Origin of the sequence: Corynebacterium sp. HMSC08A12 (genome assembly GCF_001807485.1) — a bacterium.
Classification (GTDB): domain Bacteria; phylum Actinomycetota; class Actinomycetes; order Mycobacteriales; family Mycobacteriaceae; genus Corynebacterium; species Corynebacterium evansiae.
The window spans coordinates 69830-127139 of sequence record NZ_KV789186.1 but is presented as its reverse complement, the minus strand read 5'-3'; the positions used below and the strand labels follow the sequence as shown (position 1 = coordinate 127139).

General features: G+C 63.7%; 49 protein-coding genes (1 of these 49 only partly in view). 27 read left to right on the top strand and 22 right to left on the bottom strand.

Annotated features, from left to right (window positions below):
- Positions 1–32, top strand: the final stretch of a protein-coding gene (locus HMPREF3166_RS07175) for a TetR/AcrR family transcriptional regulator (RefSeq protein WP_070488444.1). 712 nt of this gene lie to the left of the window's left edge; 32 of the gene's 744 nt are visible here — the last part of the coding sequence; the start codon falls outside the window, past its left edge; the stop codon is at positions 30–32.
- Here HMPREF3166_RS07175 and yidC read toward each other — a convergent pair.
- Complete coding sequence (yidC, locus tag HMPREF3166_RS07170; RefSeq protein ID WP_070488442.1) at positions 29–967, bottom strand: membrane protein insertase YidC; 939 nt, start codon at positions 965–967, stop codon at positions 29–31. The genes HMPREF3166_RS07175 and yidC overlap by 4 nt on opposite strands.
- A 79-nt stretch (positions 968–1046) precedes the next feature.
- Here yidC and HMPREF3166_RS07165 point away from each other — a divergent pair, with 79 nt between their 5' ends.
- Together HMPREF3166_RS07165 and HMPREF3166_RS10340 are read left to right on the top strand one after the other, a co-directional pair.
- The gene (locus HMPREF3166_RS07165; protein ID WP_070488441.1) at positions 1047–1847 is read left to right on the top strand and encodes a class E sortase; all 801 of its coding nucleotides are present in this window, start codon (positions 1047–1049) and stop codon (positions 1845–1847) included.
- Complete coding sequence (locus tag HMPREF3166_RS10340; protein WP_035005919.1) at positions 1848–2030, top strand: hypothetical protein; 183 nt, start codon at positions 1848–1850, stop codon at positions 2028–2030.
- Here the strand turns inward: HMPREF3166_RS10340 and HMPREF3166_RS07155 are convergent.
- From HMPREF3166_RS07155 to HMPREF3166_RS07140, 4 genes are all read right to left on the bottom strand, one after another.
- Positions 2011–2556, bottom strand: a complete 546-nt coding sequence (locus HMPREF3166_RS07155; protein WP_141741146.1) for a DUF2020 domain-containing protein — start codon at positions 2554–2556, stop codon at positions 2011–2013. The two genes, HMPREF3166_RS10340 and HMPREF3166_RS07155, sit on opposite strands and share 20 nt — an antisense overlap.
- A 76-nt stretch (positions 2557–2632) precedes the next feature.
- Positions 2633–2977, bottom strand: coding sequence for a histone-like nucleoid-structuring protein Lsr2 (locus HMPREF3166_RS07150; protein ID WP_070488437.1), 345 nt, complete (start codon positions 2975–2977; stop codon positions 2633–2635).
- A gap of 239 nt (positions 2978–3216) precedes the next feature.
- Positions 3217–4989 carry an alkaline phosphatase D family protein gene (locus tag HMPREF3166_RS07145; RefSeq protein ID WP_070488435.1) on the bottom strand — a complete coding sequence of 591 codons (1773 nt, stop codon included), beginning with the start codon at positions 4987–4989 and terminating at the stop codon, positions 3217–3219.
- A 54-nt stretch (positions 4990–5043) separates the two neighbouring features.
- Positions 5044–5670: a DUF6474 family protein gene (locus HMPREF3166_RS07140; RefSeq protein WP_035005910.1), complete on the bottom strand. Its 627-nt coding sequence runs from the start codon at positions 5668–5670 to the stop codon at positions 5044–5046.
- 189 nt (positions 5671–5859) lie between these two features.
- Between HMPREF3166_RS07140 and HMPREF3166_RS07135 the strand changes: the two genes are divergently transcribed.
- Together HMPREF3166_RS07135 and msrA are read left to right on the top strand one after the other, a co-directional pair.
- The gene (locus HMPREF3166_RS07135; protein WP_246816959.1) at positions 5860–7521 is read left to right on the top strand and encodes a TM0106 family RecB-like putative nuclease; all 1662 of its coding nucleotides are present in this window, start codon (positions 5860–5862) and stop codon (positions 7519–7521) included.
- Between the two features lie 51 nt (positions 7522–7572).
- The gene (gene msrA, locus HMPREF3166_RS07130; protein WP_193393332.1) at positions 7573–8277 is read left to right on the top strand and encodes a peptide-methionine (S)-S-oxide reductase MsrA; all 705 of its coding nucleotides are present in this window, start codon (positions 7573–7575) and stop codon (positions 8275–8277) included.
- A gap of 19 nt (positions 8278–8296) precedes the next feature.
- Here msrA and HMPREF3166_RS07125 read toward each other — a convergent pair whose 3' ends face one another.
- Positions 8297–9058: an LppP/LprE family lipoprotein gene (locus tag HMPREF3166_RS07125; protein ID WP_035005905.1), complete on the bottom strand. Its 762-nt coding sequence runs from the start codon at positions 9056–9058 to the stop codon at positions 8297–8299.
- A gap of 281 nt (positions 9059–9339) precedes the next feature.
- Complete coding sequence (locus HMPREF3166_RS07120) at positions 9340–9942, bottom strand: superoxide dismutase (protein WP_034984383.1); 603 nt, start codon at positions 9940–9942, stop codon at positions 9340–9342.
- 235 nt (positions 9943–10177) lie between these two features.
- Here HMPREF3166_RS07120 and HMPREF3166_RS07115 point away from each other — a divergent pair, with 235 nt between their 5' ends.
- The 3 genes from HMPREF3166_RS07115 (at position 10178) to HMPREF3166_RS07105 (ending at position 13068) form a co-directional block, all read left to right on the top strand.
- Positions 10178–11185: an L-lactate dehydrogenase gene (locus HMPREF3166_RS07115; RefSeq protein WP_141741145.1), complete on the top strand. Its 1008-nt coding sequence runs from the start codon at positions 10178–10180 to the stop codon at positions 11183–11185.
- 79 nt (positions 11186–11264) lie between these two features.
- Complete coding sequence (locus HMPREF3166_RS07110) at positions 11265–12161, top strand: glycerophosphodiester phosphodiesterase family protein (protein ID WP_049049288.1); 897 nt, start codon at positions 11265–11267, stop codon at positions 12159–12161.
- 34 nt (positions 12162–12195) lie between these two features.
- The gene (locus tag HMPREF3166_RS07105; RefSeq protein WP_274707189.1) at positions 12196–13068 is read left to right on the top strand and encodes a DUF5926 family protein; all 873 of its coding nucleotides are present in this window, start codon (positions 12196–12198) and stop codon (positions 13066–13068) included.
- Positions 13069–13089: 21 nt separating this feature from the next.
- On the opposite strand, the gene HMPREF3166_RS10335 is transcribed toward HMPREF3166_RS07105, so the two are convergent.
- The 3 genes from HMPREF3166_RS10335 to HMPREF3166_RS07090 all read right to left on the bottom strand — a co-directional run bounded on the left by HMPREF3166_RS10335 (position 13090) and on the right by HMPREF3166_RS07090 (position 16681).
- Complete coding sequence (locus HMPREF3166_RS10335) at positions 13090–14493, bottom strand: LCP family protein (protein ID WP_246816958.1); 1404 nt, start codon at positions 14491–14493, stop codon at positions 13090–13092.
- An 81-nt stretch (positions 14494–14574) separates the two neighbouring features.
- Complete coding sequence (locus tag HMPREF3166_RS07095; RefSeq protein WP_070488434.1) at positions 14575–15309, bottom strand: CPBP family intramembrane glutamic endopeptidase; 735 nt, start codon at positions 15307–15309, stop codon at positions 14575–14577.
- Positions 15299–16681 carry an amidase family protein gene (locus HMPREF3166_RS07090; protein ID WP_070488432.1) on the bottom strand — a complete coding sequence of 461 codons (1383 nt, stop codon included), beginning with the start codon at positions 16679–16681 and terminating at the stop codon, positions 15299–15301. The genes HMPREF3166_RS07095 and HMPREF3166_RS07090 overlap by 11 nt, the downstream gene beginning before the upstream one ends.
- A 96-nt stretch (positions 16682–16777) precedes the next feature.
- On the opposite strand from HMPREF3166_RS07090, the gene pheA reads away from it, so the two are divergent.
- Together pheA and HMPREF3166_RS07080 are read left to right on the top strand one after the other, a co-directional pair.
- Positions 16778–17782, top strand: a complete 1005-nt coding sequence (pheA, locus tag HMPREF3166_RS07085; RefSeq protein ID WP_070488430.1) for a prephenate dehydratase — start codon at positions 16778–16780, stop codon at positions 17780–17782.
- Between the two features lie 3 nt (positions 17783–17785).
- A complete protein-coding gene (locus tag HMPREF3166_RS07080) occupies positions 17786–18637 on the top strand; it encodes a histidine phosphatase family protein (RefSeq protein ID WP_070488428.1) in 852 nt (283 codons plus the stop codon).
- On the opposite strand, the gene HMPREF3166_RS07075 is transcribed toward HMPREF3166_RS07080, so the two are convergent.
- Entirely contained in the window at positions 18634–18984 is a 351-nt protein-coding gene (locus HMPREF3166_RS07075) for a metallopeptidase family protein (protein ID WP_070488426.1), read from the bottom strand. The two genes, HMPREF3166_RS07080 and HMPREF3166_RS07075, sit on opposite strands and share 4 nt — an antisense overlap.
- A 13-nt stretch (positions 18985–18997) precedes the next feature.
- Positions 18998–20113, bottom strand: a complete 1116-nt coding sequence (locus HMPREF3166_RS07070) for a septum formation family protein (protein WP_049049297.1) — start codon at positions 20111–20113, stop codon at positions 18998–19000.
- A gap of 149 nt (positions 20114–20262) precedes the next feature.
- Here HMPREF3166_RS07070 and serS point away from each other — a divergent pair, with 149 nt between their 5' ends.
- The 5 genes from serS to glf all read left to right on the top strand — a co-directional run bounded on the left by serS (position 20263) and on the right by glf (position 25181).
- Entirely contained in the window at positions 20263–21537 is a 1275-nt protein-coding gene (gene serS / locus HMPREF3166_RS07065; RefSeq protein WP_070488424.1) for a serine--tRNA ligase, read from the top strand.
- Positions 21538–21640: 103 nt separating this feature from the next.
- Positions 21641–22591: a lysophospholipid acyltransferase family protein gene (locus HMPREF3166_RS07060; RefSeq protein WP_070488422.1), complete on the top strand. Its 951-nt coding sequence runs from the start codon at positions 21641–21643 to the stop codon at positions 22589–22591.
- Between the two features lie 9 nt (positions 22592–22600).
- Entirely contained in the window at positions 22601–23419 is an 819-nt protein-coding gene (locus HMPREF3166_RS07055; RefSeq protein ID WP_070488420.1) for an HAD family hydrolase, read from the top strand.
- A gap of 6 nt (positions 23420–23425) precedes the next feature.
- Positions 23426–23887: a TIGR02611 family protein gene (locus HMPREF3166_RS07050; protein ID WP_070488419.1), complete on the top strand. Its 462-nt coding sequence runs from the start codon at positions 23426–23428 to the stop codon at positions 23885–23887.
- Between the two features lie 76 nt (positions 23888–23963).
- On the top strand, positions 23964–25181 hold the full coding sequence (gene glf / locus HMPREF3166_RS07045) for a UDP-galactopyranose mutase (protein WP_070488417.1): 1218 nt from the start codon (positions 23964–23966) through the stop codon (positions 25179–25181).
- A 36-nt stretch (positions 25182–25217) separates the two neighbouring features.
- Here glf and HMPREF3166_RS07040 read toward each other — a convergent pair whose 3' ends face one another.
- The gene (locus HMPREF3166_RS07040; RefSeq protein ID WP_035005862.1) at positions 25218–26399 is read right to left on the bottom strand and encodes an AAA family ATPase; all 1182 of its coding nucleotides are present in this window, start codon (positions 26397–26399) and stop codon (positions 25218–25220) included.
- 109 nt (positions 26400–26508) lie between these two features.
- Here HMPREF3166_RS07040 and HMPREF3166_RS07035 point away from each other — a divergent pair, with 109 nt between their 5' ends.
- From HMPREF3166_RS07035 to HMPREF3166_RS06985, 11 genes are all read left to right on the top strand, one after another.
- Complete coding sequence (locus tag HMPREF3166_RS07035; RefSeq protein WP_083293841.1) at positions 26509–27447, top strand: EamA family transporter; 939 nt, start codon at positions 26509–26511, stop codon at positions 27445–27447.
- Positions 27448–27560: 113 nt separating this feature from the next.
- A complete protein-coding gene (locus HMPREF3166_RS07030; RefSeq protein ID WP_070488413.1) occupies positions 27561–29624 on the top strand; it encodes a glycosyltransferase in 2064 nt (687 codons plus the stop codon).
- A 60-nt stretch (positions 29625–29684) separates the two neighbouring features.
- Positions 29685–30287 carry a phosphatase PAP2 family protein gene (locus HMPREF3166_RS07025; RefSeq protein ID WP_051901726.1) on the top strand — a complete coding sequence of 201 codons (603 nt, stop codon included), beginning with the start codon at positions 29685–29687 and terminating at the stop codon, positions 30285–30287.
- On the top strand, positions 30284–31312 hold the full coding sequence (locus HMPREF3166_RS07020) for a decaprenyl-phosphate phosphoribosyltransferase (RefSeq protein WP_035005858.1): 1029 nt from the start codon (positions 30284–30286) through the stop codon (positions 31310–31312). Before HMPREF3166_RS07025 ends, HMPREF3166_RS07020 begins: the two co-directional genes overlap by 4 nt.
- A gap of 320 nt (positions 31313–31632) precedes the next feature.
- Complete coding sequence (locus HMPREF3166_RS07015) at positions 31633–32646, top strand: alpha/beta hydrolase (protein WP_049049310.1); 1014 nt, start codon at positions 31633–31635, stop codon at positions 32644–32646.
- 505 nt (positions 32647–33151) lie between these two features.
- Entirely contained in the window at positions 33152–35113 is a 1962-nt protein-coding gene (locus HMPREF3166_RS07010) for an alpha/beta hydrolase-fold protein (protein ID WP_371327266.1), read from the top strand.
- 2 nt (positions 35114–35115) lie between these two features.
- Complete coding sequence (locus HMPREF3166_RS07005) at positions 35116–35703, top strand: DUF732 domain-containing protein (protein ID WP_070488409.1); 588 nt, start codon at positions 35116–35118, stop codon at positions 35701–35703.
- Between the two features lie 106 nt (positions 35704–35809).
- Positions 35810–36742, top strand: a complete 933-nt coding sequence (locus HMPREF3166_RS07000; RefSeq protein ID WP_070488407.1) for a cutinase family protein — start codon at positions 35810–35812, stop codon at positions 36740–36742.
- 228 nt (positions 36743–36970) lie between these two features.
- Complete coding sequence (locus HMPREF3166_RS06995; protein ID WP_070488405.1) at positions 36971–38860, top strand: FadD32-like long-chain-fatty-acid--AMP ligase; 1890 nt, start codon at positions 36971–36973, stop codon at positions 38858–38860.
- A 97-nt stretch (positions 38861–38957) separates the two neighbouring features.
- Positions 38958–44012, top strand: coding sequence for a polyketide synthase Pks13 (pks13, locus tag HMPREF3166_RS06990; protein ID WP_070488403.1), 5055 nt, complete (start codon positions 38958–38960; stop codon positions 44010–44012).
- 74 nt (positions 44013–44086) lie between these two features.
- Entirely contained in the window at positions 44087–45679 is a 1593-nt protein-coding gene (locus tag HMPREF3166_RS06985; protein ID WP_034984417.1) for an acyl-CoA carboxylase subunit beta, read from the top strand.
- A gap of 8 nt (positions 45680–45687) precedes the next feature.
- Here the strand turns inward: HMPREF3166_RS06985 and HMPREF3166_RS06980 are convergent, their stop codons facing one another.
- The 4 genes from HMPREF3166_RS06980 to HMPREF3166_RS06965 form a co-directional block, all read right to left on the bottom strand.
- Complete coding sequence (locus HMPREF3166_RS06980) at positions 45688–46425, bottom strand: hypothetical protein (RefSeq protein WP_070488402.1); 738 nt, start codon at positions 46423–46425, stop codon at positions 45688–45690.
- Positions 46409–46999 (bottom strand): DUF6114 domain-containing protein, encoded by a 591-nt coding sequence (locus HMPREF3166_RS06975; RefSeq protein WP_070488400.1) that lies wholly within the window; start codon positions 46997–46999, stop codon positions 46409–46411. Before HMPREF3166_RS06975 ends, HMPREF3166_RS06980 begins: the two co-directional genes overlap by 17 nt.
- Positions 46986–47555: a DUF6230 family protein gene (locus HMPREF3166_RS06970; RefSeq protein WP_070488458.1), complete on the bottom strand. Its 570-nt coding sequence runs from the start codon at positions 47553–47555 to the stop codon at positions 46986–46988. The genes HMPREF3166_RS06975 and HMPREF3166_RS06970 overlap by 14 nt, the downstream gene beginning before the upstream one ends.
- Before the next feature lie 160 nt (positions 47556–47715).
- A complete protein-coding gene (locus HMPREF3166_RS06965) occupies positions 47716–48948 on the bottom strand; it encodes an MFS transporter (RefSeq protein ID WP_070488398.1) in 1233 nt (410 codons plus the stop codon).
- A gap of 183 nt (positions 48949–49131) precedes the next feature.
- On the opposite strand from HMPREF3166_RS06965, the gene HMPREF3166_RS06960 reads away from it, so the two are divergent.
- The gene (locus tag HMPREF3166_RS06960; RefSeq protein ID WP_034968510.1) at positions 49132–50040 is read left to right on the top strand and encodes a LysR family transcriptional regulator; all 909 of its coding nucleotides are present in this window, start codon (positions 49132–49134) and stop codon (positions 50038–50040) included.
- 22 nt (positions 50041–50062) lie between these two features.
- Here the strand turns inward: HMPREF3166_RS06960 and HMPREF3166_RS06955 are convergent, their stop codons facing one another.
- The 5 genes from HMPREF3166_RS06955 to trmB form a co-directional block, all read right to left on the bottom strand.
- Positions 50063–52165 carry a PhoX family protein gene (locus HMPREF3166_RS06955; RefSeq protein ID WP_035010203.1) on the bottom strand — a complete coding sequence of 701 codons (2103 nt, stop codon included), beginning with the start codon at positions 52163–52165 and terminating at the stop codon, positions 50063–50065.
- A gap of 142 nt (positions 52166–52307) precedes the next feature.
- Positions 52308–52793 carry a DUF3054 domain-containing protein gene (locus tag HMPREF3166_RS06950; RefSeq protein WP_070488396.1) on the bottom strand — a complete coding sequence of 162 codons (486 nt, stop codon included), beginning with the start codon at positions 52791–52793 and terminating at the stop codon, positions 52308–52310.
- A 39-nt stretch (positions 52794–52832) separates the two neighbouring features.
- The gene (locus HMPREF3166_RS06945) at positions 52833–53903 is read right to left on the bottom strand and encodes a lysylphosphatidylglycerol synthase transmembrane domain-containing protein (RefSeq protein WP_070488394.1); all 1071 of its coding nucleotides are present in this window, start codon (positions 53901–53903) and stop codon (positions 52833–52835) included.
- On the bottom strand, positions 53903–56266 hold the full coding sequence (locus HMPREF3166_RS06940; protein WP_070488392.1) for an MMPL family transporter: 2364 nt from the start codon (positions 56264–56266) through the stop codon (positions 53903–53905). The genes HMPREF3166_RS06945 and HMPREF3166_RS06940 overlap by 1 nt, the downstream gene beginning before the upstream one ends.
- An 87-nt stretch (positions 56267–56353) precedes the next feature.
- The gene (gene trmB / locus HMPREF3166_RS06935; RefSeq protein ID WP_034968536.1) at positions 56354–57118 is read right to left on the bottom strand and encodes a tRNA (guanosine(46)-N7)-methyltransferase TrmB; all 765 of its coding nucleotides are present in this window, start codon (positions 57116–57118) and stop codon (positions 56354–56356) included.
- Positions 57119–57310: the final 192 nt, after the last annotated feature.

Below are 57310 nucleotides of genomic sequence, written 5' to 3'. Positions count from 1 at the left end.
TGCTAACGGCACCGATGAGCTACAACATCTAGCTATTTCGCTTGGCCTTACGAGCCTGCTTCTTTTCCTTCTTTTCCTTCTTCCGCTCCACCAGCTGATCCTTCATCAGCTTGTGGTGCTCCAAGAACTCCTCCGAGTAAGGGATTTTGCGGTCCAGGATCCGCTGAATGGTGATCGTCTGGGTGGTGGTCCACAGGTTGTTACCCACCCAGTAGATCATCAACGCAACCGGGCCGACCGCGCCCAGGGCAATAGTGAATGGGGCAATCAACACGATCGGACCGATTAGCCACATCAACTTCAGCATTCCGCGGGCCAGGCCTGAGTTGTGATCCACCGTGAGGTAATTCCGGTACATGGAATAGCCCCAGTTAGAAGTGGTGAAAATCGCCGCCAGAATGGCCATGGGGAACACCACCCAAAAGACCTGCTCCTGCGTGGTGTGGATTTCCGCGAACTGCGAATCCGACATCTGCACGTAGGCGGCCATGGGCACCCCGAAGAGCTTTGCGGAAAGCAGTGACTGGACTTCCTCGGCATTCAGAGGGCCAAAGCCGTTGACGGAAGCGTTGATTTCCGGATCCGGACTGGTGACGTGGATGAGCATGCGGTACAGGCCAATCAGGACCGGAACTTGAATTAGCGCGGGAATGCAACCATCGGAGAAGCGATATTCGTGCTCCTTCTGTAGCTCGCGTCGCCTCTTTCCCAGCTCTTTGCGCCCTTCCGCCGTTTTATCATCGCTGTATTCCTGCTCCAGCCGATAAACCTTTGGACGGATGTTAATCAAAATACGGCTGGAATAGGACTGCCGGTAGACGAAAGGCAAAAGCAGCGACCGAACGGTGACGATCAGAAGCACAAGTGCCAGCAACCAAGATTGCGCTGCATCCCAGCCAAAAATATCGGCAAAAAGGTAATGCCATGCCTTCAGGAATAGGGCAACGGGATACTCGACAATCTTCATGGGGGAGAGCTTCCCCGCCATGAGAGATAGCTGCGGGATACGGTGGGGAAACGCCCTAAAACGTAGTACCATGTGACGCATGGCGCGACACCGACGGCAGACGAAAACACGGCTCGACCCGATTAGTGTTTTCGGCGAAGTCCTCATCACCTTTGGTGTCCTCGCCCTGCTTTTCGGTTTCTGGGATGTTTTTTGGACGGATGTTCAATCCGGACGCGAACAGGCCGCAGTCGCCCAAGAGCTGGATGATCAGTGGGACGAGAAGAACCCCCGCCCGCTGACCGAGCCGGCCGAAGGCGCTGCCTTTGCTCGCCTGTATATCCCTTCTTTCGGCTCGGACTTTAACTTCTCTGTGGTCAAGGGCGTGGCCGACGAGGACCTAAGCAAGGGGCCGGGCCACTACCAGGAAACCCAAGCCCCAGGTAAGCCCGGTAACTTCGCCATGGCCGGTCACCGCGTGGGCCGTGGCTCCCCCTTCAACGACCTGGGCCTGCTGAAAACCTGCGATTCCGTCGTGGTGGAAACCGCCGGCAGCTGGAATATCTACCGTGTGCTGCCGATCGACGTGGCCCCGGGCGATCGCCTGGCGGAGGCCGAGAAGTGCATGCCCCCAGAGCTGGCGCAGAAGATCTCTAGCGGTGAATACGCGGGCGTCAATGGGCGCTACATCACCACCCCGAACGACATCAACGTGATCAACCCCGTCCCCGGCCAGGAGCGCGTCGAGGTGCACCCCAAGGACGATGCGGCGTTGCTGACGATGACGACCTGCCACCCGCAGTTTTCCAACAAGGAGCGCATGATCGTCCACGCGGCGCTCGTCCGTTCGGAGCCGAAGAAGGGCGGCGAGGTGCCCGAGGAATTGACGGAGGGAGCTTAAATGTACGCGCTGCTGTGGCGTAACCTGCCCGGGCCCTGGTGGGTCAAGCTACTGATCGTCCTGGTGCTGCTGGTGGGCATCTTCTTCCTGCTCATGGAGGTCGTGTTCCCTTGGGTCGGGCCTATGATGCCCTGGACCGATGTGGGGGTCTCGGAGGGACTGCTTAGAGCTTCAGGTTCTTGATCGTTTCCTCGGCGATCTTCTGAGCCTTCACGGACTGCTCCTGCGCAGTGGTGACCACCACGGCCGTTTCGTCCTTCCACACCGCGTACACTGCGCCGGATTCCCCGTCGCCGCCACGGCGCCCGCCGCTCCACCCTTCTGGGTCAAGAGCCTTGAGCGTGGAATCGATCGGCGCGGCATGGTCGACCACCGCGATCGCATCGGAGTTGGTGCGCATGTGACGCACCATCACCGTGGCCTGCGGGTAGTCCTCGTAAGACCAGAAAACACAGGCGGGAGGGTCGAAGCGCCCGTCCGTGCCGGTGCCGGTGAGGCGCTGGCCGTTGGTGTTCTGCAACCACTCGCCGTCCAGGTAGGGGCAAACCTCCTGGCCACCCTGCCCCACTGGCTCCGGGGTGGCGTCAATCGGCAGCTCCGTGCCCTTGACCGGGTCGACGGTGCGTTCTGCGGAGGTTTCCGAGGTCGGCTCGTCGTCCTCCGCGTCCCCACAGGCGCTGATGCTAAAGGCCAGCGCGGTGCCTGCCACCAGCGCTAGGGATGCTCTTTTTATCTTGTGACGCCCCAACTTCGAAAAACCTCGAATCTCTTAAAACGAAAAGCGTTTACTTGCCCTGAGCCTTCTCAAACTTTTCAATAACGTCGGCGGAAATGCGGCCGCGCTCGGAAACCGCAACGTTGTTCTCGCGTGCCCATTCGCGGATCATGCGGTTGCGCTCCGGGTTGGTGCTGCGGCCGGCGGTGCGGCGCCCGGCACCACCGCGGGTCTTGCGGCGGGCAACCTGAATGTAAGGAGCCAAAGCCTTTTCAAAAGCCGCACGGTTCTTGGCGGACAAATCCAGGGTGTAATCAATTCCGTTGACGCTGAAATCAACGACATTGACCTCCTCCTCGGAAAGTGGGGCATTGTCCAGATCGTCAAAGAACTGGGTAATTTCGCGGCGTGCCATCGGGGCATTCCTTTCTTCCAAGTGTTTGTTGCATATAGCTTTCGGGCTGCTACCTGCGCTACTTAGTTAATAGATTTTCAAACACTAGTCTAACCCATTAAAGGCAAGTATCAATGATGAGCTTTGTTTAAAGCTAAATGAACTGTAAAGGCGCTGGAAAGGGTGGCGTCATTAAGAAAAGAATAAATAAAAAATACCCCCAGGTGTGTACCTGAGGGTAATAAAGCGCTTTAAGGCTTTTAGCGGGCGGAGTGCTTAGCCGGTTCGATGCGCACGTTGGAGGTGTGGATGCCCTCGCCCCACTTGGTGGTGGCGGCCTTGCCGAAGTGCAGCGGCTGGTTCGGCTTCAGCTTGCCGTCCGGAGCCAGGAAGATCCAGTTCGCGTCTACGGCATCCTTCGTCACGCGCACGACGGTGTAGCCGTGGGAGTCGAAGTCCAGGTACTTCACGTGGCGGTTCATGTTGGTGAAGGCGTACTCGACTGTGTGGGACAGCGCGTTATCCTCCGGCAGCTTCAGAATGTCGTCGATGTTGGAGGAGGTAACGGAGGTGCAGACGATCTCCACGCCGGCGGTGCCGCCGTTCGGGTAGGTGCCCGGCTTGGCCGGAATGTCGTTGGCCCAGGAGGAGTGAATGTCTCCGGTCAGCCAGACCGTGTTGCGGATCTTGTTGTCCACCAGGTACTTGATCACTCGGCGACGTTCGGCGGCGTAGCCATCCCACTGGTCGAAGTTGTAGGGCATGCCCTCTTCCGGCAGCCCCAGCAGCTGGGTGACGGCTTTGGTGGCCTCTGGATCCAGCGGCGGGATTAGAACCGGGCTGAACATCACGGAGTTGCCGATGAAGTTCCAGCGGGCAGTCGAGGTGGACAGCTTCTTGGTCAGCCAGCCGAACTGCTCGGAGCCCAGCATGGTGCGGGACTCGTCGTCGGTCTTGCGGGCAGCGGTGAAGCCGGGCTTTTCGTTGCGGTAGGTGCGCAGATCCAGCATGTTCAGCTCGACCAGGTTGCCGAAGGACAGGTTGCGGTAGATGTGGCCCTTCTCGGACAGCGGGGTGGCGCGGATCGGCAGCCACTCCAGGTAGGCCTGCATGGCGGCGTTGCGGCGAGCGATGAAGTCGCCCTCCTTGTCTGCCTGGTGGTTCTCCGCGCCGTTGGACCAGTTATCGTTGGCGACCTCGTGGTCATCCCAGGTGACGATCCACGGGCACGCAGCGTGCGCGGCCTGCAGGTCCGGGTCGGTGTGGTGCTGAGCATAGCGCTGGCGGTAGTCGGCCAGGGAGACGATCTCGTTGGCCGGCTCGTGCAGGCGGACGGAGCCGGTCTTACCGGTGTACTCGCCGCGCGGGTACTCGTAGATGTAGTCGCCGACGTGCAGCGCGTAGTCGATGTCGCCGCGGTTCGCCATATCGCGGTAGGCGCTGAAGAAGCCGGCCTCCCAGTTGGAGCAGCTAAACAGCGCGAAGCGCAGTTCGGAGACGTCGGCGCCCTTGGCCGGTGCGGTGCGGGTCTTGCCGACCGGGGAGGTCTGGCCCTTGCGGGGGCCGTCGACGGTGGTGAAGCGGTAGAAGTAGCCGGTGTAGGGCTTCAGGCCGCGGGCCTCTACCTTCACGGTCATGTCGCCGGCGGGCTCCGCCTTCGCGGTGCCGGAGGTGACGATCTGGGTGAGCTTTTCGTCGCTGGCGACTTCCCACTTCACGTTGGTGGTCTGGCCCTTGCCGTCACCCGGGTAGTCGTTTTCGTTGGAGGTCACGCGGGTCCACAGCAGCACGCTATCCGGGTAGGGGTCACCGGAGGCAACGCCATGCTGGAAGGCATCCTTGCCCATCTTCTTGTTGATGGGCGGGTTCGGCTGCTTGGCGGAGCCCAGCGGCGCGGCAGAGGCGGTGGAGTTGGCGGCAACGGTGCCGATGCCGACGGCAGCTGCGCCGGCCGCGCTGGTCTGTAGAACCTGGCGGCGGGTGAACTGGCCGGACTGGGCAGGGGTGGAGTTTTCCTGAGGCTTGTTCGTCATAGCCTAATAAAACCACGCGCAAACGGGTTTCGCTGGGTGAGATCCCCCCAAGCCCTACTTGCGCTTGGCCTTAATCTGGGCTTCCACCAGATCCAGCTCGTTGGATACGGAACGCAGCACACGCTTCGCCTGGCCGTCGTTCATGGAGCGGGAGTTCTCGACGGCCGTATCCAGGTCGTCCATACGCTCGGAGATGTCCTTGGCAAAGCCGGTCGGCACGCCATCGTCCAGGGACTTGCGGATCTTCTTGATGCGCGCCTGCTGCAGGCCGCCATCGCCCGGGAACTGGGCGGTTGCCTTGGTAGCCAGGCCACTGCGGCGAGCCGCGGAGCTGTTGGAGGCCTCCTGCAGGGCGGTGGCGCCACGGTAGAACAGCGGGATTGCAAAGGGGGCGGCTACGCGGGCAGCGCCGGCGATCTTCAGCACCTTCTTGGCGTTGAAACGACCGGCCTTGATCTGCTCCAGCGAGGCCTTCGCCATCTTCTCGTTGTGCTTGCGCTGCGCCTTGAGTTCCTTGGCATCCATCTTGCGCACCTGCTTGGCCGTCTTGCGCAGGTAGGCCTCCTTGCGCTTCTCCAGCTTCGAGTCGGCCTTTACCTGTGCCTTGGCGCGAACCTTCGCTGCCTTCTCGATGGCCTTCTTTTCCTGACGGCGCTTGCGCATACCGCTGAGCAGTCCCATGTCACTCCGATGCGAATTGATCTGTCTTGATCTGTCTTACTGTTCAACCAGATTACTTAAGAAACATCTTTACTGTACTTGCTTCACTGTACTCCGACACCCCGGGGAGGAGGCTTAACTTTTTGGGCACTCAACCTTCTGGGGAGGCGCGCTGCCTGTCCGGGGGACGCGCTAGGCTTAGAAACTATTGTGAGCCTGCCTGAAGATCTTCCGCCGCTCGGCCCTAGCGACCTCGTGGGCTGCCGCCACCGTGCGGTATTGCGGCGTCACAAGGAACAGCAGGAACCACCCGTCACCCCGCGCATCCACATTGCACAGGACCTCGAGGCCTACGTGGAGGCCGTTCAGCACAAAGCCAACGCCGCGCTCCGGCGGGAGCAGGTATTTCGGCGCCTGCCAAACAAGCCGCGGATCGGCGACAAAGTGTTCCCCACGAGGGTGGATATCGACCCTAGCGAGCCCGACACCGCCGTCGAGCAGACTCTGGAAGCGCTGGCTTCCGGTGCTCGGCTGATCACCCGCCCCGTGCTGGCCGAAGGGCCTTTCCGGGTGGAGCTGGACCTGCTCGTCCGCGCGGACCGTGGCAAGGGGGTCGACGAGTTTATGCAGTACACGCCCGTCGCGATCTCCTCACACTCTGTGGCGCGCCGCGCGCGAGCCACGCAGATGGCGGATTGCCGGGTGACGGACATTAGCGCCCTGGGTTTGGCGGTGCCGGCGCCGATTGACTTCCGCCATCGCGCCGCCGCCGGGGACGCCCAAAAGGTGGCCATCGCCCACGTCGTACTGCGGCAATGGGGCTTCGCCGCCAGCACCGTCGCACTGATCGGTCGCGCCGGGCCGGGCAGGCCACGTTGTTTCTTTTTTGACGCCCCCTCCGTCCTCCCCGGCCTGCAGGCCGCGTTGGAGGAACCGATCCCGACCAAGCCACGCAGAATCAAGGAATGCCAGACCTGCGAGTTTCATAATCACTGCCGGGCCCAATTGCTGCAGAGCCAGGAGATCAGCCTGCTGCTGCCGGGGGACAAGGCCCGCAAGTGGCGGGAGAAGGGGGTCGAGACCCTGCCGCAGCTGGCGGCCTCCGGGAACGGGGAACAGTCAGAGCTGGCACAGGCCTGGATGGACGGGCAAGTGGCCCTTCGCCGCCCGAAGAAGAACTGGCAAGAGCAGCCGGAACTCTGGGGCGGTAGCGCGCGCAACGCCGTCGGGGGCTTGCGTGACTGGGTGGAGATCGACGTGGACATGGAGGCCCACCCCAACCGCGGCACGTTCCTCTGGGGTACCTTCGACGGCTCGCGCTACATCGGGTTCGGAGACTTCAGCCGGGAAGGCGACGAAGGCCAACACGTAGCCGAGTTCTGGCACTGGATGCAATCGCAGAAGGACCGCGCCCTGGAGAACGGAAAGAACTTCCAGGTGTGGGTGTATGCCGCGCAAGGGGAAAACTACTGGCTGCGCCACGCCGCCGAGCGCTATGGCGGGCGCCGCTACGCGGTCGCGGGCACCAACGTGAAGGTGACCATGCCCACGCTGGAGGAGGTGAATGCCTTCATCGCCTCCGAGCACTGGTGCGACTGCTTCGGCCTGGTGAAGAAGGCGCTGGCGCCCACGGACTCGCTGGGGTTAAAGACGATCGCTCCGCTGGCGGGGGTCGAATTCAGCCAGGCGGGCATCAACGGCAAGGCGGCGGTGGAACTGTTTGAGCAGGCCATCGGCGGATCCCGCAGTACGGCGCAGGCGGCCAGGCGTAAGCTGGAGCGCTACAACGCCGACGACTGCGTGGCGACCTCGGCGGTTCGCGCGTGGCTGCGCAGGGGCGCGCCGGGCTTGCGGGAGCTGCGGCGTCACTAAGCAGTCAAGAAGAAAAAGGGACAAGACATGACGAACTTCTTCGAACGCATCATGGCGCTCAACAGCCAGGGGCCGTACCGGGCCGAAAGGGTCGGGCCGGAGGACGCGCTGAAGGGCGGACGCACGCCCGTGCTGGAGAACCCGCAGCCGAACGTGGTTCTGGGCACGCCGCTGACCGGCCTGGAGGATAGCTACTGGGCCGAGGCCGACGGGCTGGAGCAACCCGCGCAGATCGTCCTGGGTCTGGGCTGCTTCTGGGGTGTGGAGCGCATGTTCTGGGGCGTGGACGGAGTGTGGGGCACCTCCGTGGGCTACGCGGGCGGATACACTCCGAACCCCACCTACCGCGAGGTATGCACCGGGCGGACCGGCCACGCCGAGGTGGTGCGGGTTGTTTTCGACGCCGCCGCGGTGAGCTTGGAGCAACTGCTGCAGATCGCCTTCGAGAACCACGACCCGACGCAGGGCGACCGGCAGGGCAATGACGTGGGCACGCAGTACCGTTCGTGTGTGTACACGCAGGATGCCGAGCAGTTGGGGCGCGTGCGGCAGGCCATCACAGGCTGGCAGCAGCGCTTTAGCGACGCGGGCTTCGGGGAGATCACCACGGAGGTTGCCGAGCTAGCGGAGATTGGCGACGGGCAGTACTACCTGGCCGAGGACGAGCACCAGCAGTACCTACACAAGCACCCCGACGGGTACTGCAACCACGGGCCTAACGGCGTGAGTTGCCCCGTCGGGGTACTAGGGGACTAGCGAGCCAGCGACTGCGAGCCTACTTGGAGAGGTTCTGGTTCGGAATGCGTCCCTCTGGCACGACCTTGCTGCCGTTCCAACGGAAAGTGACGTCCGAGTAGTAGTTGGGGGCCTGCGCGTTGGCCTCGCCGGACTCTTGCAGTGCCTCCCAGTCGCGCATGCGCACGGTGACGGAGGAATCCGTGGCGGAGAGGATCTCCGTCTGCTGAACCGTGTCGGAGCCAACGCCGATGTACTTGCCCTTATGGAAGAGCATCAGCTGGGTCGCAAACTGGCTGTTACCCTGCTGCGCCTGGGTGATCAGCGCGTAGCTGAGGTCGTTGCAGGGGTTGTAGTTTGACTCGCCCGTGGGCTTCCAGCCGAACTGGTTCGGCGGCAGCTTGCTGATGTTGTTCGTGATCTCTGGGGAGTCTGGCTGTTCGGAGCAGTCCTGGTTACCGCCGTCGGCGCCACCTTCGTTAGCGTCGCCTTCGGCGTCCTCGCCTTCAGCGGGGTTTGGCACCGCGGCGTTTTCGGTGTTCGCACCTTCTGCGTTCTGGTTGTTGCCTTCCTTAGGCGCTTCGCCCTTGTCGGCGGAGCCAGCGTCCGCGGTTTCCGCGTTGGAGGTTGCAGATGCAGCGGGAGCGCCTTCATCGTTGCCGTCGTCGCCGCAGGCTGCGGTGCCCAGCAGCAGGCCAGTCAGGGCGACCACGGCACCAAACTGACGGGTGCGGCGACCACCGCGCGTGCGCTGGGAATCGGGGGAGTGGTTGGAACGGATGGTTCGTACTTGAGCCTTCATGGTTCTTCTCCAATCTCAGGTGGGTGTGTAGTTGACTTGTGAGCCAGCTGCGAAAGTCCAATCGAGCGCGTGAAGTGAGTGAGTGCTCGTTTAAGAAACCGTTCGCCGGGCCCGTTGCGTTTCTAGGGGTGCGTTCTGGAGCTACATTTCTGGGGACGCAAAAGGCCCTGTATCAAATGGCCGGAAGATGCTTCCGGCGCTGATACAGGGCCAGCTCTATTTAGTTTTCAGTGCTGGGGAAGCGCCTACGAGGGCGCCCCTTGATGCAGCTTAATTCTGGGCTACTTCTGGGCAGCCTCGTAGCGCTTTGCAACCTCGTCCCAGTTGAAGACGTTCCAGACAGCCTTCACGTAGTCTGCCTTAACGTTCTTGTACTGCAGGTAGAAAGCGTGCTCCCACATATCCAGCAGTAGCAGCGGGGTCAGGTTGATGGACAGGTTGCCCTGCTGGTCGGTCATCTGCTCGACAACCAGGCGGCCAGCGATGTGGTCGTAACCCAGGACTGCCCAGCCGGAGCCCTGCAGACCCAGAGCAGCGCCGTTGAAGTGCTCCTGGAATGCCTCGAAGGAGCCGAAGTCGCGGTTGATAGCCTCAGCCAGCTCGCCGGTCGGCTCGCCGCCACCGTTCGGGGAGAGGTTCTTCCAGAACAGGGAGTGGTTGGTGTGGCCACCCAGGTTGAAAGCTAGATCCTTGGACAGTGCGGTAACTACGCCAGCGATGGAGCCATCCTTGCGGGCAGCCTCCAGCTTCTCGAGGGCAGCGTTAGCGCCGTTAACGTAATTCTGGTGGTGCTTGGTGTGGTGCAGCTCCATGATCTCGCCGGAGATGTGGGGCTCCAGAGCGTCGTATGCGTAATCCAGCTCGGGAAGTTCGTACTTAGTCATAGTTTCTAAAATTCCTTTCACACGTCGGAAGTGCTTATGACAACAAGTGTGGCGCGAAAATATGGTTCCTGCAAGGTTTTCTCTTAGGAACTTATTAGTTATGGACGCCACGTATCAAAAGTTCAACGGTCAGAAAATCATGTGGTGAGCGTGTCTGGACACAGCGCTATGCTGGCCGTGGGCGTCAATAAAGAACGAAGGCACCTACAGGGCAACCAGAAGGAAGAAGGCCACAATGACTGCTCCACAACCGCACAATGACACCACCGGCGACACCAACGGCGCCACCACACCACCGACCCCCGGCTCCAAAATCGTTCTCATCGGCGCGGGCGACGTCGGCATCGCCTACGCATACACCCTGGTCAACCAGGGTTTGACCGACCACCTGGCCATCATCGACCTGGACGAGCGCAAGACCTGGGGCCACGTGCAGGACCTCAACCACGCAGTGCCGTGGTCGCATCACAACACCCGCGTGACGGTCGGCACCTACGAGGACTGCCGCGACGCCGCGATGGTCTGCATCTGCGCGGGCGCGGCGCAGAAGCCGGGGGAGACTCGACTGGACCTCGTTGCCAAGAACACCGCAATCTTCAAGACGATCGTCGGCGACGTGATGGAACACGGTTTCAACGGCATCTTCCTGGTCGCCAGCAACCCGGTGGACATCCTGAGCTACGCGACGTGGAAGTTCTCCGGTATGGACTCCAGCCGCGTGATCGGCTCCGGCACGATTCTGGATACCGCGCGCTTCCGCTATGCACTGGGCCGCTACTTCGACCTCGCGCCGACCTCCGTGCACGCCTACGTAATCGGCGAGCACGGGGATACCGAGCTGCCGGTGCTATCCGCCGGTTCGGTGGCGGGCACCTCCATCCATCACCGGCTGGAGAAGATGGGTGAATCTGCCGACGAGGACGTCGACGAGATCTTCGTGAAGACCCGCGACGCGGCCTACGAGATCATCCAGGCCAAGGGCTCCACCAGCTTCGGCATCGGTATGGGGCTGGCGCGCATCACCCAGGCGGTGTTCAGCAACCAGGATGTCGTGCTGCCGATCTCCACCCTGCTGCAGGGCGAGTACGGATTCGAGGACATCTACATCGGCACCCCCGCGGTGATTAACCGCCAGGGCGTGCGCCACGCCGTGGAGCTGCAGCTGGACGCCGAAGAAAAGGAGAGGTTTGATCACTCCGCGAACGTGCTGCGCAAGGTGATGGGCGAAGCGGGGCTGATTTAAGTAAACAATAAGTGAAACTTGGAGGCTGTCGGGCGTGAGCGGATGCCGGTTGCACGCCGGCGCACTAAAAATAGAGGGTATGAAAATTGTCGCCCACCGCGGAGCCTCCAAGGAACGCCCAGAACACACCCTGGCAGCCTATGAACTGGCCGAGCAAAGGGGAGCGGACGGCTTCGAATGCGACATCCGCCTGACTCGCGACGGGGAACTCGTCTGCCTGCACGACCGCACCATCGACCGAGTGGCGGTGGACAAGCCCGCGAAATCCAACGGCGTGGTCAGTGAGATGACGTTGGCGCAGCTGCGGGAGCTGAACGTCGGCACTCCCGAGGAGCCCGCGCAGGTGCTTACTCTGCGCGAGCTTCTGACCTTCTTTAACGACGTGAATTCCTCGCGCATCGACGCCGGGCAGGAGCATAGCCAGAGGGCTGGGGCGGCAGGCGCTGGAGAGGGGGCGTCACTAAAAAAAGACATCTTTATCGAGACCAAGCACCCGAACCGCTACGGGCCCAAGGTCGAGCACGCCCTGCACTACGAACTGCAGCGGGCGCACCTGGCGGAGAGCGCGCATGTGCACCTGATCAGCTTCAGCCCGCAATCGCTGGTGCGCTTCAAGATGATCAACCCGGCGGTTCACCGCATTCTGCTGCGGCGCGAGTACCAGCGCATGCTCAACCCGGGGCTTGAGGCGCTGCATGTTGTGGACGCCCACGGCCTGTCGGTCGCGCGCGGTCGGATTCGCCCCGACATCATCGGCCGCTTTGGCGATGGAACCTACGTGTGGACCGCCGACAAGGAGGACGAAGTGCGGTGGGCTGCGCGGCAGGGCGTGACCTGGCTGGCGACGAACTACCCCGGGCGGGCGCGGATGTGGCGCGACAGCGAGCTGGGGCTGGACAAGCTGGGAGCAGCTAGAGAAACTAGTGCTGCTGCATTTTCCTTGGTGCAGCCAGGTACAATTAACGACCGTGGCTAAGAAGAAAAAGAATCAAGAGAACCTGCCCGAGGGCATGAGCCGCCGCCAGGCGAAGCTCGCTGCCCGCGCCGCGGAACGCGCGAAGCTGCAGAAGGACCCGCGCCCCTTCGATGGTTTCGCCATGGAGGCCGACCTGATCGCCCTGCAGGAATTCGTCCCCTCGGCGCACTTCGTTGCCGACGTGAAGGACGCGGAGCACAAGATCTCCATCGTTACCGTCCTGCCGGGTGCGGTCGCAGCACTGCGCCGCTCGGAGGAAGACGGCGGCGAGGCCTTCGTCGCACTGCAGACCCAGCGCCGCGGTGACAACCCGAACCGTGACTTGGCATTCGCCCTGAACTGGGTAAAGCAGGCCGAGCCGGGCCAGTCCCTGGAGGTCGGCGTGGCCGACGGCACCGAGCCCGCCCTGGCGGACATCCTGAACAAGGACGCTGCCTCGGAGATCACCGTCGCCCAGGACTTCGCCTGGTGGCTGACCGAGGATAACCGCAACAACCCGCAGATCGCCGCTACCCTGCAGCGCGCCAACGAGTCCGTGCTGCCGTCTGAGCGCGTGGAGGCGGACATCAAGGGCGCCGCATGGTGGATTGATCCGTCCGACAAGGCGCACATCCGCTGGGTTCGCCAGGAGGGCGAGGAGGAGCTGCTGAACGCTCTGGCCCGCCTGCACGCCGCTGGTGAACTGCACCTGGGCGAGGGCTCCAAGTTCGCCGGAGTGTTCCGCACCCACGGCATCCTGGTTCCGGTGTGGGACCTGGACCGCAGCCGCGAGTCCGCTTCCTGGAAGGAGGGGCTGGAGGCTCTGGATCCGAAGATCGCAGAAGCCCTGGCCAAGGATGCTCCGCTGACTGCCGACGAGCAGAAGGCCAAGCAGACCATCCAGTCCCGCGAGGTAACCATCCGCTAGTAGCGGCTGGTTAGCAGCTGGTTAACGCAGCTCCGCGAACATCTCCTCTGCGCCGGCTTCGTCCCACAGTGCGACGTTGCCGGCGTAAGTGTTTTCGTAGCCAGCGATCGGCACGGTCTCCTGCTTCGCGCCGCCGGCCATTGCCAGGCCTAGCGAGGCGAGGTTCCACACGTGGTCGCCCTCGTTGACCTTCATGTTCGCGCTGAGGGCGTCCGCGACCTTCAAGTTCTTGAACGGATTCAGCAGGGTGCCGGGGGACTTGATCTTATTGGACAGCGCGGCCAGGAACTTGCGCTGGCGCTCCACGCGGTCCAGGTCTCCCTGCGCCGAGGCGTAGCGGGAGCGCACGTACCCCAGCGCGGTCGGCCCATCGAGTTCCTGGCAGCCGGCCTGCAGGTTGATGCCCGCCATCGGGTCATCCAGCGGCTCGTCCAGGCACATTTCCACGCCGCCGACTGCGTCGACAACATTGGCGAATCCGCCGAAGCCGATCTCTGCGTAGTGGTCCAGGTGGATGCCCGTCGCCTGTTCCACGGTCTGCTGCAGCAGTGCCGGGCCGCCGAGGGAAAACGCCTGGTTGAGCTTGTTCTGCCCGTAGCCCGGGATGTCCACCCAGCTATCGCGCGGCAGGGAGAGCATGGTCGCGTCTCCGCCAAAGCGGGGGATGTGCACCACCATGATCGTGTCTGTGCGCCCCACCGATTCATCCAGCTCCCCGGCCATCAGACGGTCGGCGTCCTCCTGGCTCAGCCCGGCACGGGAATCCGAGCCAACTAGCAGCCAGTTGGTTCCGGAGGTGTTCCCCAGGCGACCGTCGTAATCCTGTAGGGCGTCGATGCGCTGGAGCTTCGTATCGATCCACACGGCCGCGCCGATGCTGAACGCCAGCACGATGGCCAGCAGCAGACCTAGCGCCTTGAAGAAGCCGAAGCGCTTGCGCTTCCTCGGCCGCGGAGTAGCCCGCCCGCGGGGGCGCCGAGTGGGGCGCGGGGGCTCGCCCCTGCCAGCGCGGCCTCTGCCGGAACGCTCGGGGTAGCCGCCGAATTGCGGCTCGCCGAAAGGTTGCCCCTGTTGGGGCTGTTGGCCCGGATACTGACCCTGATATTGGCCCGGCTGCGGCTGGTAACCCCGGTTGGCATCGGGGTTGGCATCGCGTGGCGGGAGCGGCTCGGCACGGCGGTAGCGCGGTCCTTCGGGCTGATTCGGGATCTCGCGGCGCTGGGGCTCCTTGCGCCCGGTGGACTCGGTTGGTCCGTTGGGCTCGTTGTTGCTCGGAGGGATGACGCCCTTACGTACCGGCCGCCCGTAGCGATCCAGGATGGGCTTGCCGTGACGATCCCGGGCGATCTCCATACCCCCGGCACCGTCCGCGCCGCCGGAATTGTTGGCGGGGCGGCGGGGGCCGAAATTATCGCGAGAATTCATGGGGACAATAATAACGGGTTCCGGGGACATAGCTGGCGTCAATGCAGTGGTACAGCGGCGCTCGAAGGGCCCAACTGTGCACTAAAACAGCACAGCGTAGCCGACGAATGCGACGGTATCGATCAGCCCGTGGCCGATGACGAGGGGCCAGATCCGCCCGGTTCGCTTGAAGTACCAGAGGTAGATGACCCCCATAATGATGTTGCCCAGACCGGCGGAATACCCCTGGTAGAGGTGGTAGCTGCCCCGCAGCAGCGCGCTGGCGGCGAACACCCACGCCCAGCTGATGCGCAGCTGCCGCAGTCGCGTGCTGAGCCAGGCCACGACCACCAGTTCCTCGGCGAATCCATTGGCCCAGGAGTTCAGAATTAGCAACGGAATCCGCCACCAGGATTCGTCCAGGCCCGTGGGCACGACTTGTTTCGATAGCCCCAGGTGCACCGCGCCGAGATAAAACGCCAGCCCCGGTAGTCCGATGATCGCGGCCAGCCCCGCCCCGTGCAGCCAGTCGCGGCCCCGAAGCCGCCAGCTGCGTACCAGCGCCGGGGTGGGCAGGTGCCGTAGCAGCAGGAATATCGCTAACCCGCCCCAGGCGAAGAGCACACCACTGGACAGCAGCTGCAGAATCGGATCCAGCCAGGGCAGCACCGATTGTGCCTGGTTGAGGGTAGCTTTTTGCTCGTTGAGTGCCTCCGGGCTGACGGTTGCCTCCACTAGCCGGGCGATGGCGCGTAACCCAGAGGTGCCGAAGGTGATGCCCAGGACAAGCAGCAGTTCCCACCGCAGTGCCGTGCGGTCGCTGGTGCTAGTGCTCATGGCTGTTGTGGCTGTGGTTGTGGCTGTGGCTGTTGTCGGGCTTGGCGCGGAAATCCAGGGCCTCTATATCGCCCGGAACCGCAACGCTGAGGCTTTCGGCGGGCAGGCGCGAGGCGGCGTCCATAAGGAAAGCAGCGAGGGAAAGCAGCGTCGCGGCGTTCGTGCGATTGCCGACCGCACCCAGCATCAGGGCGATCGGCCAGCGGCCGGGCACGCGCTCGGGGGCGACGAGCGGCAGCGTGACGGCCGCCCATCCCGTCAGGTTCCACAGGGTGCCCCACGGGGTCCAGGCGGTCTGCGCCCAGAAGTTATCGGCGGGCGTGAGCTGCGAAAACGCCCCGGGAGGTGGCGGGGCGCAGGCGAGGGTCGGGGTCGCGATCACATCGAAGTGTGGCCACGCCCGTTGTGGGTCTAGCCCGACTATCTGTTCTTCTAACTGTTGACGCCGCCATTTCGGCACCTGGCGGCCTTCGTCGCGCAGCCAGGTAGTAATGGGCGATAGTGTGCCCGGCAGATCCGCGCAGCGGGCGGCGATGAGGTCGCGGAAGAGTTGAAAGGTGGCCGGGGGATAGGGTGCGGGCGCCTGGGTTACGGACTCGACGCGCGGATGCGTGGTGGCCAGAGCTGTGGCCGCGGCGGTGGCGGCGGCGATCTCCGGGGAGACAACGCTGCGAGTGTGGAAGGGCTGGTTGGTATAGCCGATGCGCAGAGGCTGTGGCGATTGGGCGGGCTCGAGGTGCAGCGTGTCCATATCCGGCTCGGGCAGGCCGTAAGCGCGGGCAGTGGTGGGCAGGTCGGAGGCGATAAAACCCTGAGCGACCGGTGTAAAAGAGCCGAACCGGTGGTTGTGGGCGGGCTTCAACGCGGCGAGCCCGCAGCAGGCCGCGGGGATGCGGATGGAACCGCCGCCGTCGGTGGCGTGGGCGATGTTCACCAATCCACGGGCGACAGCCGTGGCCGCCCCGCCGGAGGAACCGCCGACCATCATCGCGGAATTCAGCGGGTTGACGGGCTGGGACATACCGACGGGCTCGGTATAGGCGGTGGTGCCGTACTCCGCGGAGGAAGACGCGCCGACCAGCGTGGCCCCGCCCACCAGCAGGCGGTGGGCGGTCGTGTCGTGGTAGTTGGCCACGAAGCTGTGGTGGACCGACCCCATGGTTGTGACCTCGCCCGCCACCTGCTGCAGGTCTTTGATCAGCACCTCTTCGCCGCCGAGGGGGAGATCCGGGTGACTGCGCAGGAAGTCGTAGCTGTGGGGGTTGTCGTAGACGCGGGCCACGCCCAATTGTGCGTTGCTGAGCCCAGTATCGCGCCGGGCGCGGGCGAGGCGGGCGGCAAAAGTGCTGGGCTGGTCGGGCGTGCGGTTCATTGCTTCCCAAGGATATACCCGGGATATAGCCCGGGAAGCCTAGTCTCCGAGAATGGCAGGGAATCCCTGGTGGGGTTCTCCACTAGACTGCGTTGCATGAGTGGTTCCACAAATGATTCTTTTGGGCGCGTAGCGTTCCTCGGCCCCGAAGGGACCTTCACCGAAGAGGCGCTGAAGCAGTTTAAGCAGCTCGGCGCAGTGCCGGAGGGCGCCACCGAGATTCCCGTCGCCTCCCCACGGGTGGCGCTGGACATGGTGCGCGACGGCGAGGCCGACTTCGCCTGCGTGGCGTTGGAAAGCTCCGTGGACGGTCCGGTCTCGCAGACGGAAGATGCGCTGACCTACGGTAAGCCGCTGCAGATCTACCGCGAGGTGCTCGTACCGGTGGTGTTCTCTATCCTGGTGCGCCCCGGCACCAAGCTCGAGGACATCAAGACGCTGACCACCCACCCCGTCGCCGAGGCGCAGGTGCGCAACTGGGTGGCGGAGAACCTGCCTGACGTTTCCTTCGTCCCCGCCTCCAGTAACGGTGCGGCCGCGGCCGCAGTGAAGGCCGGCCAGGCGGATGCCGCCGCAGCACCGGCCCGTGCGGGGGAGATCCACCAGCTGGACGCCGTGGCCGAGGGGGTGGCCGATGTCGCCGGCGCCCAGACCCGCTTCATCCTGGTCGGCAACCCCGGCAAGCCCACCGAGCGCACCGGCAACGATCGCAGTGGCATGGTGCTCTGGCTGCCGAACGTGCCCTCCAGCCTGTTGGATGCGATCGCCGAGCTGTCCACCCGCCAGGTGGACATGGCGCGCATCGGCTCCCGCCCCCGCCGTACTGGGGAAAAGGGTGAGGGCGCGGCCAACGGTAATTACGTCTTCCACATCGGCATCGTCGGCCACATCGAGGACGCCGCCGTGGCCGAAGCCCTGGCTGGCCTGTACCGTCGCGCGGAGGACGTGCGCTTCCTGGGCAGCTGGCCCTCGGCGGAGGCTCTGCCGGTCGCGGAATCCACCAGCCATCCGCTGCATCGCCATGCGGGCAGTGCCCCGCCGAACTACGCTGAATCCAGTAGATGGATTGAGGAACTCAAGAGCGGCCAGAAGGGTAGCTAGGCAATGGCACAATCGACACGTCTTTTCCTGGTCAGGCATGGCCAGACGACCTCCAACGCCATCCACGCCCTGGATACAGCGCTACCCGGCGCCGACCTCACCGAGCTGGGCTGGGAGCAGGCCGCCGAGGCCGGCCACTGGCTCACCGAGCGCACCCAGCGCCTGAAGATCGCCTCCTCCTTTGCCGCCCGTGCGCAGCAAACGGCCGTGGGACTGGCCGGTGCCTTCGGCGGAGAGATCGTTCCTGCGGGCTTTTCCCGCGGGGGATCTTTAGATGACGCCACCGCCTCCGCCCGCGCGACGGATCACATCCACGCCGCGCTGCAGCGACTGCCGCGGGTCTCCGAGATTCCCGCCGGGCAGTACGAGATGAAGAACGACGAGGACTCTCACGAGGCCTACCACTCCATCCTGGGTGCCTGGATGCTCGGCCGAGTCGACAAGGTCGTGCCCGGCGGTCTGTCTGGCGCGGAGGTGCTGCGCGAATACCTGGCCACGCTGCTGGTCGCACTGGCCGACAACGAGGCGGCGAACCGGGAGGCAGTACAGAACGGCGCTGAGCCCACCGATGTTGCGCTAGTCAGCCACGGTGCCGTGATCCGCCTGGTCGCCCGCTTCCTGGGTGGGGTGGATCCGGAGTGGGCTTTCATGCACTACCTGGCCAACGGCAACGTCATTACCCTGCGCGTGCCAGACAACATTGCCGAGTTGGCAGACGTTGCGGTGGGCCGGCCTGGGGCGTCACAAAATAAAACAGAAACGAACAGGGTCGAGACAACGGCGGCGCGCTCCGGGGTGCTCGATAGCCTGGAGGGCTCTTTCGAAGTGCTGGGGTGGGGCGCGGCGACGCTCTAGCCCCAGCCGAGTTCGTGCAGGCGGTCGTCATAGATGCCGAAGTGGTGGCCGAGCTCGTGGATGACGGTGATGGCGACCTGTTCGACTAGCTCTTCCTCGTTGTCGCAGATGTCCTCGAGGGCGTAGCGGTAAATCGTGATCTTGTCGGGCAGGGCAGAGGTGTACTCGGAGGTGCGCTCGGTCAGCGCGATGCCCTCGTAGAGACCCAGGATGTCCGGGCTTTCGGGGTTGTAGTCCTCGGTGACGATGGCGACGTTGCTGACGTTATCCAACAGCTCGCGGGGGATGCGCCGAAGGCCGAGGTCAACGAGCTCTTCGAAGCGCTCGGGGGAAACTTCGATGGCCATGGGGAGTATCCACCTACGGCGCCGGGGCTGGGTTGGCGTTCGGGGCCTCTGCGGCCGGGGTGCCGCCCTCTGGTGCTGCATCGGCGCCGGGGTTGCCGGCGTTGTCGGGAGCGCCAGCATTGTCAGCATTTTCGGAGCCTGCATCCCGGCGCAGCGGGTTGCGCTTCGGCGGGGTCTTCGGCGGGTGGCCGTCGATGGTGAATTCGCTGCGCACATCGCCGACGAGGGTGGCGAATCCGCCGCCGGGGCGACCGAACGTCAAGGCGCAGTTCACGGTGCGCGACCCAGCATCCCAGGACTGGCGCTGCAGCGTGGTCCAGAACGGTGTGAGCGTGGAATTATACAGCGCATCGTCGCCGCCCAGGTAATCCTGCGCCGCCTTGGTGCAGACCTTGTTCAGGAACTCATTCTGCTTCTTCGTATCCGGCCAGGCGCCAGGGAACTCCTCGCCGAGGTTCACCACGGAGGTCACCTGCCAGGCGTGCTTCTCCTCGCACGGAACTTCGTTGGTTAGGTCGCCATCGGCACGTACGCAACGATCCTTTTCGAAGTAGCGCGACTGATCCTGCTTTGCCGCAAAACCGGTCGTCTCGGTGGTGCGGCCGGTGGCGTCCGGAACCATCACGCCGCACAGCATCGTGCGATCGCCGTCGTTCCACGCGGATTGCGGGGGCAGGATCGGAGAAATGGAGTAGCGCCCCTCCGGGTCGAGCTTGCCCTCGAGGTACTGCATCGTCGGTCCGGTGCATAGCTCGTTGGTCAATTCTTCTTGACGCTTCAAGTCCGGCTGCTTTGCGGATGGGCCAAACTCGCTGGTGGGGTACTGGCCGAGGTCTTCGCGGGAGCTGACCTCGAAGCGGTGGGGCTGTTCGCAATCGACGGTGGCGAAGTTGGAGTTCACTCCGTCTTGGCCGGGCTTCCAATTTACGCAGTCGCCGTTGCTGGCCTCGGTGAACGTGGTGTTGTTCACGTGCTGCCCCTGCTTTTCATCGGCCGGTACCAGCGGGGTGCTGCCTTCGGGGGCGACGAAGGCGAACGCAGCGGCGCTGACACCACCGCACAGGGCGGAGAACAATGCGATGGTGAGGCTGCGTGCTCTGCGGCGGGTTTTCGCTTCGCTGGTGGTCATGGGCTCGCTCTAAATCTGCTTCGGGTTTCGGCTGTATTCGTGTATTCGACAGTATTGGACTCTAATTGTGAGGCCAGTCTAGTAGGGGTTGTGCCATAGGGGGGAACTGGGCAGACAACTACGAGGGCGAACCGGCTAAGCTAAGCACCATGATTGATCTGAAGTTTCTGCGCGATAACCCCGATGTAGCCCGTGAATCCCAGCGCACTCGTGGGGAGGATCCGGCGCTGATCGACCAGCTGCTGGAGGCCGACACGCAGCGCCGCGAGGCCATCAGCGCCGCCGACGCGGCCCGTGCGGAACAGAAGGCATTCTCCAAGGAGATGGGGCAGAAGATGCGCTCCGCCTCCGACGAGGAGAAGCAGGCCCTGCGCGAGGAGGGCAAGCAGAAGGCCGAGGCAGTCAAGAAGCTGGAGGAGGCCCAGTCCAGCGCCGAGCAGGCCGTTTACGACCTGCAGATGCAGATCTCCAACATTGTGGAGGAAGGCGCGCCGGCCGGTGGCGAGGAGGACTTCGTCACCCTCGACGTGGTGGGCGAGCCGCCGCAGTTCGACTTTGAGCCGAAGGATCACCTCGAGTTGGGCGAATCCCTGGGGCTAATCGACATGAAGCGCGGTACGAAGGTTTCCGGTGCTCGCTTCTACTTCCTCACCGGCGACGGTGCGCTGCTGCAGCTGGGCATGCTGCAGCTGGCTGCCCAGAAGGCCGTGGAGCACGGCTTTCAGCTCATGATCCCGCCGGTGCTGGTGCGCCCCGAGGTTATGTCCGGCACCGGTTTCCTGGGGGCCCACGCCGATGAGATTTACCACCTGGAGGAAGACGACATGTACCTGGTCGGCACCTCCGAGGTCGCACTGGCCGGTTACCACTCCGAGGAGATCATCGACCTCTCTAACGGTCCGCTGCGCTACGCCGGCTGGTCCTCCTGCTTCCGTCGCGAGGCTGGTTCTTATGGCAAGGACACCCGTGGCATCATCCGCGTCCACCAGTTCGACAAGGTGGAGATGTTCGTTTACTGCAAGCCGGAGGAGGCCACGGAGCTGCACCAGGAGCTGCTGGCCATGGAGCGCGAAATGCTGGCGGCCATCGAGGTGCCCTACCGCGTGATCGACGTCGCCGGCGGCGACCTCGGCTCCTCGGCGGCCCGCAAGTTCGATACGGAGGCGTGGGTCCCGACTCAGCAGACCTACCGTGAGCTGACCAGTACCTCCAACTGCACCACCTTCCAGGGCCGCCGCCTGAAGACCCGCTACCGCGATGCCGACGGCAAGGCGCAGACCGCCGCAACCCTGAACGGCACGCTGGCGACAACCCGCTGGTTGGTGGCTATTTTGGAGAACCACCAGCAGGCCGACGGCTCCGTGGTTGTGCCGAAGGCGCTGCGTCCTTTCGTTGGTAAAGATATTCTGAAGCCCAGCAAATAGCTCAGCGAATCCGGCGCCTAAAGCGCCGACTCGGCCCAGCGTGCGACCCCGCGCGCTGGTTGAGCCACAGTTTCCAAGTACCCAGGAGAGGTAACCGCCACCCATGTCGTTGCTCGATAGCTTCAGCTTCCCCGATGGCTACCAGCCCAAGATCACCGGCCACAAGGAAGCCAAGGAATTCCCCTACGGCTTTCCGACGATCGGCATCGCCAAGCTGTGGTTCCGCTACATGCAGCACCTAGATTGCGCGGTCTACGGCGCGGAAAACATCCCCGCAGACGGTCCGGCCATGATCGCCGTTAACCACACTGGCTACTGGGACTTCACCTACGGCGGCGTCCCGGCGCACGTTCGCGGCGGCCGCGTGGTGCGCTTCATGGCGAAGAAGGAGATCTTCGACGTCAAGGGCGTGGGTGCGCTCATGGGTTCCTATCACCACATCCCGGTCGACCGTGCGGACGGCCAAGCCTCGGTGGATCAGGCCATCAAGCAGCTGAAGGCCGGCGACCTGGTGGGTATCTTCCCGGAGGCCACGATCTCTCGATCCTTCGAGATCAAGGAGTTCCGCCAGGGCGCCGCACGCATCGCCTACCAGGCTGGCGTGCCCCTGATCCCGCTGACCATTTGGGGTTCCCAGCGCGTGTGGACGAAAGGCCGCAAGCCGATTTGGCGGCCGAAGGAAACCCAGCTGGTGATTACCGTCGGCAAGCCGGTCGAGGTCACCGAGGATGCACAGGCCACCACCGAGCGACTACACCAGACCATGGTCGAGCAGATGGACCTGACCCGCCAGCGTTGGGAGGAGCGCTTCGGCCCCATGCCCAAGGGCGAATTCTGGGTTCCGGCCGCCCTCGGCGGAGTCGCTCCGACGCTGGAGGAAGCTACCGTCCAGGACCGTGCCGATGCCGTGGCTCGCAAGGAGAAGCGCGCCAAGGAGAAGGCCGAAGCCGAGCGTCGCGCCGCCGCCGAGGCTCGCGAACGCGAGCAGGCCACGGGCATCAACAAGATCCTGGTGCCGCTGCGCCAGCGCATCAACCGTCTGCGCAAAAAGTAGGCCCGAGCGATGCAGGATTCCCCGTTGCTGGTGGTCAGCGACGTTGACGGCACCCTGCTCAACAGTAGGGAGCGAGTCTCGGAGCGCATGCGCCGTGCGGTGAATTCGATGCTGCGCCAAGGCACCGTCTTCACCATCGCCACCGGCCGCCCGCCGCGCTGGCTGATGCCCGTCTTCGAGCAGCTGCCTGTCCGGCCCGTCTGTGCCTGCGCCAACGGCGCAATTATTTATGACGCCGACCGGGATCAGATCGTGCACGCCGCGACCCTCGAACCCGACCTCATCCAGGCTCTCATCGCACAACTCAGCGAGTCTGTCCCCGGAGTCGGCTTCGCCGTCGAGCGCGCGGGAACCAGCGCCTTCGACCGCGCCGACGAGCTATTTTCCGTCTCTCCCGGCTACGACCACGCATGGGATTCCACCGAGCATGCCGTCCAGTCCCTCGAAGAGCTCGCCGCCACGCCCGTGGTAAAGCTGCTGGTCCGGGACCCCAATCGAACCTCGGCCGAGCTCTTTGCCGCGGTGCGCCCTTTTATTGACGCCACCCAGGCGAAAGCCACCTACAGCTATGAAGGGGGCCTGGTGGAGGTCGCGGCGGCCGGGATCTCCAAGCGCTCCGCGCTGGAATGGATTGCCGCACAGATCGGCGTGGAGGCCGCACAGACCATTGCCTTCGGGGACATGCCCAATGACACGGAGATGCTTACCTGGGCGGGGCACGGCGTGGCGATGGGCAATGCCGAGGAATCGCTGAAGGAAATCGCCGACGAGGTCACCCAGACGAACGATGAGGACGGCGTGGCTACCGTCCTCGAACGGTGGTTTTAGGCAGTCATGTCCAAGCTGAGCGAAAACGTACGTCGGAAGGTAGCCCAGCTGCAGGTGCGCCACGAGGGGCTGAAGAAGCGCAGCTATGGATTCCTGGTCGGCCCGCTGACGCTGCTCATAGGGTGGCTGCTGGTGGTCGGCGGCATCCTCATTATCCCCACTCCCGGGCCAGGCTGGTTCATGCTGTTCTTCGGCATCGGCGTGCTCTCCTTCGAGATGGCCTGGCCCAACCGACTGCTGGATTGGGGACTACGGAAATACGACAGCTTCGAGGAGTATTGGAAGCGGCAGGGGGCGGCGACCAAGAGCTTCATCGGCGTGGGCTTCCTGGCGGGCTGCGCCGTGGTCTTCAGCGGCATCTTCTGGGTGATGTGGAACACCGGAATGCTCGGCTTCGCGGAAGCCTGGCTAGGGGAGTGGGTGGAGGAGCTGCCCGACTGGGCCGGGTTTAAAGAACCGCTTGCCTGAAATCGCTGCACCGGGCGGCACACCGAGGTGGCGTCATGACCAAAAAACAGTGAGTTAGCGCGGTAACCTGGCAAGCATGACTGAGCAGACACAGAGCGGACAGAACTACGACCTCATCGTTGTCGGCAGCGGCTTCTTCGGCCTCACCGTGGCCGAGCGCGCGGCAACCCAGGCCGGCAAGAATGTGCTGGTGGTGGAGAAGCGTTCCCACATCGGCGGCAACGCATACTCCGAGGCTGAGCCGGAGACGGGCATCGAGATCCACAAGTACGGTGCGCACCTGTTCCACACCTCCAACAAGCGCGTGTGGGATTACGTCAACCAGTTCACGGACTTCACCGACTACCAGCACCGCGTGTTTGCAATGCACAAGGGCACCGCCTACCAGTTCCCGATGGGTCTGGGACTGATCAACCAGTTCTTCGGCAAGTACTACAGCCCGGACGAGGCCCGCCAGCTGATTAAGGACCAGACCGACGGGCTGGACCCGGCAGAGGCCAAGAACCTCGAGGAAAAGGGCATCGCCCTGATCGGCCGCCCGCTATACGAGGCCTTCGTGCGCGACTACACCGCCAAGCAATGGCAGACCGACCCGAAGGAACTGCCGGCCTCTAATATCTCCCGCCTGCCGGTGCGCTACACCTTCAACAACCGCTACTTCAACGACACCTACGAGGGCCTGCCGGTGGAGGGCTACACCGCGTGGCTGGAGAACATGGCTGCCGACGAGAAGATCGAGGTACGCCTGGACACCGACTGGTTCGAGATCCGCGACGAGATCCGCGCGGCCAACCCGGACGCGCCGGTTGTCTACACCGGCCCGCTGGATCGCTACTTTGACTACGCCGAAGGCCACCTGGGCTGGCGCACCCTCGACTTCGAAACCGAGGTGCTGAACACCGGAGACTTCCAGGGCACTCCGGTGATGAACTACAACGATGCCGAGTTCCCGTACACCCGCATTCACGAGTTCCGTCACTTCCACCCGGAGCGGGGCGACAAGTACCCGAAGGACAAGACGGTCATCATGAAGGAGTTCTCCCGCTTCGCGGAGGAGGGCGACGAGCCGTACTACCCGATTAACACCCCGGAAGACCGCGAGAAGCTGGAGGCCTACCGCAAGCTGGCCGCGGCGGAGGCTGCGGAGAACAAGGTGCTGTTCGGCGGGCGTCTGGGCACCTACCAGTACCTGGACATGCACATGGCTATCGGAGCGGCGCTGTCGATGTACGACAACAAGCTGGCTCCGTACTTCGAGTCGGGCGAGCCGCTGGAGCAGGAGCGCGGGCACTAGGGCTGGGATCGGGGGGGCGGCGCTTTGGAGGCGTTCCTACTCCGGCCAGATGGAGAACTGTTCCATTGCATCGGTCGCGTGGTGGGAGCGTAAATACTCCCGCATATACGGCAGCTCGTAATCGACGAACCCGTGGCTCGTTGGGCGGATCATCTCTGCATCAATGAGGCGTTTGCGGTAGTTTCCCGCGTACTGCGCGTCTACGCCCATTCGAGTCGCGATGTCCGACATGCGAGAGGGGCCATCGTCGGTCGACATTGCGATGAGAAAAGTCCGGTCGACCTCAGACAGATCCGCAATCGAAGGCTCGTGCACGAGCTGTCCGAGTTTTCTCCGGGCGTCACCAATTCCGCGAGATACAGCTTTTTCGTCGATCGCGTCGCCGGTGTAGTTACGAAAAGCGTGTTGCCCAACTAGCTGAATCATGAAGGGGTAGCCACCGGTCGCCTTAGTTGCGTTGTCGAGTGCCTGCGGGGTCCAAGAGACCCCGACCTGCTCGGTGGTCTTATCAAGTGCAGTGTGTACTTCTTCAAACGGCACCATTCCGGTTTCAATTTTGTTCGCGCGACGCAAGAAGGTCACAGGGTTACGACCTTCGTCAGCGGCAAGAAGTGGTTTCACAGCACCAGGAATGCCAGCCATCGCAATCGCAATCTCCCGGTCTTCGCGGACGAGATGTTGAATGGTTGTCCCGAACTCAATGATCTCGTCCATGTGTGCGTAGTGCAGCTCGTCCAAGGTGATCAGCAGGCCGACTGGTTCTTGGTTGAGTCGGGCGTCAAGCTCAGCCTGTCGGTCGAAAAGCTCTTCGAGTACCGACCTCAACGTCGGTGTGGGCGAAAAGGAGGGAATAGCCTCGGTCTCGAAGCCGAGGTAAGAGAGATTGATGCCGGAGAGGCGACGCTTGGGTTCGTCGGAAAGATCCTGTAGGAGGTTGAAGGCGCGGTCGCGGATGCGGTCGTTGAAACCACGGGTCGTGGTTTCAGAGATGACGTGCCACGAATGGGTTTTCGCAACTGCTTCGAACTCATTTAGCAGAACAGTCTTGCCGATCCCCCTCGGGCCGGTGATGATGGAGATACGTTCATGACTTCCGGGGCCATCTTGGATGGCGGTGTCGAAGTCGCGGAGGTATTCATCGCGTCCTGCGAGAACTAGCGGCGTTTTTCCGACTGTTGCGGTGAAGGGGTTCTTGGGTCGAGCTGGAGTGGACGGCACCTTGCCTCCTTACTATCTCTTACTATCTTTACTATTTTTACTATCTTTACTATTTTGTCGCTAGATCGCGGTTCCTTCAGTCAGAGGAGGCTGCACTAATATTTCACGGGTGTCGCGTGAGAAAACCCAAACAAAGGCAACCCAGCAAGAGGCGTCGCCACGGCGAGGGAGCAAATTCCTCGCCCTGCCAGTGGCGCCGGTCCTCTTGGTTCTCGTCGGGTCCCTGGGTACCCAAGCTGCGGCGGTGCTGGTCACGGACATGCTTTCTACGGTCGGCGCGCCGGGCGTATCGGGACTGCGCATGACCGCTGCCGCCATCATCATGGTGGTTATCTTCCGCCCGAAGCTGTCCGGAATGACGCGCGCCCGCGCCCTCAACATCGTGGTCTACGGCATCGCCATAGGCATGATGAACATGATGGTTTACGCAGCCATCGCCCGCCTGCCCCAGGGTGTCGCCGTTACCATCGACTTCCTTGGCCCCTGCGTCGTGTCTTTTCTAGGACTGACCATGTGGCGCTCCCGCCTGTGGGCCATCGCCGCGTTCGTCGGGGTTGCACTGATCGCGCAGCCCTCCAATGACCTGGACATTGTCGGTATCGGATTCGGCGCGGTCGGCGCGATTTTCTTCGGCGCCTACACGCTGTTTGCCGCCCGTGTTGGCAAGACCGAGGGCGGTGGCATGCCCGATCTGGCGCTGTCAGTGGTTGTTGCCGCACTCGTGCTCGCGCCGTTCTCTGTCTCCGCGGTGCCGCATATTGACGCCACGATGTGGGGCATCATCGTCATCTCTGGCTTTATCGGCGCCGTTGTGCCCTATGTAGTGGATACGATTGCCGCTGGAATTGTCTCGGCCGCGGTCGTTGGCACGCTATTTGCCCTGGACCCGGTGATCGGCGCGATTCTGGGCTGGGCTTTTTCCGGCGATCAGCTCACTTGGTCCATGGTGGCAGGCATCGTTTTGATTGCGATGGCCGGTGCCGTTATTACGTGGCGTGGAGCCCAGGAATCTCGAGAGTTAGATTCGTTGTCTGAAGTAGAGGCCTAGCTAACTCGGGCTGAACTGGGGCTGTGTCGCACAAGCTCTTGTGACGGGCTTTCATGGATAATCGGATATATTCCAATGTCTTTAATGCCTACGCGGAGGTCTGTGTTCAGCAAATGAACGCTCAGCCAGTGAAAGCCAATACCAACGATGGGGTCGACGCCACCCGCCTAGCACGCATCCTGCTGCCGAAGCGTGGCGAACCGCGCAACGTGCGCTCCCTGTACTTTGTGGAGAACGAGGCCACCACCCCCGGCCGCGTCAACGCCGTCTCCCGCACCGAAGCGATCCTGCCCGCGGGCAGCGAGACCTCCTTCGAGACCTACTTCAATGCCTTCCCCGCCTCCTACTGGCGCCGTTGGTCCCAGCTGGACGAGGTCAAGCTGCGCATCGAAATCACTGGTGAGGCTCGCGTAGACCTGTACCGCTCCAAGTACGATGGCTCCCGCATCGGCATCGAGGGTGCCCAGATCGAAACTGACGAAAACGGCCACGGTGTCGCTGAGTTCACTGTCTCCCTGGCTCCTTTCGAGGACGGCGGCTGGATCTGGTTCGACCTGACCTGCGAGAAGGAAACCCGCCTGCACTCCGCGGGTTGGTACGCCACCGTCGAGGCCGGCGAGCAGACCTTCGAAGACGAGACGCTGCCGGCCGCTGAGCCGAGCGTCACCATCGGCATCCCGACGTTCAACCGTCCGGCCGACGCGGTTGCAGCACTTCACGCACTCGCTTCCGACCCCGAGGTCGACGGCCGTATCGAAGCCATCATCATGCCCGACCAGGGCGACAAGCACCCCGCCGACGAACCGGACTTCGACGAGGTTGCGGAGCACTTCGGCGACCGTTTGCGCATCGTGCAGCAGGGCAACCTGGGCGGATCCGGCGGCTACTCCCGCATCATGTACGAGGCCCTCCATGAGGAGCGTGGCACCAACAGCCCGTACATCCTGTACATGGACGACGACATCGCCATCGAGCCCGATAGCGTGCTGCGCGCCCTGGCGGCCGCCCGCTACGCGAAGTCCCCGATGCTGATCGGTGGCCAGATGCTGAACCTGCAGGAGCGCAGCCACCTGCACACCATGGGCGAGGTCATCGACCGGGGCTCCTTCATGTGGACCGCCGCGCCCCACACCCACTACGACCACGACTTTTACCAGCACCCGCTGCGTGACCTGGGTGATGGTGCGGCCCACAACGCGGCAGGCCAGCCGATCGCGCCGGTGGCCCGGGACGTGGTGAGCAAGGGCTACGGCACTCCGAATAGTTCGGAGAACTCCAAGGATCTGCACCGCCGCATCGACGTTGACTACAACGGCTGGTGGATGTGCATGATCCCGCGCGTTGTCGCGAAAACCATCGGTCAGCCCCTCCCGCTGTTCATCAAGTGGGACGACGGCGAGTTCGGTCTGCGCGCGAAGGATGCTGGCTTCCCGACGGCCTCCTGGCCGGGCATCGCGATCTGGCACATGGCCTGGTCCGATAAGGACGACGCCATCGACTGGCAGGCATACTTCCACCTGCGTAACCGCCTGATTGTTGCTGCGATCCAGCACGACGGCAGCCCGCGCGGCATCGTTGCCTCGATGGCGAAGGCAACCGCTAAGCACCTGCTGTGCCTGGAGTATTCCACCGTTGCCATCCAGAACGAGGCGATGAAGGACTTCCTGGCTGGTCCGGATCAGCTGTTCGACATCCTGGAGACTTCTCTGCCGCGCATCGCGAAGCTGCGCAAGAACTACTCCGACGCGGTCGTTATCCCGTCGGCCACCGACCTGCCCGCCGCGACGGGCGGACCGGCCGACCTCACGCGCATTCCGCTGAGCAAGAAGGCCAAGATTGTCACGCTTGCCAAGGGTCTGCTGAACAACGCCAAGCCTGCCGACGCCCGCCATCACCACGCCCCGCAGGTGAACCTCCCGCCCATCGAAGCCCGCTGGTTCAGCCTCTCCCGCGTGGACGGGGCGACCGTGACCACCGCCGATGGCAAGGGAGTGGTGTACCGCAAGCGCGACCGCGGCCAAATGCTCGCGTTGGCGCAGGAGTCCATGCGCCTGCAGAAGCAGGTCGCGGACCGCTTCGACGAGCTCCGCGATGCCTACCGGGCCGCTCACCCGTACCTGACCAGCCGGGAAGGCTGGGCGCAGATCTTCGAGCCCGAGCGCGCGGCTGAAAACTAACGCCCCATACTGAAACCGAGCCAGACCGAAGCTACTGAAGTTAAGGACAACGCAGAAACAATGAGCGCCACAAGCGTAAGCGGCGACCCGCTGGGCGAATCCGACCTGCTGGTCGCACTGCAGAAGCAGCTGACCGACAAGCCGGGAGTGCTGCCCACCGCCCGGGGCATGAGCCACTTCGGCGAGCATGCCCTCGGCTGGATGGGTTCCGCCGCCCTGGGCTACGGCCTGGCCGCCGCGCAAGGCAAGCCTGCCGACGGGCCGGAACGCCGCGGATGGCTGACCGTGGGCGTCAGCGCCTTCCTGGCGCACGCCGCCAGTGTGGTGCTCAAGCGCATCATCCGCCGCCCCCGCCCGCACGATCCGCGCATTAAGATCGGCGTCGGTACTCCCTCGAAGCTCAGCTTCCCGTCTTCGCACGCAACCAGCTCCACCGCCGCCCTCGTGGCCTTTGCCCAGTCGGCGAACAACCGCACCGGGGCGCTGCCCCTCGTGGGCATCCCGGCGATGGCGCTGTCGCGCATGGTGTTGGGCGTACACTATCCCTCTGACGTCGCCCTCGGAAGCTGCATCGGCGCTGCCACGGCCATCGCCGTGCGCAGGGTTGTCGATGGGGGACGTGGGGGCGTCACAAAGAAAAACAGTGAGGAGAAGAGTCAGTGAGCGAACAGCCTAGCAACGGCCGGCCGGAGCCGTTGATCGGCACGGAGCCGCACACGTCCGGGCTGGAAGATCCCAACCAGGCGACCAGCACCGCCACCGAAACGAAGAAGCTGCGCCCGCCGCGCAACCTGCCGGAGGCGATGATCAAGGCGCTGCGCCCGAAGCAGTGGGTCAAGAACGTGCTGGTCATCGCGGCTCCTGCGGCTGCTGGCGGGGAGCTGCTCTTCCACAGCCGCGTACTACTGGACGTGCTGATCGCATTCATTGCCTTCTGCCTGGCGGCCAGCTCGATCTACCTGATCAACGATGCCCGCGATGTGGAGGCCGACCGCGCGCACCCGACCAAGCGCTTCCGTCCGATCGCGGCGGGTGTGCTGCCGGTGGGGTTGGCGTACGCGATGTCGGTGGTGCTGATCATTGCGGCGATTGGTGGCTCGCTGTTGGCCTCGTCGGGTACGAACCTGGCGATTGTCGTGGCGGTGTATATCGCGCTGCAGCTGGGCTACTGCTTCGGCTGGAAGCACCAGCCGGTGATCGACATTGCGCTGGTGAGCTCCGGTTTCATGCTGCGTGCGATGGCCGGCGGTGTGGCTGCCTCTATCCTGCTTTCGCAGTGGTTCCTGCTGGTCGCGGCGTTCGGCTCGCTGTTCATGGCGGCAGGTAAGCGCTACGCGGAGCTGAAGCTTTCGCTGCGCTCGGGCGCGAAGATCCGTAAGTCCCTGGAGAGCTACACCCCGACCTACCTGCGCTTTGTTTGGACTCTGGCCGCCACCGCCGTGGTGCTGAGCTACGCACTGTGGGGCTTTGGCCTGGCGCAGACGGTCGAGTCTGGTGTGGCCGCCGTGTGGTACCAGGTCTCGATGGTGCCGTTTACCATCGCGATTCTGCGTTACGCCGCGGACGTTGACCGCGGTGAGGGCGGCGCGCCCGACGAGATCGCCCTCGAGGATCGTACCCTGCAGTTGCTGGCTCTGGCCTGGCTGTTCTGTGTGGCGATGGCGGTTTACATCGTGCCGCTGTTCTAGGTTTAACTCTCTGTTCTTTCTTTGTGACGCCGACTTCTCCTTTGCGGGGGAGTCGGCGTTCTGCACTTTCGGGGGGTGCGCTGGATTTCTAGCTTGCTAGTGATGGGGTTGCAGTGGCGTGAGTGGAGCGAGGGAGGCGTGTGATTAGGCGCCTCTAAGGATTCGCTGAGAAGGTTCTAGGGATGTAGCGTTTCGTGAAAGAGATTCGATCAATACTTTGAGTGCGATCGTAAAGATTTGGTAACGTACACGCATCCTGTGTTTCGAGATGAGCCTTCGGCGCATCTCTCGTCAGAACGTTTCAAGACATTTAGGACTACATGAACACGACTAAGAAGACCAAGGGTCTGGGCTCCAAGCTCACTGCGTTCCTGGTAGCTATTGCCACTGCGCTGGGTATGGCCGTTGTCACTGCACCCACCGCTGCTGCTGACAACCGTGGCCACCTGCGCCCGGGCTGCCACTGGAGCAAGCACAAGTACTACCTGCAGAACTGCTGGGTTTACTCCCCGGCGATGGGGCAGAAGATCCAGGTGCAGATCAAGCCCTCTTCCCGCGGCGGTAACGCTGGCGTCTACATGCTGGACGGTCTGCGTGCACGCCAGGACTGGAACGCCTGGGTTTGGTCGGGCAACGCTGTGAAGAAGTTCGTCAACGATGACGTGACCCTGGTTATGCCGGTCGGCGGGCAGGCTCAGTTCTACACGGACTGGATGGGCCCGTACGGCGGTAAGGGTGGCCCGAAGAAGCCGCGTTGGGAGACCTTCTTGACCCGCGAGCTGCCGGGCTACCTGCAGCGCAACTTCGGCGTGAGTCCGACCCGCAATTCCATCGTCGGTCTTTCCATGGGCGGTACTGCCGCAATGAACCTGGCCGCATGGCACCGCAACCAGTTCAAGCAGGCGACCTCCCTGTCTGGTTACCTGAACCCGACCTGGCCGGGTATGTATGCCGGAATCCAGTACGCGATGTCTGACGCTGACAAGGGTGCAAACCTCTGGGACATGTGGGGCAGCCCGGTCGATCCGCGCCGCTTCCGCAATGACCCGACCGTTCAGGCTGGCCGCTTCCGTGGCATGCCGCTGTACCTGGCCGCCTCCGGTGGCGTTCCTTCCCGCGGCGAGAAGTTCCTGGAGAATCCGAGGGGCGTCGCTGCTGGTATTGGTCTGGAGTGGATGGCGCGTACCTCCACCGCGAAGTTCGAGATGGCTGCCCGCGCAGCTGGCGCTCGACCGGTTGTGAGCTACCCAATTAACGGCCTGCACGCATGGCCGTACTGGGATGCGGAGCTGAGCAAGGCTCGCCCGCACATCCTGCGCGCGCTGGGTGCCTAAACTTAGGACGCTCTAGCGATTTCCTAAACTCTTAAAGCCACTGCCCTAGGTGCTGCCTGGGGCGGTGGCTTTTGCTTGCCTGGGGTTGGCGCTGCGCGTGAGGGGCTGGGGTGCGGGTGGCGCTGGTGGGGTATTGAGGCTTATTACGAACGGGGTGTAGGGGCGTCAATAAGAAAGAACATCAAGAATCACATAAGTAACACTGGCAACATGGTAGGCTAACCCTCAAGTAAAACTTTAAATGTTCCGCGTGTTGTCCATGTGAAAGCGCTTTTGCTTGCCATAATTGCTCACGTGCTAGAAGCGCACCTGCGATACAAGCGCGAAAAGCTTGAGAAGATCCAGGTCGCGATAGACGTAAACGTGAATAGTGAATGGCTTGACGAAGCGCCCGGTGGTGTTCGAAGCAGGAGGGGAACCTGCTTCGGCCGCAAGAACCGGCGCTTAGACACGCACTAGACAAAGCTACACATACAACCAAAGAGCAACAGAAAGAATGAAGACTATGCGCCTAGCAGCGAACCTCTCCCGTCGCACTCGCTCCGCCAGCAGCCTCCGCCGTAAGAGCGCGGCGATCCTGGCTCTGCCGCTTTCCGTTGCGCTGGCAATGCCAATGATGCCGGCCGCCACCGCGCAGAGCTCCCTCGGTGGCTCCATGGGCCCAGGCTCCGGCACCAGCTACCTGGACCCGGACAGCGTTCCGAAGCGCACCCCGCGCGAGGTTACCGAGCAGCACCTGGACGGCCTGCCGGAGGGCGTGAGCGTGGACCGCGTCGAGTGGATCACCGAGCGCTGGGCCAACGTCTTCATCAACTCCGCCGCCATGCCTGGCAAGCCCATCAAGGTGCAGATCCTGCTGGCCCGCGACTGGTACTCCCAGCCCGACCGCAAGTTCCCGACCGTATGGGCCCTGGACGGCCTGCGCGCCCGCGAGGATGAGTCCGGCTGGACCCTGTCCACCAACATCGCCAACCAGTACGCAGACCGCAACGTCAACGTGATTCTGCCCGTCGGCGGCGAGTCCTCCTTCTACACGGACTGGAACGAGCCGGAGAACGGCAAGCACTACAAGTGGGAGACCTTCCTGACCAAGGAGCTGCCGCCCGTCCTGCGCGAGGGCTGGCGCGCCAACGAGGATCGCGCGATCACCGGCCTGTCCATGGGTGGTACCGCCGCAATGAACCTGGCCGAGCGCTTCCCGGAGATGTGGAAGTTCGTCGGCTCCTTCTCCGGCTACCTGGACACGACCTCCTACGGCATGCCGGAAGCCATCGCCTACGCCACCAACGACGGCAACGGCTACGACGCCAAGAAGATGTGGGGCGAGTTCGGCTCCCAGGACTGGATCGACCACGACCCGAAGCTGGGCGTGGATGCGCTGAAGGACATGACCGTCTACGTCTCCGCAGGTAACGGCAACGCGGGCAAGTACGACAAGCCGGGCACCATTCCGGGCATGCCCTCCAACATGGCCGGCTTCGGCCTGGAGGCTATGTCCCGCATGACCACCGAGACCTTCGTCAAGTACGCGAAGAAGGCCGGCGTGAAGCCGATCACGGCCTTCCGCCCCTCCGGAACCCACGACTGGCCGTACTGGCAGTACGAGATGATCCAGGCATGGCCGCACATCGCGGACGCCCTGGGTGTCCCGGAAGCTGACCGCGGTGCGAAGTGCAAGATTGGCGGTGCCATCGCGGAGAACATGAAGAACGCCCCGGAGACCCTGGGCGCCTGCATCTCCAATGAGTACGACGCCAAGGACGGCGGCAAGGTTCAGGACTTCCGTGGCGGCCGCGCCTACTGGTCCCCGAAGACCGGCGCCCACTACGTGTGGGGTCGCATCGGCGCCCACTACGCCTCCATGAACGGTCCGGACTCCTGGCTGGGCTACCCGACCTCCGAGGAGAATGTCATCTCCAACGGTCGCGGCCGCTACACCACCTTCGAGAACGGCGCGATCTACTGGACCCACGAGACCGGCGCCCACGCTGTGCCGAAGGACTTCATGGATGAGTGGGGCAAGACCGGCTGGGAGAACGGCCCGCTGGGCTACCCGATCTCTGAGCTGGAGAAGGTCGGCGATAGCTACATGCAGAAGTACCAGAACGGCGTGATTGTCCGCGACAAGGACAATAAGACCCACTTCGTCCAGGGCAAGATCGCTGAGAAGTACCTGCAGCTGGGCGGCGTGACCTCCAAGCTGGGCAACCCGAAGGGCGGCGAGAAGGTCATCAAGGGCGGCCGCTTCTCCGAGTTCGAGCACGGCAACATCTACTGGTCCCCGTCCACCGGCGCACACGTGATCTACTACGGCAACGTGTTCGACGAGTGGGGTAAGCGCGGCTGGGAGCAGGGCAAGCTCGGCTACCCGACCAGCGACCACGAGGACATCCCGGCGGGCGGAACCCGGATCAAGTTCCAGCACGGCGAGATCCGCGAGGTCAACGGACGCGTTGAGGTGCTCTAACTGTGGGCGTCACAAAGAATAGGCAGTTTCGTGTGGCCGCCGGTGCCGCGTGCGCGGCGCTACTATCGCTGGCCACGCTGACGGCATGCGGCGGTGATGAGACGGTCGACAATTCGGCGGAGTCCACGACGGTGCCTTCGGTGACGGAGTCTGCGACCGAGAAGTCCGACGACAAGGACGGCAAGGACGGGGCCGACGACAAGGACGGCGAGTCTGGTTCTTCGGAAAGCAATGACGCCCCAGAATCCGCCGGCGACCGTGGTGGTGCCCCGGCAAGCGATGGGACTGTGGACGAGGTCGACGACATTCCATCCGGTGCGCAGCGCAGTGATCAGGACAAGGACTTCCTGAAGCGGCTGAAGGATAGTGGCATCGACCTGGCGAAGGCCAACGACGCCGCAGAGATCGGTGGCCTGGAAGATCAGCTCATCGCCGCTGGTCACGCCCACTGCACCGCCGAGGGCGGTGGACAGGCCGATGTGTACACCCCGTTGGCTGCGGGACAGCTGGAGGCCAACGGTGTGATCGACGGCGATCCGAAGAAGGCCGAGGACGCTATTCGCAAGGCCGCGAAATCCGCGTATTGTTAGTGGTCACTCGTTTCCCATAACCAGGTTGTCCGCCATAGGTGGCGAGGGCAGCCTGGTTTTGCTTTAGAAGCTCTAGAACCCCTAGAGGAAGGTCTAGAAAGAAGCTATGAAGAAAGTTTTGACCATCCTGGCAGTGCTGGTCCTGCTTGCGCTCATTGTGGTGGGTGTGGGCAATTGGCTGCTCACCGGCGACGATGTTGATGGCCCGGGGCCGGGCAAGCCGACCTCTCCACCTGCCCCGCAGGCGCAGAACCCGCCCGGATGCGTGGACGTGGAGGTGCTGGCCGCGCCGGGCACGTGGGAATCCAAGGCCGACGACGATCCGTTGGCGCCGCACGCCAACCCTCACTCGCTGATGCTGAACGTCACCCGCCCGCTGGCCGACGAGTTTTCCCCGGACAAGGTGAAGGTGTGGACCCTGCCGTACACCGCGCAGTTCCGCAACATGAACGCGAAGCACGAGATGAGCTATGACGACTCCCGCAACCAGGGCTTCGAGCGGATGAAGGAGGAGCTGCGGGCTACGCATGAGAAGTGCCCAGCAACGTCCTTCATCCTGACCGGCTTTAGCCAGGGCGCGGTGATTACCGGCGACCTGGCGGGAGAGATCGGCAATGGGCGCGGCCCCGTGCCCGCCGACCGGGTGCTGGGAGTATCGCTGATCGCTGACGGTAGGCAGGAGCTGGACAAGGGCAAGCTCGTTGGTGCGCAGGGCATCCGCGGCACCGGAGCGGAGATCGCGCTAAACCCGGTCAGTGGGCTGATTCAGACGATCGTGCCGGGCGCTACGATGCGCGGCCCGCGCCCGGATGGGTTCGGCGAACTGAACGATCGAGTGAATAACTACTGCGCCCCTGCGGATCTTATTTGTGACGCCCCAGCGGATCTGGGCAACGCTCTTGTGCGAGCCAAGGACCTGGTGGCCGCCAACGCTGTGCATGCGGAGTATGCGACAAACGGGAAGGTCGTGGAGGGCCAGACCGTTCCGGAGTACATCGTTGGATGGGCGCGGGATCTGATTAACGAGCGCGTGCAGTAGCTGCAGTCGCTTCGGCGGGCTCATATTGAGGTTATTGTGTGCCGTGTGCTCGAGCGATGGGGGCACACGGCACACGGGAATGCGAAATTGCCGGGTAACAGCAGAGCTCCCCGGTACGATGTGTTTCACAAGTGAAACTAAATGTTTATGGCGTTAGAGCTATGGCGTTAGAGCTATGTAGCTAACCCGATACTGTTTGAACCGAATGGATAAGTAGAGGAGACCCGCGTGGACATCACTGCAGCAATGGGCCAGTTTTACGATGAGCAGGGCGACATCAATGTTCCCGATCAGCTCACCCTTTCCGGCATGTGCGAAATGCTTTACACCATGGCGCAGATGGAGGGCACGGTAGATAACGTGCTGATCCGCCACTGGGACTTCAGCGAGTCCCGCGAGGGTACGGTGCACGAGATCACCCGCGCGCAGGTAAACACCCGCATCAAGGCCGTGTGCGTCCGCCTGCAGCAGGTCGCCAAGCCCGGCGACCGCGTGGCCATCCTGGCTAATAACTCCCCGGAGTACATGTACGCCTTCCTGGGCGCGATGTACGCCCGCATGGTGCCCGTTCCGCTGTATGACCCGAACGAGCCGGGCCACACCGGCCACCTGACCGCCGTGCTGGGCTCCTCCGAGCCGACGGTTGTGCTGACGAACAAGCGCTCCGCCACGGCCGTGCGCAAGCACTTCGCCTCTACTCCCACCACCGAGCGCCCCCGCGTGCTGACGGTGGACGCGCTGCCGGATGCGCTGGCCGACGACTGGCAGAACCCCATGGCCGCCATCATGGCGGACCCGTCGCTGGCGCCGAAGTCCAGCGAGGAGGCGTTCCTGCAGTACACCTCCGGCTCCACCCGCACCCCGGCGGGTGTGGTGCTCACCCACAAGTCGATCGTCACCAACGTGCTGCAGATTTTCAAGGCGGCGAACCTGCAGTCCCCACTGCGTCTGAGCACCTGGCTGCCACTGCACCACGACATGGGCGTGATCCTGTCCGCTTTTGTGATCATCCTGGGCCTGCCTTTTGACCTGATGTCCCCGCGTGACTTCATCCAGGACCCGACTCGCTGGATCCGTCAGCTGAACCGCCAGAGCGAAGACGAGAACGTCTACACCGTCGTGCCTAACTTCGCCCTGGAGCTGGCCGTGCGCTACGCCGACCCGGCGAAGGTCGCGGAGCTGGCTGAACTGGACCTATCTGCCGTCGACGGAATCATCAACGGTTCTGAGCCGGTGCACCACAGTTCGGTGCAGAAGTTCCTGGATACCTTCGAGCCCTACGGCTTCAAGAAGGAAGCCATGCGCCCGTCCTACGGCCTGGCCGAGGCCACGCTGATCGTCACCACCCCGCAGACTGATGAGCGTCCGCTGACGAAGTGGTTCAAGCGCGATGAGCTTTCCGACGGCACCACCGTGGAAGGCAGCGCGGACGACGCAGACAGCCTCTCTCTGGTCTCCCTGGGTCAGGTGTGCCTCCCACAGACCCTCGCAATTGTCGACCCGGAGACCGGCAAGGAACTGACCGATGGCAACGTCGGCGAGATCTGGGTCCACGGCGACAACATGGCCGCGGGCTACCTGAACCGCCCGGAGGAGACCCAGGAAACGTTCCGCAACTCCCTGCCGGCTGCCAACCGCCTGGATTCCGACAGCCGCGCGGGTGACGCGCCGGAGGACAATTGGATGCGCACCGGCGACCTGGCCGTCATCGTGGATGGCCACCTGTTCATTACCGGCCGCCTGAAAGACCTCATCATCGTCGCTGGTCGTAACCACTACCCGCAGGACATCGAGGCCACCGCCGACGAGGCTACTAAGCAGACCGCCCCGGCCGTCATCGCAGCCTTCGCTGTGGAGGCCGGTGGTTCCGCAAACGGTGCCGCTGATGGTGAGTCCGTCGAGGGGCTCATCATTGTTGCCGAGCGCGACCCGGACGCCAGCGAGGACGGAGACGCGGAGGCCATCGAGGCCATGCGCGCGGCCGTCACCGCCACCCATGGTGTGCAGCCTTCCGATGTGCGCATCATCGCGCCGGGCACTCTGCCGCGTTCCTCCGCCAACAAGATCGCCCGCCGCGTGGCTGCGAAGGCGTATCTGGAGGGCACGCTGGGCGCTTAATCCATAAAGCGACCTCGGCGCGTTAAAATATAGCGCTACGGTGACTCACTCACGCCTTCCCTAAGGCATCCCGGCACGAAAGGAAACGCGACCTTCCATGGCAGACAACCAGCAGGGCGCCCCCACAGCTGACCAGCAATCCCGCCCCGCCACGATTCAGCAGATGCGGGAGTGGTTACGCACCTGGGTGGCGAACACCACCGGTTTGGATGCCGCGGAGATCTCCGACGAACGCTCGATGCAGGACTTCGGCCTGTCTTCCCGCGACGTCGTGGTCCTTTCCGGCGACCTGGAGCGCCTGCTGGGCACAACCCTCGACGCGACGATTGCCTACGAGTTCAACACCATCGCCGCCCTGGCCGAGCACCTGATGCAGGGTCGCGGTTCTGGCGCTGTTTCTGGTAGTGACGCCACCGCCTCCGCCGGAGCGGCGTCCAGCGCAGGTGGCCCGCTTCCACTGGGCCAGCGCGACATTGCTGTGGTTGGCATGGCGGGGCGTTACCCCGGGGCCGACAATGCGGATGAGATGTGGGAGCTGTTCTCCAACTACCGCTCCGGCGTGGGTGAACTGCCAGCGGGACGCTGGTCGGAGTACTCCCGCGACCCGGAGATGACCCGCCGTATGGAGCAGGCCCAGTTGACGGGCGGTTACATCGAGGACATCGCCTCTTTCGACGCGGAATTCTTCGGACTCTCCCCGCTGGAAGCTGCGAACATGGACCCGCAGCAGCGCATCATCCTGCAGCTGACGTGGGAGGCGCTGGAGGATGCGCACATCCCCGCCAACCAGCTGCGCGGCAAGCCCGTTGGCGTGTTTATGGGCAACACCAACAATGACTACGGCATGTTGATCTCCGCCGACCCGGCGGAGGCGCACCCCTACGCGCTGACGGGTAACTCCAGCTCCATCATCGCCAACCGCGTTTCCTATGCCTTCGACTTCCGCGGCCCGGCCGTGGCGATGGATACGGCCTGCTCTTCGTCGCTGGTGGCAATTCACCAGGCGGTGCGCTCCCTGCGCGATGGTGATTCTGAGGTCGCTGTGGCGGGTGGCGTCAACCTCCTATGCAGCCCCTTTGCGACGGTGGCGTTTTCCGAACTCGGCGTGCTTAGCCCGACGGGCGGCATTCGTGCCTTCAGCGATGATGCCGACGGCATCGTGCGTTCCGACGGCGCGGGCGTGGTTGTGTTGAAGCGCCTGGAGGATGCGCGCCGCGACGGCGACAACGTGCTGGCCGTGATCAAGGGCTCGGCGGTGAACTCCGATGGCCGTTCGAACGGCCTGACCGCCCCGAATCCGGATGCGCAGGTGGACGTGTTGCGCAGCGCCTACGCCGACGCGCGGATCGATCCGCAGGCCGTGGACTACGTGGAGGCGCACGGCACCGGCACCATCCTGGGTGACCCGATTGAGGCTACGGCGCTGGGTACTGTTCTGGGCCGCCAGCGCGACGTGGCCGAGCCGCTGCTGCTGGGCAGCGCGAAGACGAACTTTGGCCACACCGAGGCTGCCGCAGGTGTCGCGGGCGTGATGAAGGTCGTGCTGGCGATGCGCGAGGGCGTGCTGCCGCCGAGCTTGAACTACACCGGTCCGAACCCGTACATCGATTTCGACCGTGAGCACCTGGAGGTCGTGGAGGATCCGCGCGAGTGGCCGGAGTACTCCGGGCGCGCCATCGCCGGTGTGTCCGGCTTCGGCTTCGGTGGCACGAACGCGCACGTGGTCATCGCGGCGCCGAATCTGGAAGAAGAGGCCGCGGCGGGTGTTGGGGCGGCCACTGCAAACTCCGCTGCCCCCATCGGCCTGGACCGTGAGGATTCCGCGGGCGAGGCCCCGCACGTGCTGCTGCCCGTCAGCGGGCTGTTGCCTTCCCGCCGTCGTCAGGCCGCGGAAACACTGGCCGCGTACCTGGAGCAGAACAAGGAATCCTTCACCAAGGCAGGCGATGAGGCTGACCAACTGCGCGGTGTAGCCCTCGCGTTGGCTGGCCACAACCACGGCCGTTCCCGCGGCGTGGTTTCCGCCGCCACCTTCGACGAAGCCATCGCCGGGTTGCAGCGCATCGCCGCTGGCAAGCAGGGCGCGACGGTGAAGACTGCCGACTCGCCCTCGGCAAATGGTCCGGTATGGGTGTTCTCCGGCTTCGGCTCCCAGCACCGCAAGATGGCCAAGGACCTCTACGAGCTCTCCGAGTTCTTCGCCTCCCGCCTGGACGAGCTGGACCAGGTCGTGCTGGCGGAATCCGGCTGGTCCTTCGTCGAGATGGTGCTGGACGACGAGCAGAACTACGACACGGAGCGCGCCCAGGTGGGCATCACCTGCGTGCAGATTGCGCTGAACGACCTCATGCGTGCCCTGGGGGCCAAGCCCGCCGCCGTCGTCGGCCAGTCCATGGGCGAGATCGCGGCGGCCTACGCCGTGGGCGGCATCACCGCCGAGGAAGCCGTGCGCACCGCCTGCCACCGCGCCCGCCTGATGGGCGAGGGCGAGCGCCTGTTGCCAGAGGACAAACAGGGCGCCATGGCTGTGGTCGAGTTCGGTGTGGAAGAGCTCGCTACCTTCACCTCCGAGCACCCCGAATACGCCCAGGTGGAGCCCGCCGTGTACGCCGCGCCGGGCATGACCACCGTCGGCGGCCCGGCAGAGCCGGTGCAGAAGCTGGTGGAATACCTGGAGGGCGAGGGCAAGTTCGCCCGCCTGCTGAAGGTCAAGGGCGCAGGCCACACCTCGATGCTGGATCCGATCCTGGGCGAGCTGCACTACGAGATCAGCGACCTGGATCCGCAGCCGATCCACACCCCGCTGTACTCCACCGTGGACCGTGGCCGCGTGTACCAGCCAGGTGAGGTCGTTCACGATGCCGAGTACTTCCTGCGCTGCACCCGCCAGCCTGTCTGGTTCTCCGAGGCGACGGGCAAGCAGTTCGACGATGGTTACCGCACGTTCATCGAGTTCTCCCCGAACCCGGTGGCCTTGATGCCGCTGATGAACAACTCCTTCGCGCACAACGCCAGCGATTCCAAGCTGATGTTCCTGCTCAAGCGCAAGGAGCCGGTTGCCCAGACCCTGCTGTCCACCCTCGCGGAGCTGTACGTGCAGGGCGCGGACCTGGATCTGAAGGCCCTGGCCGGCGGTTCCCGCGTGAGCCTGCCGAAGGTGCCGGGCACGCAGTGGAACCTGCAGCGCCACTGGACGAGCGCTCGACCGTCTTCCGGCCCTGCCGTGGATCTGCCGGGCGCGCGCGTGGATCTGCCCGACGGCCGCGTTGTCTTCAGCGTGCCGGCCGAGGATGTGCCGAGCATCGAGCTGCTGGCCGAAGCTGCGGCGGAGGTGTTGGCCGACGGTGCCACGGTGGCCGCCACCCGCGACCACGCCCCGCTGCCGACGGCGGGCCAGCTGACGACCATCGCCGCCGGTTCCCTCGGCGGCTGGTCCCTGTCCGTCTACGCCGCCGATGCGCCCGGTGCACAGTCGATGCCGCTGGTCGCGGAGGCCTTCGTCGCTACTCTCGGCGGCGCGCTTGGGGCCCTGGGTACTGAGGGTGCTGACGCCGCCTCGGCTCCAGCCGCCGCGAAGGCCAGCGAGGCGCCGAACGCTTCCGCCGCTGGGGCTTCCGCAAAGGAAGGCGCGGGCAACGCGCTGCCCGAGGTAGACGAGTCCGCTGACCGCTGGGATCCGAACTCCGGCGAGTCCGCCGGGGACCGCCTGCGCGCCATCGTCTCCGAATCCATGGGCTACGACATCGAGGATCTGCCGGGCGAGCTGCCCCTGATCGACCTGGGCCTGGATTCCCTGATGGGCATGCGCATCAAGAACCGCGTGGAGTATGACTTCGACCTGCCACCGCTGCAGGTTCAGGCACTCCGCGATGGCTCCGTGGACGACGTAATCGCACTCGTGGAGCAGATGATTGCAGAGCGTCACACAAGCGCTGACGGCGCCGATGCTGCCGACGGTGCTGAGGCCGCTGCCGGGGGAGAAGGTGGCGTCACTAAACAAGACGGTAGCGAAGAAGATGGCGCAGAAGACGGTGCTGCGACCGACTACACCGCGACCGGCGGCGGCGTGGCACCACGCGACGCGAGCGAGCGCCTGGTGTTCGCCACCTGGGCAAAGGTCACTGGCAAGGCAGCCCAGGGCGTAACGAGCCAGCTGCCGAGCATCGACGAAGAGCAAGCCCGGGGCATCGCGGACCGCTTGACCGAACGCTCTGGAGCGGAGGTCAGCGCCGAGGATGTGCTGACCGCCGAAACCCTCGAGCCGCTGAGCGAGAAGGTGCGCAGCAGCCTCGAAAGCGAAGTGGAGGGCAACATCCGCGTGCTGCGGTCGCGCCCCGAAGGCAGCACCCAGCCTGCGGTGTTCCTGTTCCACCCGGCTGGTGGTTCCTCGGTGGTGTACGCGCCACTGATGCGCCGCCTGCCGGACGACGTGCCGGTCTACGGCGTGGAGCGCCTGGAAGGCGAGCTCGCGGACCGCGCGGCGGCCTACCTGGATGAGATTGTTGAGCTGGCCGACGGCCGTCCGGTTCTGCTGGGAGGCTGGAGCTTCGGTGGCGCCCTGGCGTACGAAGTTGCCCACCAGCTGGGCAAGCGCGCCACGGCTGGCGAAACGAGCGCAGAGGTCGAGCGCATCGTACTGCTGGACACCGTGCAGCCGAAGAACCCCGCCCCGGATACGAAGGAAGAAATGCACGCGCGGTGGGATCGCTACGCGGCATTCGCGCAGAAGACCTACGGCCTGCCGCTAGAGGTTCCCCACGAGCTGCTGGACCAGCAGGGCGAGGGCGTGATGATGCAGATGTTCCAGCAGTTCCTGACCTCCCCGGAGGCCAAGGGAATGGGCCTGCCCGCGGGCGTGCTGGAACACCAGCGCGCCAGTTTCGTGGACAACCGCATCCTGGAATCCCTCGACTTCCGGGCCTGGGCGGACGTGAAGGCACCCGTCACGCTGTTCCGCGCGGAGCGGATGCACGACGGCGCGATCGAGCTGGAACCTGCCTACGCCGAGGTGGCTCCGGACGGTGGCTGGGGCGAAATCGTCAAGGATCTGGAGATCGTCCAGCTGCGCGGCGACCACCTGGCTATTGTGGACGAGCCAGAGATCTCTAAAGTGGGACGTGTGATCGCCAAGCACATTGCGGATGGCGCCTAGCTGAAACACACACGGCCACTAAATAGATAGCCCCTTAGGAGAAGGGGTTTGTCGAAAACGAAGGGACTTTCACTGTGACTGCTGCCGATGAGGGAGCAACCGCCGCCAACGGCACCGAAGCCACCGGCGCTACCGCCGAGAAGTTGGCGGAGCTGCACCGGAGGTTGGAACAGGCGCAGGACCCGGGGTCCGAAAAGGCCAAGGCCAGGCGCGACGAAGCCGGGCTGACCACGCCCCGCCAGCGCATCGACGCGTTGCTGGACGAGGGAACGTTCGTGGAGATCGGCGCGCTGGGACGCACCCCCGGCGAGGAGGACGCCCCCTACGGCGACGGCGTGGTCACCGGCTACGGCCGGGTCGGTGGCCGCACCGTGGCAGTGTACGCCCACGATAAGACGGTGTATGGCGGCTCGGTAGGCGAGACCTTCGGTAAGAAGGTCTGCGAGGTCATGGACATGGCCATCCGCATCGGCTGCCCAGTCATCGGCATTAACGATTCCGGCGGCGCCCGCATTCAGGATGCAGTGATGTCCCTGGCGATGTACTCCGAGATCTCCCGCCGCCAGCTGCCGCTGAGCGGCCAGTCCCCGCAGATCTCCATCCTGCTCGGCCCGTCCGCCGGCGGTGCCGTGTACGCCCCCGTGACCACCGACTTTGTGGTGGCAGTCGAAGGCCGCACGCAGATGTTCGTGACGGGCCCGGCGGTTATCGAATCGGTGACGGGCGAGAAGATTTCGATGGAAGAGCTCGGTGGGGCGCGTCAGCAAGCCCGCAACGGCAACGTCTCCTACGTCGCAACCAGCGAGGAAGACGCTTTCAACTACGTCAAGGACCTGCTGGACTTCCTACCTTCCAGCTCTTTCGACGAGACCCCGGAGTTCTGGGCGCCGAACGACGAGCTCACCGAACGCGACTTCGAGCTGAACGACATCATCCCGGACGATCCGAACGCGGGCTACGACATCATGGAGGTGCTCACCCGTATCTTCGACGACGACAACGTGCTGGAGGTGCAGGGCGACTACGGCTCCAACGTCGTCACCGCCTTCGCACGCATCGACGGCCATGCGGTGGGCGTGGTGGCCAACCAGCCGATGGAGCTGGCCGGTTGCCTGGACGCCGACGCTGCGGATAAGGCCGCGCGTTTTATCCGTATTTGTGACGCCTACAATGTCCCCCTCGTCTGGGTCGTGGACACACCCGGGTACATGCCCGGCGTGGAGCAAGAGAAGGCCGGCCTGATTCACCGTGGAGCGAAGCTGGGCTTCGCCACCGTGGAGGCGACGGTGCCGAAGGTAACCGTGGTAGTGCGAAAGGCCTTCGGCGGTGGCTATGCCGTGATGGGCTCGAAGAACCTGGGTGCGGACATCAACCTGGTGTGGCCGACTGCGCAGATCGCCGTGATGGGTGCGGAGGCCGCCGTGGTGATGATGCAGGGCAAGGCTCTGGCCGCCATGCCGGAGGAGCAGCGCCCGGCGGCGAAGAAGATGTTCATGGACTTCTACAACGCGAATATGACCAGCCCTTATGTGGCGGCCGAGCGCGGCTACGTGGACTCCGTCATCACCCCGGACCAGACCCGCATCCGCTTGCGCCAGGCGATGCGACAGCTGCGCAACAAGCAGGTGGTGGATACTCCGAAGAAGCACACCATCATGCCGATGTAGCCGACTGCCTAGAGGCCGATATTGGTTCCTGCAGGCAGCTTCAGAGTGTCGGCCTTCACGAAATAGGTGTGCATCGTGCCGTTCGTCATCTCCAAGTGATCGGAGAGCGCGTCCGGCGTGCCAAGACCGATCTTCTTAGCGGCTTCCTGCAGCTCCTTCGGCGCCATGTTCGCGTCGATAGGCAGCGGGATCAGCGGCAGCCCGGCCACGCGCGGCGTGACCTCCAGTGAGCTCACCACGATGTGGAAGTTACCGGTTAGCGTGGTGGTCTGCCCTGGTCCGGTCCGCTGCCAGATGCCACCTTCCGGGCCTGCTCCCGGGGTGGGGAACTGCACGGACAGGTTCGTCAGAACGGCCTTGTCGGCATCGATGCGCAGCGCCGGCTTCGGGCCTTGCGGAGTGGACTGTTGAATCAGCGACATTTTCACGTGCCCAAGCAGGCGCGTGTTATCCGCCTTGATGATGTACGTGCCCTGCTGGATCGGCTTTTCGCCCTCGATTGGCCCCGGCGGGGTGAGGTCCATCCGCAGGTTCTCTGGCACCTCGGGCGCTGGCGGCGGTGGTGGCAAATCCGGCAGCGGCGGCGGCGACAAATCCGGCAGCGGCGGCGGAGGCGGAAGCTGCAGCTGCGCCTCGGCGCTCGGCGTGGTCTCGACAGCCAGCGCCGCCACCAGCCCGCACATCGACGCAGCTGCGACGACTGCCTTCGCGGCGCTGAAGCTGCCGCGTTTACGCTGCTTGCTCATCTACCTTCCTTTTCTTGCCCTTCTTCTTGACGCCCTTAGGCGCCCTTTCTTCATCCGTCCACGACAGCGCCAGGGCTCCGCCGATCACGGCGCACAGGGTGCCCAGAACGAAGCCGCCGATATTCGACATGGGCAGAGCCACGATGCCAAGGATCAGGGAGGCCACGCCCGTGAGCAGGCGTGTGTCGGGCTTGAACCACGTCATCAGCGCCGATGTGATCAACAAGGCGCCAATCAGCAGCGTGGATACGCCGGAGATCGTGGATACCTGGATGACGATGTTTGATACCTCGAAGGACAGGTATGCCGGGACGATCATGATGATGCCCGACAGCAGCATGAAAAGCCCTGCTGCAAATGGGCGCTGGCGGCGCCAGTTGCCGAAGCCGCGGGTGTTCTTGATCGCGGGAACGTCCTGCTCCTCGACCTCTTGATATGCGGTGCCTTGTATCTCTGTGCCTTGGTTGGCATCGGCCTCTAGGTCTGACTGCAGGTCGTCATCCAGGTCGGGGTCGTAGTTCGGATCTAGCTCTGGGTTCGTGTTGGGATCCGTGCCGGAGTTAGCACTCGGCATTGTCGTTATCCACAATCGCGATCTTGCTGCCGCCCGCGGTCATCTTGTCCGCCGACAGAGAGCTCGCCTCGATGCCCTGGCCCTTCGCAGTCAGGGAATCGGCAACGATTCCCCAGGCGCCATCCGGGGCGTCCTTGTCGACCTTGCCCGCATTAATGCCGATCTGCGGTTTGACCAGAGTCAGGTCGCCCGTTAGCTTGCGGGCGCCGATCAGCATGTTCTCCGCGGAGAAGTTCTGTCCGGGAACGGTCATTTGGAACTTCTTATCCCCAACGCCCGGAATCTTGATCGGTGCCGTCATACAGACGTCGGTCACCTTGGCATCCTTGATGCGCAGGCGGGAGATCGCCTGGTCGCCATTGTGCATTTTGTCGACGTCGGTGAAGAGGTCGAAGCCCTTACCGTCCAGCTCGGCGACATGCATGTTGAAGATCGTGCCGGAGAGTGCCAGGTGAGCCGACACGCCGCCTTGGGCGACTGCGACGCCCATGCCTGCGGTGGCCAGCAATCCCACGCCGAGGATTGATGCGAAACGTAGTTTGCGAGTATGTCCCATGCGAGTGATCTTAAACACACTTTTGAGCGGAGAGGAGGTTTTTCATCTAAAAAATCTGATAGTTCTAATAATTTTTCTCGCAAACCCTGGAGGTGTACTCCCTAATCGCTCAAGTGTTAAGAGCCTGCTGAGGGGGCAGGGGTTGAAGTTAGGGGCGTCATTAAGAAAGAGCCTTATCGCGTTGCATAGCGGCGAAGGCGGTGACGAGGGCAATGAGAGTCAACAGCATCAACCACCCGATAAACAAGCCCCAACCGTGGGCGAAGAAGTAACCGGAGACCCAACCGATGAGAGAAGAGCCGAGGTAGTAGCTCAAGATGTACAAGCTGGAAGCTTCGGCGCGATCCTGCTCGGCGACCTCGCCGACCCACGCGCTGGCGATCGAGTGGGCGGGGAAGAAAGTAGCGGTGAAGATCAGCACTGCCACCAGCGTGGTGGCGACGGTCGGGATGAAGGCCAGCAAGAGGCCCGCAAGAGCCATGGCGATGCAGGCGACCACGACCTTCGCCTGACCATAGCGGTTCACCAGCTTGCCGGTGCGCGTGGAGGTCCACGTGCCCGACAGGTAGATGACGAAAACCAGCGCGGCCAGGGATTCCGGCAGGCCGAAGGTATTAATCAGCCGGAAGGTCATGTAGTTGTACATGGAAACGAAGCTGCCCATCAGGAGGAAAGGCAACAGGAAGAGCTTCAGCAAGATCGGGTCGCGCAGGTGGTTGGCGAAAGCATGCACCTCGTGTGACAAGGTGATCTTCTTCGGGGTGAAGAAGCGCTGCTGTGGCAGCACCCAGGTGGTCACAAGGGCCATCGAGAACGCGAAGAGAGCGCTGAGCAGGGTGGCTATGCGCCAGTCCGTAAATTCCAGCGTGATGCCCGGGATCAGCCTGCCGATCAGGCCGCCCAGCGAGTTGCCCGCAATATAGAACCCCATGATGCGGGGAAGGTAGCTGCGGTCGATCTCCTCGGAGAGGAAAGCCATGGTTACAGCTGGGACGCCCGCCACCGCGAAGCCCTGCAGCAGGCGCAGCGCGATGATCGACTGGATCGAGGGTAGGGCGACCAAGGCGATGGAAAGGAGGGTGGCTGCCAAGACAGATGCCTGGATCACGCGGCGGCGGCCGAAGCGCTCGGAAACCACGCTGAGCGGAATGACCATGAAAGCCAGGCCGCCCGTGGTGGCGGAGACGGTCAGTGCGGCCAGTGAGGGCGAAATGCCGAAGTCTTCCGACAGTGCCGGGAGGACAGCCTGGGTGGCGTACAGAGCGTTGTATGAGGCCAGGCCTGAACACAAGGAGGCGATAAGTGCCATCTTGTAGCCCTTATCTTCCGGGGTGAGGGGGCGAACGTCTGTGGTGTTCGCAGTGTCTGCAGTGTCTGCGAGGGTGTCCGTCACCGATGAAGGTCCTTCCTGCGAGTCTGGGCGGTTCTCTAGCGGCGCATGTTCACAATCGATGTGTCTAGTGTGACGCAACCAGTATCAATTCACTAAATGCAATAAATAGCTTTAGTTGTCCCGGCTAGCGCATATGCTGAAGTGTGGGCGTCGATAAGAAGGGCAAGAAGGAAGGTACAGAGCGTGAAAGACCTAACGTGGCTCCTGGACCTGGCTGAAACCCAGAACATGGTGGATACGTCGCTGCGCCTGGGGATCAGTCAGTCGGCGCTTTCGCGGAGGCTATCGGCGCTGGAAAGAGAGCTCGGTGCGGAGCTGTTCGACCGCAACGGCAGGCACCTCGCCCTCAACGAATGCGGAGCCGCGCTGGCCAGGTATGCCCGCGAGGCCGACGAAGCGTGGCAGCGGGGAGTCGACGAGGTACACCGGCTGATGGATCCGGAGCGGGGAACCGTGCGCGTGGACTTCATGCACTCGCTGGGAACGTGGATGGTGCCGCAGCTGCTGCGGGAGTTCAGAAACGCGCACCCGCAGGTGAAGTTCGAGCTGGTGCAAGGCGCCGCACGGCCACTGACGGACCGTGTAATTGCGGGGGAATCCGATGTGGCGATGGTGGGGCCGAAGCCCCATGCGCTGGTGGAGGCTGGCGAAGTGCGATGGCAGCAGCTGGCCACCCAGAGGCTGGCAATGGCGGTGCCGACGAACCACCGCTGGGCGGGGCGCACAAGCATTAGCATCGCAGAGGCCGCGGACGAGCCCTTCGTGGCCATGCTGCCGGGGTACGGAACCCGTATGCTGTTGGACGATCTGGCGGCCGCGGCGGGCTTCCGGCCACGCCTGGTATTTGAGTCGATGGAGCTGACCACGATGGCGGGACTGGTAAGCGCCGGACTGGGCGTGGCCCTGCTGCCGATGGGGGACCCGAATCTGGTGGTCGCGGGCATAGAAATGCTCCCCCTCGAGGAAGACCGCGAGAGGGAGCTGGGAATGGTCTGGAGCGCACGGGCTCGGTCGGCGCCCGCCGCCGAGGCGTTCCGCGCGTTCGTTGTGGACCAGGCGGTCCGGCGCGACGGCAGGCTGCGCTTCGGCTAGCGCCCGAGCTTAAACGCCGAGCTTAAGCGCCGATGGTGCCGAAGTCGTCCTTCCAGGCAACCACGGTGGCCGGGCGGGCGATGGAATCGCCGCCATCCGGCCAGTGGGAGGTAGAGGTCTTGACGGTGGCCTCTTCGTCCTCACCCGGGTGCTGAACGTTGACGATCACGCGCTTGTCGAAGACCAGCGGGCCACAGGTCTCGGCGCCAGCCGGGACAGTCAGGAACTGCTTGGTCAGACCGCGGGTCTCGCCCTCCAGGGCGACGGCGAACAGGCCGTCGTTGGATTCCAGGGCGTTGCCGTCGGTGGAGACCCACAGGTTGCCGAAGGAGTCGAAGGTGACGTTGTCCGGGCAGGAGATCGGGGAGACCTTGGACTTGTCGAAGCCGCCGAAGTAGGTCTCGGCCTCGTCCGGGTCACCACAGACAAGCAGCAGGTTCCACTTGAGTTCCTCGCCGGTGAAGTCGTCCTCGATCTCGAGAACCATGCCGTTCTTGTTCTCCTTGATCGGGGCGTACTCCTTGACCTCTTCGTAGTCCTTGCCCTCTTCCTGCACGCCGCGGTACTTGTTGTTGGTCATCGCAGCGTAGATCTTGCCGGTGGTCGGGTGCGGCTCGACATCCTCCGGGCGGTCCATCTTGGTAGCGCCGACCTTGTCGCCAGCCTCACGGGTGTAGATGATGACCTCTTCAGCGGACATGCCGTCGACGTGCGACTCGGCGGAGCCGTCCTCCTTGACGGTAACCAGCTTGATCCACTTGCCGGTGCCGTCGCACTCCTCGCCCTTTGGCGGGTTCTCCGGGTCGAAGTCCTTGTTGTTGCCCTCGAAGGTGGCAACGTATAGGGTGCCCTCGTCCAGGATCTTCATGTTCTCTTCGCGATCCTTGTCGGTGTTGCCGCTGCGGATCTTGCGGGAGGAGACGAACTTGTAGATGTACTCGAAGCGGGAGTCGTCGCCGGAGTACGCAACCACGGTGCCGTCGTTGGTGACGTGGATGTTGGAGCCCTCGTGCTTGAAGCGGCCCAGAGCAGTGTGCTTCACTGGGGTGGACTTCGGATCCCACGGGTTTACCTCAACCACGTAGTTGAAGCGGTTCGGCTCGTTCGGCTCCTTGGTCACGTCGAAGCGGTCGTAGTGCTTCTCCCACTGACGAGCGGTCTTGGCATCCTCGATGCCGTAGCGGCTCAGGCGCTCGCGGACCTTCTCGTCCTTAACGTTCTCGCCACCAGCGAAGTACTGGTCAACGTTCTCCTCGCCGGAGAGGATGGTGCCCCACGGGGTCACGCCACCGGAGCAGTTGTTGAAGGTTCCCTTGACGATCTTGCCTTCCTTGTCGTCAGAGGTCTTCACCAGCTTGTGGCCAACAATCGGGCCACGCAGCTCGAACTCGGTGTTGCCGGTCAGGCGACGGTTGTACTTGCCCATGACAGGCTTGAGCTTGCCGTCCTTGTCGTTGCCCTCAACCTCGACGATGGACATGCCGTGGTTGGCCAGCTCGATGTCCACGTGCTCCTTGGAGGGGTTCTCCAGGTCGTAGTCCGGGATCATCTGCTGCGGGGTGGTGTACTCGTGGTTAGAGACCAGCAGGAAGCGGTTGTCCTCGCCCTCGATCGGCAGCAGTGCCGCGAAGTCGCAGTTGAAGCCGTACTGCTTAGCGGCCTGCTCCGCGGTCTGGTTGTCTACGTCGAACTCCTCGGCGCCTTCCTCGACCGGGTCGCCCCAGCGGATAACAACCTCGGACTTGTAGCCGGCCGGAACAACAACCTCGTCCTTGGTGTTCGGCTCGACCATTTCGAACTTCAGGCCGTCCGGAGCGTCTGCGCTGTTGCCGGAACCGCCATTGTTCTCGCCGTTGCTGCCCTTGGCGTTGTTGCCCTCACCGTTGTCGTCGCTGCAAGCTGCCAGGAAGGAAGCGCCGCCAACGGTGACCATGGCGGCACCACCGGCGCGCAGTGCGGTGCGGCGCGAGAAGGTGCCCTGGATCAGGTCCATGAAGTAGTTGTTGTCGGACTTGTTGTTCACCGGCTTGGAGCAAGCGTCGCCGCACTTGTACACGCAGGTGCGGTGGGAACGGCTGGACGTGAAGTCCATCTTCTTCAGCAGGTTGCGACCCTTAAGGCCCATGGGGATCTCTCCTCAGTGTTCGTCAGTGTTTGTCAGTCTTCGTCAGTAGCTAACTGCAGATGGCTTACAAGACCTTAAGCAACGCGAACGAACCTGACGTAGCGCGAAGATGTACGTCAGGTTAATTAAGCTGAAATGTGCTTCACTTGCCGAACATTCGGCCCATGCGCTTCATGCGCGACAGCCTGCGCAGCCGTCCCAGGCGGAAAGCGCCGCGCCAACCGAACAGCAACAGGCCGCTCATCACGGTGGCTACGATCATGAAAGACCAATGGGGAACCTCCCCGTGGCGCACGCCCCAGATCCCCAGCCCGGCGATCACGTTGACGATCCAGACCAACGCACCGGTGGAGAACTCGAAACCGCTGAAGCCCGTCCCCTTGGCGCCACCCGGTCGAACCACGCCGATCCACAGCAGAGCCCAGGCGATCGCCACACCGATGAGGAAAGGCCAGGAGGTATCCAGCCAGCCGCCGAAGCTCAGCGGCATCTCCGGAGTGTTGTGCGCAATGCGCGCCAGCAGCGCAAACAGCAGGACGGCGATCACGTCGAAAAACAGCGCAACCCCCGGCGATCGCTGGGTGGTGCCGGGGGTGTCTCCAGTGGAGGTGCTATCGAGGTTGCTCATGACCCTAATCTTACTGTGCCTAGTTGGCCTAGTTTAGCCTTAGCGTGCCCTGCCGACGGGTTCTTCCTGCTTTTCTTCTTGACGCCCCGTCTCCGCCGCCGCATCGTCAGCATTGCCTTTGGGGTTGACCATCTTGGTAGCGAAGAAGACGATCCAGCCAACCAACGCGAGGCCGACGAAGCTGAGCATGCGGAAGACGATGACGGCTCCGAATGCCTGGACGGAGGTCAGGGTGCCGAACCCGACCAGGGCACTGGTCAGTGCGACGTCCACCGGTCCCAGCCCGCCAGGGGTGACTTGCGCCTGCCCCACCAGCTTGGCGGTGAGGAAGGCCAGCACCACGCCCGCGATGGGTGGGGTGGCGCCGATGGCGTAGATGCAGGCCAGCAGGCAGAGGATCTCGAAAACCCAGTTGCCCAGGCTGGCGGCGATTGCGGCGGCGAGCTTGGTCAGCGGCAGTTCCACGGCCGACAGCTGGCGGGAGAACCCGCGGACGCTGTCGGTGAAGCGGTCGACGGGCTTGCCGCGGCGGGCGTTGAAAGTCCGCAGTCGGTTGACTAGCCAACGCTCCACCTTGTCCCGGTTCTTTGCCACCCAGTTGGTGAGAATCGCCAGCGCGACGAGGGCGACCAGGGACATGGCCAACGTCAAGGGCTTCACTGTCAGCCCCAGAAAGAAGACTGCGCCGATGGCCAGGATCGCCATGCCGCCGCCAGCCAGCGCGCCGGAGAGCAGCATGTACCAGCTGGCAATGACGGGAGTGGCTCCCCACTTGAGCTGCTCGCGGAAGATCATGGCTGCCGACAGTGCGGGCCCGCCGGGGAAAGTCGAGGACCAGGCGTTAGCTGCCAGCCCTAGCGAATTGGCGCTGATGCGCTTCACCTTCACCCCGGCGCTGCGCAGCAGCACCACCATCACCTCGGCCTGCGCGACCATAGAGGCAGCGAGAGCCAGGATGGCCAGACCGATCCAGCGCTTGTCGGCGTGGGCCAGCTCGCGCCAGCCGTCGCCGATGAAGTGCAGGTGCTCCCGGGCGAGGAAGGCGATGATGGCAATCAGCGCCAGGCAGAGCAGAGTCCTGACTTCTGTGCGCCGCCACAATTCACGCATTAGCGCTCGCCCCCGCCGTCGGCCTGGGTATCGGCCTCGCTGTTGGCTCGGCCGTCGGCATTCTCGCGGCTTTCTTCGACACGCCGCATCAGCTCCGCGAAAGGCAGGTTCCGCTGACGTGCGGGAGCCTCACCGGGGTGCTGGGCGGGCACGGGGGCGATGGCGTCCACACCAGAAAGTTCCGCAACCGTCACCCGCGACGAACGGGCAGCAGGCGCTGGTTCGTGCGGCGAGGATTCCAGCTGCTCGTTGTGCCCAACCTTCTCCGATAGGCGCTTGACCCACTTTGGCGCCCACCAGTTGTCGGTGCCCAGCAGGTGCATGACGGACGGAACGAGGAGCATGCGGATGATTGTGGCGTCGAGGAGTAGAGCGATGACCATGCCGAAGGCGATGTACTTCATCATCACGATCGAGGAGAACCCGAAGGCACCGCAGACCACGATCATGATCAGCGCGGCGGCGGTGATGATGCTGCCGGTGGTGGCCGTGCCGAAGCGGATCGCCTGATCCGTCGACGCGCCACGGGCGCGGGCCTCCACCATGCGGGAGACCAGGAACACCTCATAGTCGGTCGAGAGGCCGAAGACGATGGCGATGATCAGCACCAGCACCGGGGAAGTCAGCGGCCCGGCGGTGAAGTTGAACATGTCCGCGCCGTGGCCGTCGACGAAGATCAACGTCAGCAGGCCGAGGGTTGCGCCGGTGCCCAGGATGTTCATGATCACGGCCTTGGCTGGAATGATCAGCGAGCCGAAGATCATGGCCATTAGCACGAAGCTGACCAGCACGATATACAGCAACATCCACGGCAGTTTCTCGAACAGCGCGTCGATGGACTCGACCTCCAGGGCCGGGGTGCCGGCGACGTACACGTTGGCGCCGTCGACGTTGATGTCCTCCAGAGCATTGACGATGCGGTCGTTATCATCGCGGTCTGCAATGCCGGTGGACAGCACCGTCACGTCGTCCTTCGTGGGGCGCGAGACCTGGAACGGAGCCGTCAGCCCCGGAACCGCGTTGGCCTCCTTGTAGACCGCAGCCACGGTCTTGGAATCGCCCTCGATGACCAGCTTGATCGGGTCGGTGCGGAACTGCGGGAACTTCTCGGTGAACTCCTCCTGGTTCACGCGCGTCTGGTTCGACGGCGGCAGGTAGGTCTCGTTCATGCCACCCAGCTTGATGCCCGCAATCGGCACCGCCATCAGCAGCATGCCGCCGACGATCACGACCGTAAATAGCTTCGAGTGGCGCATGGCAAAGGCCGGGATGCGGCCCCAAATGCCTTCGACCTGCTCGGAGCGGCGACGGGTCCGCTTCTTCTTAAACGACCACTTGTCGATGTTCGGCCCCAGCATCGCGAAGATACTCGGCAGCACAGCTACGGACAGCAGCGCGGCCAGACCCACAGCGGAGATCGCGCCGAAGGCCACGGACTTCAGGAAGGCCTGCGGGAAGATGAACAACCCGGACAGCGCCACGGCCACCATCGCAGCGGAGAAAACCACAGTCTTGCCCGCGGTGGCGGTGGTGTTGCGCACAGCGGTGCGAGTGTCATGGCCCTCCGCCATCTCCTCGCGGAAGCGGGAGACCATGAACAGGCCGTAGTCGATGGCCAGGCCCAGGCCCAGCAGCGTGACCACGGACTGCGCGAACACGTTGATCTGCGTGAAGCTAGCCAGGATCGCCAGTACACCCATGGAGCCCAAGATCGACAGGCCGCCCACCAGCAGCGGCATAAACGCGGCGATCAGTCCGCCGAAAACGATCAGCAGCAGCAGGCCCACGGCGGGCAGTGCGTAGATCTCGGCACGGTGAATGTCGCCGGCCATGCCCTCGTCCAGCGAGTCCGAAACCGCCGTGGCGCCGGCGATCTTCACATCCACGCCCGGGGCGCTGATAGCCCGCAGGTCGTCCTCGATCTTGCGGAAGTTAATCAGCACATCGTCTTCGATGCCCTGCAGCCCGATGGAGGCGAAGGCCGCGGTGCCGTCCGGGTTGGCCATGGCCGCCGGGCCGCGGTTGAAGTAGCTGGTCACGCCCCCGATCTCGTCGGGGTGATCCTTGCGCAGCTGCTCGATCTGCTGGGTGATGGACTGCTTGACCTCGTCCGAGGTTGCAGACCCCGGCTTATCGCCGGTGACCATCAGGATGACATCCCCGTTGGCGTCACGACCAAAAACCTCTTGCTCGATCTGCGCAGCCTTCGTGGACTGCGAGTTCGGGTCGTCCCACCCCTCCTGGCTCATCCGGTCGGCCAGTTTCAGCCCGGCGACGACATACAGCACCAGGATCGCCGCGATGATCACCAAAGGGATCAGCCGGCGGAACCGGTAGGCGGCATCGCCCCAAGAGCTAAACAACGTGAGTGGTCCTTTCTATAACGCCAGAATTCCCTCTAGTCTACGAAGCCGACCAGGGCGAACAGCAAATTTTCCGGGGTGTGTTAGCTATTTCTTCCGCCACAGGTACTCGCGGATGATGTGTTCCTTGTCCAGGCCCTTGCCCTCAAACTTGGTGATCACCTGGCGATCCGTCAGCTGCGGAATGTCCGACTGGTCCTCGGGCCAGCCCAGGTATTCCAGCTGCTCCTCGACCTCTACCAGTTCGTCGATCCACTCTGCGTAGTCCGCGTGGTCGGTGGCGATGTGCAGAATGCCGCCCGGCTTGAGGCGGGAGGCGATCAGGTGCAGCGTGCCGGATTGCACGATGCGCCGCTTGTGGTGGCGGGCCTTGGGCCACGGGTCCGGGAAGTAGATGCGCACGCCGGATAGCGACTCTGGCGCGAACATACGCTGCAGAACTTCCACGCCGTCGCCGCGGATCATGCGCACATTGTGAATGTCTCCGCGCACCACGGAGCCCAGAAGCTTGGCCAGCCCGGGGCGGTAGAGCTCGACGGCGACGATATTCTTTTCGGCTTCGAGCGGCGCCATCGCGGCGGTCGAGGTGCCCGTTCCGGAGCCAATTTCCACAATTGTCTCGGCATCGCGGCCGAACCATTCGGGCAGGTCAATAACCTCGTCGGAGAGGACTTTGCCCAGCTCAGACCAGTGTTCGTTCCACAGGGCCTCCTGGTTGTCGGTCAGGGTGCCGCGCCGGAAGCTAAAGTTCCCCAGTCGCGGATAGTCGCGACCGTCGTTAAACTCTGTCTGTAGTGGGCGGCCTGGGGGAAGGCTGCCTGGCGTGTTATCGGAATTATTCATCCAGACCATTCTTGCAGATGGCCTGCGGAATGTCTTAAGCCAAGTGGGGGAGCTAACAAAGATGTTGAAGACCATTTCGGTCATTGGCCCGGATGCGCGCGTGGTCGCCGAGTGCGCCGCGCAGTTGCGCACGCGGGTGGAAGCTAAGACAAGTTCAAGCACGGCGGGGGAGCGCTTCGAGGTTGTGGAGGGTGCTGGCCC

What these genes read in the sequence shown, in the direction of transcription:
- yidC (WP_070488442.1), bottom strand. Translation starts at nt 967, where the DNA reads ATGAAGATTGTCGAGTATCCCGTTGCCCTATTCCTGAAGGCATGGCAT.
- HMPREF3166_RS07165 (WP_070488441.1), top strand. Translation starts at nt 1,047, where the DNA reads ATGGCGCGACACCGACGGCAGACGAAAACACGGCTCGACCCGATTAGT.
- HMPREF3166_RS10340 (WP_035005919.1), top strand. Translation starts at nt 1,848, where the DNA reads ATGTACGCGCTGCTGTGGCGTAACCTGCCCGGGCCCTGGTGGGTCAAG.
- HMPREF3166_RS07150 (WP_070488437.1), bottom strand. Translation starts at nt 2,977, where the DNA reads ATGGCACGCCGCGAAATTACCCAGTTCTTTGACGATCTGGACAATGCC.
- HMPREF3166_RS07145 (WP_070488435.1), bottom strand. Translation starts at nt 4,989, where the DNA reads ATGACGAACAAGCCTCAGGAAAACTCCACCCCTGCCCAGTCCGGCCAG.
- HMPREF3166_RS07140 (WP_035005910.1), bottom strand. Translation starts at nt 5,670, where the DNA reads ATGGGACTGCTCAGCGGTATGCGCAAGCGCCGTCAGGAAAAGAAGGCC.
- msrA (WP_193393332.1), top strand. Translation starts at nt 7,573, where the DNA reads ATGGCGCTCAACAGCCAGGGGCCGTACCGGGCCGAAAGGGTCGGGCCG.
- HMPREF3166_RS07125 (WP_035005905.1), bottom strand. Translation starts at nt 9,058, where the DNA reads ATGAAGGCTCAAGTACGAACCATCCGTTCCAACCACTCCCCCGATTCC.
- HMPREF3166_RS07120 (WP_034984383.1), bottom strand. Translation starts at nt 9,942, where the DNA reads ATGACTAAGTACGAACTTCCCGAGCTGGATTACGCATACGACGCTCTG.
- HMPREF3166_RS07115 (WP_141741145.1), top strand. Translation starts at nt 10,178, where the DNA reads ATGACTGCTCCACAACCGCACAATGACACCACCGGCGACACCAACGGC.
- HMPREF3166_RS07110 (WP_049049288.1), top strand. Translation starts at nt 11,265, where the DNA reads ATGAAAATTGTCGCCCACCGCGGAGCCTCCAAGGAACGCCCAGAACAC.
- HMPREF3166_RS07105 (WP_274707189.1), top strand. Translation starts at nt 12,196, where the DNA reads ATGAGCCGCCGCCAGGCGAAGCTCGCTGCCCGCGCCGCGGAACGCGCG.
- HMPREF3166_RS10335 (WP_246816958.1), bottom strand. Translation starts at nt 14,493, where the DNA reads ATGAATTCTCGCGATAATTTCGGCCCCCGCCGCCCCGCCAACAATTCC.
- HMPREF3166_RS07095 (WP_070488434.1), bottom strand. Translation starts at nt 15,309, where the DNA reads ATGAGCACTAGCACCAGCGACCGCACGGCACTGCGGTGGGAACTGCTG.
- HMPREF3166_RS07090 (WP_070488432.1), bottom strand. Translation starts at nt 16,681, where the DNA reads ATGAACCGCACGCCCGACCAGCCCAGCACTTTTGCCGCCCGCCTCGCC.
- pheA (WP_070488430.1), top strand. Translation starts at nt 16,778, where the DNA reads ATGAGTGGTTCCACAAATGATTCTTTTGGGCGCGTAGCGTTCCTCGGC.
- HMPREF3166_RS07080 (WP_070488428.1), top strand. Translation starts at nt 17,786, where the DNA reads ATGGCACAATCGACACGTCTTTTCCTGGTCAGGCATGGCCAGACGACC.
- HMPREF3166_RS07075 (WP_070488426.1), bottom strand. Translation starts at nt 18,984, where the DNA reads ATGGCCATCGAAGTTTCCCCCGAGCGCTTCGAAGAGCTCGTTGACCTC.
- HMPREF3166_RS07070 (WP_049049297.1), bottom strand. Translation starts at nt 20,113, where the DNA reads ATGACCACCAGCGAAGCGAAAACCCGCCGCAGAGCACGCAGCCTCACC.
- serS (WP_070488424.1), top strand. Translation starts at nt 20,263, where the DNA reads ATGATTGATCTGAAGTTTCTGCGCGATAACCCCGATGTAGCCCGTGAA.
- HMPREF3166_RS07060 (WP_070488422.1), top strand. Translation starts at nt 21,641, where the DNA reads ATGTCGTTGCTCGATAGCTTCAGCTTCCCCGATGGCTACCAGCCCAAG.
- HMPREF3166_RS07055 (WP_070488420.1), top strand. Translation starts at nt 22,601, where the DNA reads ATGCAGGATTCCCCGTTGCTGGTGGTCAGCGACGTTGACGGCACCCTG.
- HMPREF3166_RS07050 (WP_070488419.1), top strand. Translation starts at nt 23,426, where the DNA reads ATGTCCAAGCTGAGCGAAAACGTACGTCGGAAGGTAGCCCAGCTGCAG.
- glf (WP_070488417.1), top strand. Translation starts at nt 23,964, where the DNA reads ATGACTGAGCAGACACAGAGCGGACAGAACTACGACCTCATCGTTGTC.
- HMPREF3166_RS07030 (WP_070488413.1), top strand. Translation starts at nt 27,561, where the DNA reads ATGAACGCTCAGCCAGTGAAAGCCAATACCAACGATGGGGTCGACGCC.
- HMPREF3166_RS07025 (WP_051901726.1), top strand. Translation starts at nt 29,685, where the DNA reads ATGAGCGCCACAAGCGTAAGCGGCGACCCGCTGGGCGAATCCGACCTG.
- HMPREF3166_RS07015 (WP_049049310.1), top strand. Translation starts at nt 31,633, where the DNA reads ATGAACACGACTAAGAAGACCAAGGGTCTGGGCTCCAAGCTCACTGCG.
- HMPREF3166_RS07010 (WP_371327266.1), top strand. Translation starts at nt 33,152, where the DNA reads ATGCGCCTAGCAGCGAACCTCTCCCGTCGCACTCGCTCCGCCAGCAGC.
- HMPREF3166_RS07000 (WP_070488407.1), top strand. Translation starts at nt 35,810, where the DNA reads ATGAAGAAAGTTTTGACCATCCTGGCAGTGCTGGTCCTGCTTGCGCTC.
- pks13 (WP_070488403.1), top strand. Translation starts at nt 38,958, where the DNA reads ATGGCAGACAACCAGCAGGGCGCCCCCACAGCTGACCAGCAATCCCGC.
- HMPREF3166_RS06980 (WP_070488402.1), bottom strand. Translation starts at nt 46,425, where the DNA reads ATGAGCAAGCAGCGTAAACGCGGCAGCTTCAGCGCCGCGAAGGCAGTC.
- HMPREF3166_RS06975 (WP_070488400.1), bottom strand. Translation starts at nt 46,999, where the DNA reads ATGCCGAGTGCTAACTCCGGCACGGATCCCAACACGAACCCAGAGCTA.
- HMPREF3166_RS06970 (WP_070488458.1), bottom strand. Translation starts at nt 47,555, where the DNA reads ATGGGACATACTCGCAAACTACGTTTCGCATCAATCCTCGGCGTGGGA.
- HMPREF3166_RS06955 (WP_035010203.1), bottom strand. Translation starts at nt 52,165, where the DNA reads ATGGGCCTTAAGGGTCGCAACCTGCTGAAGAAGATGGACTTCACGTCC.
- HMPREF3166_RS06950 (WP_070488396.1), bottom strand. Translation starts at nt 52,793, where the DNA reads ATGAGCAACCTCGATAGCACCTCCACTGGAGACACCCCCGGCACCACC.
- HMPREF3166_RS06945 (WP_070488394.1), bottom strand. Translation starts at nt 53,903, where the DNA reads ATGCGTGAATTGTGGCGGCGCACAGAAGTCAGGACTCTGCTCTGCCTG.
- trmB (WP_034968536.1), bottom strand. Translation starts at nt 57,118, where the DNA reads ATGGTCTGGATGAATAATTCCGATAACACGCCAGGCAGCCTTCCCCCA.